The organism is Aquibaculum arenosum (assembly GCF_029222965.1).
Classification (GTDB): domain Bacteria; phylum Pseudomonadota; class Alphaproteobacteria; order Kiloniellales; family DSM-21159; genus Aquibaculum; species Aquibaculum arenosum.
Genome location: NZ_JARHUD010000012.1, coordinates 1 through 56,644 on the forward strand (window position 1 = coordinate 1; position 56,644 = coordinate 56,644).

Annotated in this window: 46 protein-coding genes and 2 tRNA genes; 29 read left to right on the plus strand and 19 right to left on the minus strand. The window is 64.4% G+C overall.

The window, feature by feature from the left end; translation table 11 throughout:
- The first annotated feature begins 123 nt into the window (after positions 1–123).
- The 3 genes from P2G67_RS15210 to P2G67_RS15220 all read left to right on the plus strand — a co-directional run bounded on the left by P2G67_RS15210 (position 124) and on the right by P2G67_RS15220 (position 2,500).
- Entirely contained in the window at positions 124–342 is a 219-nt protein-coding gene (locus tag P2G67_RS15210) for a hypothetical protein (protein WP_275824114.1), read from the plus strand.
- A 2-nt stretch (positions 343–344) separates the two neighbouring features.
- Positions 345–743 (plus strand): hypothetical protein, encoded by a 399-nt coding sequence (locus P2G67_RS15215; protein ID WP_275824115.1) that lies wholly within the window; start codon positions 345–347, stop codon positions 741–743.
- A 215-nt stretch (positions 744–958) separates the two neighbouring features.
- Positions 959–2,500, plus strand: coding sequence for an FAD-dependent oxidoreductase (locus P2G67_RS15220; protein ID WP_275824116.1), 1,542 nt, complete (start codon positions 959–961; stop codon positions 2,498–2,500).
- Between the two features lie 288 nt (positions 2,501–2,788).
- Here P2G67_RS15220 and P2G67_RS15225 read toward each other — a convergent pair whose 3' ends face one another.
- The 7 genes from P2G67_RS15225 to P2G67_RS15255 form a co-directional block, all read right to left on the minus strand.
- Complete coding sequence (locus P2G67_RS15225; protein ID WP_275824117.1) at positions 2,789–3,679, minus strand: HpcH/HpaI aldolase/citrate lyase family protein; 891 nt, start codon at positions 3,677–3,679, stop codon at positions 2,789–2,791.
- Positions 3,680–3,708: 29 nt separating this feature from the next.
- The gene (locus P2G67_RS15230) at positions 3,709–4,611 is read right to left on the minus strand and encodes an ABC transporter permease (protein WP_275824118.1); all 903 of its coding nucleotides are present in this window, start codon (positions 4,609–4,611) and stop codon (positions 3,709–3,711) included.
- Positions 4,612–4,619: 8 nt separating this feature from the next.
- Complete coding sequence (locus P2G67_RS15235; protein ID WP_275824119.1) at positions 4,620–5,573, minus strand: ABC transporter permease; 954 nt, start codon at positions 5,571–5,573, stop codon at positions 4,620–4,622.
- Positions 5,574–5,577: 4 nt separating this feature from the next.
- Positions 5,578–7,647, minus strand: coding sequence for an ABC transporter ATP-binding protein (locus P2G67_RS15240; RefSeq protein WP_275824120.1), 2,070 nt, complete (start codon positions 7,645–7,647; stop codon positions 5,578–5,580).
- 75 nt (positions 7,648–7,722) lie between these two features.
- Positions 7,723–9,303: an ABC transporter substrate-binding protein gene (locus tag P2G67_RS15245; protein WP_275824121.1), complete on the minus strand. Its 1,581-nt coding sequence runs from the start codon at positions 9,301–9,303 to the stop codon at positions 7,723–7,725.
- Between the two features lie 42 nt (positions 9,304–9,345).
- Complete coding sequence (locus P2G67_RS15250) at positions 9,346–10,566, minus strand: CaiB/BaiF CoA transferase family protein (protein ID WP_275824122.1); 1,221 nt, start codon at positions 10,564–10,566, stop codon at positions 9,346–9,348.
- Positions 10,566–11,465 carry an HpcH/HpaI aldolase/citrate lyase family protein gene (locus P2G67_RS15255; RefSeq protein WP_275824123.1) on the minus strand — a complete coding sequence of 300 codons (900 nt, stop codon included), beginning with the start codon at positions 11,463–11,465 and terminating at the stop codon, positions 10,566–10,568. The genes P2G67_RS15250 and P2G67_RS15255 overlap by 1 nt, the downstream gene beginning before the upstream one ends.
- 107 nt (positions 11,466–11,572) lie before the next feature.
- Between P2G67_RS15255 and P2G67_RS15260 the strand changes: the two genes are divergently transcribed.
- Positions 11,573–12,619, plus strand: coding sequence for a LysR family transcriptional regulator (locus tag P2G67_RS15260; RefSeq protein WP_275824124.1), 1,047 nt, complete (start codon positions 11,573–11,575; stop codon positions 12,617–12,619).
- A gap of 77 nt (positions 12,620–12,696) precedes the next feature.
- Here P2G67_RS15260 and P2G67_RS15265 read toward each other — a convergent pair.
- The 7 genes from P2G67_RS15265 to P2G67_RS15295 all read right to left on the minus strand — a co-directional run bounded on the left by P2G67_RS15265 (position 12,697) and on the right by P2G67_RS15295 (position 19,539).
- Positions 12,697–13,925 (minus strand): IS3 family transposase gene (locus P2G67_RS15265; RefSeq protein WP_437124263.1). Its coding sequence is split into 2 segments (ribosomal slippage): positions 12,697–13,658 and positions 13,658–13,925, totalling 1,230 coding nucleotides; the frame shifts between segments, so codons are not numbered across the junction.
- Positions 13,926–14,282: 357 nt separating this feature from the next.
- A tRNA-Ser gene (locus tag P2G67_RS15270) sits at positions 14,283–14,373 on the minus strand.
- A gap of 208 nt (positions 14,374–14,581) precedes the next feature.
- Positions 14,582–15,274: a hypothetical protein gene (locus P2G67_RS15275; protein WP_275824125.1), complete on the minus strand. Its 693-nt coding sequence runs from the start codon at positions 15,272–15,274 to the stop codon at positions 14,582–14,584.
- Between the two features lie 453 nt (positions 15,275–15,727).
- Positions 15,728–15,804 (minus strand) — tRNA-Met (locus tag P2G67_RS15280).
- Between the two features lie 128 nt (positions 15,805–15,932).
- Positions 15,933–17,144 (minus strand): N-acetylmuramoyl-L-alanine amidase, encoded by a 1,212-nt coding sequence (locus tag P2G67_RS15285; RefSeq protein ID WP_275824126.1) that lies wholly within the window; start codon positions 17,142–17,144, stop codon positions 15,933–15,935.
- Positions 17,145–17,290: 146 nt separating this feature from the next.
- The gene (locus P2G67_RS15290) at positions 17,291–18,061 is read right to left on the minus strand and encodes a DsbA family protein (RefSeq protein WP_275824127.1); all 771 of its coding nucleotides are present in this window, start codon (positions 18,059–18,061) and stop codon (positions 17,291–17,293) included.
- Between the two features lie 104 nt (positions 18,062–18,165).
- Positions 18,166–19,539 (minus strand): M48 family metalloprotease, encoded by a 1,374-nt coding sequence (locus P2G67_RS15295; RefSeq protein WP_275824128.1) that lies wholly within the window; start codon positions 19,537–19,539, stop codon positions 18,166–18,168.
- A gap of 73 nt (positions 19,540–19,612) precedes the next feature.
- Between P2G67_RS15295 and P2G67_RS15300 the strand changes: the two genes are divergently transcribed.
- The 4 genes from P2G67_RS15300 to P2G67_RS15315 all read left to right on the plus strand — a co-directional run bounded on the left by P2G67_RS15300 (position 19,613) and on the right by P2G67_RS15315 (position 23,269).
- Positions 19,613–20,863: a gamma-glutamyltransferase gene (locus P2G67_RS15300; RefSeq protein WP_275824129.1), complete on the plus strand. Its 1,251-nt coding sequence runs from the start codon at positions 19,613–19,615 to the stop codon at positions 20,861–20,863.
- A gap of 112 nt (positions 20,864–20,975) precedes the next feature.
- Positions 20,976–21,314: a ferredoxin FdxA gene (gene fdxA / locus P2G67_RS15305; protein ID WP_275824130.1), complete on the plus strand. Its 339-nt coding sequence runs from the start codon at positions 20,976–20,978 to the stop codon at positions 21,312–21,314.
- Between the two features lie 431 nt (positions 21,315–21,745).
- Positions 21,746–22,243 (plus strand): CarD family transcriptional regulator, encoded by a 498-nt coding sequence (locus P2G67_RS15310; RefSeq protein ID WP_275824131.1) that lies wholly within the window; start codon positions 21,746–21,748, stop codon positions 22,241–22,243.
- A 180-nt stretch (positions 22,244–22,423) separates the two neighbouring features.
- Complete coding sequence (locus tag P2G67_RS15315) at positions 22,424–23,269, plus strand: metallophosphoesterase family protein (RefSeq protein ID WP_275824133.1); 846 nt, start codon at positions 22,424–22,426, stop codon at positions 23,267–23,269.
- 145 nt (positions 23,270–23,414) lie between these two features.
- On the opposite strand, the gene P2G67_RS16470 is transcribed toward P2G67_RS15315, so the two are convergent.
- The gene (locus P2G67_RS16470; protein WP_437124264.1) at positions 23,415–24,002 is read right to left on the minus strand and encodes a cold-shock protein; all 588 of its coding nucleotides are present in this window, start codon (positions 24,000–24,002) and stop codon (positions 23,415–23,417) included.
- A gap of 526 nt (positions 24,003–24,528) precedes the next feature.
- Here P2G67_RS16470 and P2G67_RS15330 point away from each other — a divergent pair.
- The 5 genes from P2G67_RS15330 to P2G67_RS15350 all read left to right on the plus strand — a co-directional run bounded on the left by P2G67_RS15330 (position 24,529) and on the right by P2G67_RS15350 (position 28,752).
- Positions 24,529–25,506: a TRAP transporter substrate-binding protein gene (locus P2G67_RS15330; RefSeq protein ID WP_275824134.1), complete on the plus strand. Its 978-nt coding sequence runs from the start codon at positions 24,529–24,531 to the stop codon at positions 25,504–25,506.
- Positions 25,507–25,590: 84 nt separating this feature from the next.
- Positions 25,591–26,124: a TRAP transporter small permease gene (locus P2G67_RS15335; RefSeq protein ID WP_275824135.1), complete on the plus strand. Its 534-nt coding sequence runs from the start codon at positions 25,591–25,593 to the stop codon at positions 26,122–26,124.
- Positions 26,125–26,128: 4 nt separating this feature from the next.
- On the plus strand, positions 26,129–27,415 hold the full coding sequence (locus tag P2G67_RS15340; protein WP_275824136.1) for a TRAP transporter large permease: 1,287 nt from the start codon (positions 26,129–26,131) through the stop codon (positions 27,413–27,415).
- Positions 27,415–28,206 carry an SDR family NAD(P)-dependent oxidoreductase gene (locus tag P2G67_RS15345; protein ID WP_322099727.1) on the plus strand — a complete coding sequence of 264 codons (792 nt, stop codon included), beginning with the start codon at positions 27,415–27,417 and terminating at the stop codon, positions 28,204–28,206. Before P2G67_RS15340 ends, P2G67_RS15345 begins: the two co-directional genes overlap by 1 nt.
- A gap of 93 nt (positions 28,207–28,299) precedes the next feature.
- Positions 28,300–28,752 (plus strand): MaoC family dehydratase, encoded by a 453-nt coding sequence (locus P2G67_RS15350; RefSeq protein ID WP_275824137.1) that lies wholly within the window; start codon positions 28,300–28,302, stop codon positions 28,750–28,752.
- Positions 28,753–28,758: 6 nt separating this feature from the next.
- Here P2G67_RS15350 and P2G67_RS15355 read toward each other — a convergent pair whose 3' ends face one another.
- Positions 28,759–29,211, minus strand: coding sequence for a cupin domain-containing protein (locus P2G67_RS15355; RefSeq protein ID WP_275824138.1), 453 nt, complete (start codon positions 29,209–29,211; stop codon positions 28,759–28,761).
- A 334-nt stretch (positions 29,212–29,545) separates the two neighbouring features.
- Between P2G67_RS15355 and ileS the strand changes: the two genes are divergently transcribed.
- The 5 genes from ileS (at position 29,546) to P2G67_RS15380 (ending at position 36,434) form a co-directional block, all read left to right on the plus strand.
- Positions 29,546–32,386 carry an isoleucine--tRNA ligase gene (ileS, locus tag P2G67_RS15360; protein ID WP_275824139.1) on the plus strand — a complete coding sequence of 947 codons (2,841 nt, stop codon included), beginning with the start codon at positions 29,546–29,548 and terminating at the stop codon, positions 32,384–32,386.
- Between the two features lie 4 nt (positions 32,387–32,390).
- Positions 32,391–32,870, plus strand: a complete 480-nt coding sequence (gene lspA, locus P2G67_RS15365) for a signal peptidase II (protein WP_275824140.1) — start codon at positions 32,391–32,393, stop codon at positions 32,868–32,870.
- Positions 32,871–32,889: 19 nt separating this feature from the next.
- On the plus strand, positions 32,890–33,480 hold the full coding sequence (locus tag P2G67_RS15370; protein WP_275824141.1) for a DUF3035 domain-containing protein: 591 nt from the start codon (positions 32,890–32,892) through the stop codon (positions 33,478–33,480).
- A gap of 192 nt (positions 33,481–33,672) precedes the next feature.
- Positions 33,673–35,055: a M16 family metallopeptidase gene (locus tag P2G67_RS15375; protein ID WP_275824142.1), complete on the plus strand. Its 1,383-nt coding sequence runs from the start codon at positions 33,673–33,675 to the stop codon at positions 35,053–35,055.
- A 29-nt stretch (positions 35,056–35,084) separates the two neighbouring features.
- Positions 35,085–36,434, plus strand: coding sequence for a M16 family metallopeptidase (locus P2G67_RS15380; RefSeq protein WP_275824143.1), 1,350 nt, complete (start codon positions 35,085–35,087; stop codon positions 36,432–36,434).
- Positions 36,435–36,473: 39 nt separating this feature from the next.
- On the opposite strand, the gene ubiG is transcribed toward P2G67_RS15380, so the two are convergent.
- Complete coding sequence (ubiG, locus tag P2G67_RS15385; protein ID WP_275824144.1) at positions 36,474–37,259, minus strand: bifunctional 2-polyprenyl-6-hydroxyphenol methylase/3-demethylubiquinol 3-O-methyltransferase UbiG; 786 nt, start codon at positions 37,257–37,259, stop codon at positions 36,474–36,476.
- 245 nt (positions 37,260–37,504) lie between these two features.
- On the opposite strand from ubiG, the gene P2G67_RS15390 reads away from it, so the two are divergent.
- From P2G67_RS15390 to P2G67_RS15435, 10 genes are all read left to right on the plus strand, one after another.
- Positions 37,505–38,728 carry an aspartate kinase gene (locus tag P2G67_RS15390; RefSeq protein ID WP_275824145.1) on the plus strand — a complete coding sequence of 408 codons (1,224 nt, stop codon included), beginning with the start codon at positions 37,505–37,507 and terminating at the stop codon, positions 38,726–38,728.
- Between the two features lie 95 nt (positions 38,729–38,823).
- Positions 38,824–41,094 (plus strand): phosphoenolpyruvate--protein phosphotransferase, encoded by a 2,271-nt coding sequence (gene ptsP, locus P2G67_RS15395; RefSeq protein ID WP_275824146.1) that lies wholly within the window; start codon positions 38,824–38,826, stop codon positions 41,092–41,094.
- A gap of 217 nt (positions 41,095–41,311) precedes the next feature.
- Complete coding sequence (locus P2G67_RS15400) at positions 41,312–42,586, plus strand: helix-turn-helix domain-containing protein (RefSeq protein WP_275824147.1); 1,275 nt, start codon at positions 41,312–41,314, stop codon at positions 42,584–42,586.
- Positions 42,587–42,700: 114 nt separating this feature from the next.
- Positions 42,701–43,825, plus strand: coding sequence for a flavodoxin-dependent (E)-4-hydroxy-3-methylbut-2-enyl-diphosphate synthase (gene ispG, locus P2G67_RS15405; protein ID WP_275824148.1), 1,125 nt, complete (start codon positions 42,701–42,703; stop codon positions 43,823–43,825).
- Positions 43,826–43,865: 40 nt separating this feature from the next.
- Positions 43,866–45,110 carry a histidine--tRNA ligase gene (gene hisS, locus P2G67_RS15410; RefSeq protein WP_275824149.1) on the plus strand — a complete coding sequence of 415 codons (1,245 nt, stop codon included), beginning with the start codon at positions 43,866–43,868 and terminating at the stop codon, positions 45,108–45,110.
- A gap of 13 nt (positions 45,111–45,123) precedes the next feature.
- The gene (gene hemA, locus P2G67_RS15415; protein ID WP_275824150.1) at positions 45,124–46,416 is read left to right on the plus strand and encodes a glutamyl-tRNA reductase; all 1,293 of its coding nucleotides are present in this window, start codon (positions 45,124–45,126) and stop codon (positions 46,414–46,416) included.
- Complete coding sequence (gene prfA, locus P2G67_RS15420) at positions 46,413–47,489, plus strand: peptide chain release factor 1 (protein WP_275824151.1); 1,077 nt, start codon at positions 46,413–46,415, stop codon at positions 47,487–47,489. The genes hemA and prfA overlap by 4 nt, the downstream gene beginning before the upstream one ends.
- Positions 47,486–48,337, plus strand: coding sequence for a peptide chain release factor N(5)-glutamine methyltransferase (gene prmC / locus P2G67_RS15425; RefSeq protein ID WP_275824152.1), 852 nt, complete (start codon positions 47,486–47,488; stop codon positions 48,335–48,337). The genes prfA and prmC overlap by 4 nt, the downstream gene beginning before the upstream one ends.
- A 231-nt stretch (positions 48,338–48,568) precedes the next feature.
- Positions 48,569–49,504: a DUF4167 domain-containing protein gene (locus tag P2G67_RS15430; protein ID WP_275824154.1), complete on the plus strand. Its 936-nt coding sequence runs from the start codon at positions 48,569–48,571 to the stop codon at positions 49,502–49,504.
- A gap of 47 nt (positions 49,505–49,551) precedes the next feature.
- On the plus strand, positions 49,552–50,397 hold the full coding sequence (locus P2G67_RS15435; RefSeq protein WP_275824155.1) for a hypothetical protein: 846 nt from the start codon (positions 49,552–49,554) through the stop codon (positions 50,395–50,397).
- Here P2G67_RS15435 and P2G67_RS15440 read toward each other — a convergent pair.
- On the minus strand, positions 50,337–51,092 hold the full coding sequence (locus tag P2G67_RS15440; protein ID WP_275824156.1) for an MOSC domain-containing protein: 756 nt from the start codon (positions 51,090–51,092) through the stop codon (positions 50,337–50,339). The genes P2G67_RS15435 and P2G67_RS15440 overlap by 61 nt on opposite strands.
- Before the next feature lie 533 nt (positions 51,093–51,625).
- Between P2G67_RS15440 and clpB the strand changes: the two genes are divergently transcribed.
- Entirely contained in the window at positions 51,626–54,217 is a 2,592-nt protein-coding gene (gene clpB, locus P2G67_RS15445; protein WP_275824157.1) for an ATP-dependent chaperone ClpB, read from the plus strand.
- 261 nt (positions 54,218–54,478) lie between these two features.
- Here clpB and P2G67_RS15450 read toward each other — a convergent pair whose 3' ends face one another.
- Positions 54,479–55,996: a M23 family metallopeptidase gene (locus P2G67_RS15450; RefSeq protein ID WP_275824158.1), complete on the minus strand. Its 1,518-nt coding sequence runs from the start codon at positions 55,994–55,996 to the stop codon at positions 54,479–54,481.
- Between the last annotated feature and the right edge of the window lie 648 nt (positions 55,997–56,644).

Here is a 56,644-nt window from a genome sequence, read left to right on the forward strand (position 1 = left end):
GCAGCCGCTCCTCCACGTCAAACAATCCCGGAGCTTTCGCCATCCCTTGCCTCCCCGCGCGTCCACCAGCCCAGTGAATCATAAACAGGCCAGCGCTGTGAGGTTAATAGAGGTGCCCAGCTCATGCCTGAACTCGTGGGACGGATCGTTTTTGTGCAGGAGGGGCGCTTTCGTCTGGTGTGTGCTCAGGGGCGAGTGATGCTTTTTCTGCTCTCTCCGCAGGCCCCGTTGGAACCGCAAGATCTGGTGGCGCTGCTGCAGGAGGGCGGGCCAGTTACTGTGCATTTCCATCAGCGTTCCGGCTTGATTGCTGGAATTGCACATAACGTTGCGAAACATTAGCCGTGACCTCCCAAGGCCGAACGCTGCCGAAGCGCCTCGAGGATTTCTTGCGCAACTGGTCGCTGCCTCGCCAGTTTGCCGGTGAGGACGCTGCCTCCGAAGCGGCTCAGAGCGAGGGCTCAAAGGGCTTGCGGCCGCGCCTGGAGGAGGCCGATCGCATTGGCACGAGCATCTGCCCCTACTGCGCCGTCGGCTGTGCACAACTCGTATATGCTAAGGATAACCAGGTGCTGCATGTGGAAGGCGATCCGCGCAGCCCGATCAATCAGGGAACGCTCTGCCCCAAGGGCGCCGCCACCGCCAGCCTTCTGGCCAACCCTGACCGCCTGACCACGGCATGTGGCGGTCGCACTCTTTGCTATGGGAGCCGGGCTGGCCGCTGGCGGATTTGTCGCGCGTGAAGTCGAGCGGCGTCGGTAGCCGATGGTGCAAAGCTTTCGAAGCTGGTGTCAGTGCATCGATCGGTCTTGGTTGTGCCACCTCAATCCTGACGAGCCTGGCTGCCTGATGGGTTCTAGCCAGGACCAGAGGCGGCACGGGCACTGACCCTGCATTCGATGTGCTTGCCGCCGGTCATCTGAGAGCCGGTCATCTGAAAACGGGAGCAAGACGGACGATGAACCAGGCCCAAGTACAGAAATCCAATGTCTTTTGGTTCGATAGTGCTGCGTCCCGCAGTCACGCCGTCTTGTCAGAAAACATATCCGTGGACGTTGCCATTGTCGGCGCGGGAATGGCCGGTTTGCATTGCGCTTGGGCACTTAGAAATGCTGGCCTGCGGGTCGCGGTGCTCGAGGCGCGGCAGATTGGCGGGCAAGCAACCGGCCGCTCCACTGCGAAGGTCACGTCCCAGCATGGGCTTCGTTACGCAAGCCTGGAGCGCAACCTCAGCGTCGATCGGGCAGCGCTTTACGCACGAGAAAACGAAGGGGCTTTGCAGTTGATAGCTGAAGCGTGCAGCCAAATCGGCTCCGCTGCTCAATTTGAACGACAAAACGCCTTCATCTACGCGACGAGCGAGCAGGAGGTGGAAGGTCTCGAGCGCGAGTTGGAAGCTGCCCGGAGGGCGGGCATCGACGCCACGATTGAGCGCCAGGCCTCCGCGCCGATCACCGCCGAAGCCTGGCTGAAGTTTCCGCAGCAGGCGCAGATCGACCCCTTCGGCTACCTCCAAGGCCTTGCCGGGCTTCTGGCCGGTAATCTGCGCATCTTTGAGCATAGCCGCGTGGTAAACATCGAAACTGGCAGTCCCTGCGTGCTGGAGGTGAACGATTGTGAGGTTCGGGCTGGATGCGTGGTGGTGACCACGCACATGCCGATCGTCAGCGAAAAGCACTACTTTGCGAAGGCTTATCCCTTCGCGCACGTAGTCGCTGCTGCGCCTCTTTCAGAGGACATTGCCGTTGATGGTATGTTCAAGAGCGCCGGCAGCCCCAGCATCTCCTTCCGTACAGCAAAGCGTGGCGGCCAGAGCTTTATTGTTGCGGCCGGCAGGGAATACCGTCCGGGCGTCCCGGCAGAGCAGCAGCACGCAACCGAGGAGCTCTGCCAGTTTCTGCAGCGGTATTTCAACATCGACACACCTTCCCATCTCTGGACGAACGAGGATTTTCGGCCGATGGATGGCATGGCCTTCGTCGGAAGAGTTGATGACAAGGAGCCGAATCTCTACGTGGCGACTGGATTTGATGCCTGGGGCCTCACCCAAGGGGCCTTGGCCGGTGAAGTGCTCGCGGCCGCGATTCTGGGATCGGACCATCCCGCAGCCCCGCTCTACGACGCCGCGCGCCTGAAACCCTTGGCGGGCGGCGCGCGATTCCTGAAGGAGAACACCAAGGCGGGTTTGCACATGGCCGGTGACCGTCTCTTCGGCCGCAAGACGCACCGCTTAAGCGCAATACCTCCCGGAGAGGGAGGTATAATCAAACAAGGCAGTGAACTGCTGGCGGTTCGAAGGGAACCGTCCGGGAAACTGCAAGCTCTGAGCGCAATCTGCACCCATTTGGGCTGCGTGGTTGATTGGAACGCGATCGACCGCACATGGGATTGCCCCTGTCACGGCTCGCGTTTCGACGAGGATGGTGCAGTAATCGCAGGACCAGCGACCTCGCGGCTCGAGCCTCGGGTGCTGACCGAGGATGAAGCGGACGAGCTATGAGGTCGCTGCTGAGGATGGCGCTGCTATCGACAGCGGCGATGGCTGGCCAATCGTCCGCTGCACCCCTCGCGGAAAACCAAAAACGGTGGCTTAGAGCGCTATGATTCCAAGGACTTAGAGAAGGTATGGCGGAGGGAAGGGGGCTGTGGTCGAACCTTCTCTCTGCAGAACGTCCACAGCAGAGCGTCTCCCGCTACACGTCGAACGCCCAGCGGCTGCAGCGTTTCAAGCCGGCCAAGCGCGGGAAGTTTCTTTTGCTGGAATGAGCCCGATTAGACGCATAAACTCTTAAACGAGCGCATTGTCATCCTTACGGATGGCGGACATTAGCTCAAGTATGCGACGCGCGCGGTAAACGATGGGATAGTCAATAAACTTGCCGTCCACTTGCAGCGCTGCGGATCCATCAGCCTCCGCAGCATCGAAAGCCGCGATGATGCGCTCAGCGTATGCTACCTCGTCGGCGCTCGGCGAAAACACGTCGTTGATGACGGCGATCTGCGAAGGGTGAATACCCATCTTTCCTTGGAAGCCCATCCGAAGGACCATTTCGGCCGACTGCCGAAGGCCTTCCTGGTCCTGTAAATCAACCCAGACCGAATCGAGCGGCGGCTCAAGGCCGGCTGCGCGGGACGTAGCAACGAGGCGACTACGTGCATACTCCAGTTCTCGCTCATTGGCGCTCCAGGTCAGATTCATGTCGAACGTAAAATCGCCTGCGCCAAATGCTATGCGTCGGACCCGGCGGCTGCCGGCCCGCGCTATCTCCTCAACTGCCATGAGACCTTTCCCCGTCTCTACGATGGGGATAATGTCGATGCAGCCTATTGGCATGCTTGCCCGCCGCTCGAGCTGGCTGATAAGCCAGTCGACGGTCAGCAACCCATCAGCAGACTCAACTTTTGGGAGTACAATGCCGTCCAAGCCCGGGCCGACTATATTAACAAGATCATCGTAGCAGAATTCGGTATCAATCGCGTTCACGCGCACGTAGGCGAGGCAGGGCCTGGAGCGCTGCAAGGCCGTTACGGCCATAGTACGCGCCTTGGGCTTCTCCGTGACAGCTACCGCGTCCTCAAGGTCGAGGATGGCCGCATCGGCGCCGAGCATAAACACCTTTTCTACCCGGCGCGGGTGGTTGGCCGGGGAAAACAGGAAACTCCGGAGAGGTCTATTCATAACTGATTCCCTTATCGCGTGGCAGCCGTCTAGGCTTTGAACTTAGGGTCGAGGAAGTCACGAAGGCTATCGCCGAAGAGATTGAACGCGAACACGGCCAGGCTGATCGCTAGTCCGGGAAAGAGAACCAGCCATGGAGCCTCTCGGTAGAAATCGGCATTGTTGCCGGAGAGCATAAGGCCCCAGGCTGGTGTCGGCTCCGTTACACCGAGACCAAGGAAAGATAGAGAAGCCTCAAGTAAGATCGCTTGGGCGATAAACGCGGTTAGCAGAATAAGATACGGCGCCATTACATTCGGCAACATGTGTCTCAAGACAATTCTAGCATGAGAAAAGCCTGCGGTACGCGCAGCGTCAATGTACGGCAGCTCGCGGATAGATAGCGCGGCGGACCTAGTCACGCGCGCCACTTTGGGTATGATCGGAATAGCGATCGCCAAGACGAGGTTGATGTCTATTCCGAGCCAGAGGTTGCGCCCTAGTATCGCAACCATGACCATCGCAAGAATAATAATGGGAAACGAAAGAAGTATGTCGATTAGTCGTTGGATAGCCATGTCGGTTTTCCCGCCGAAATATGCGGAGGCTACGCCGATGAGCGCGCCGACGCTCGAGCCCAGAAACGAGGACACCAGTCCGATAACCAGCGCGGTCCGAGCACCATAGATTATGCGGCTCAGGACGTCCCTGCCGTAGGCATCGGTTCCGAATGGGTGCTCCAGCGTGGGTGGCGCGAGCATAGCCATGTAGTTCATCGTGACAGGGTCGTGGGGAGCCACCGACTCAGCAAAGATGCCTGCAATCATCATTATCATGATCACTATTAGCCCAGCGGATCCCATAGGCTGTGTGGTAACGAACAGCATGATCTGCCCGCGCTGGCGCCTCGGCGCGTCCACCACCTTCGTGGTGGGCGAAGAGATGTCTGCCATAAGTCCCCTCACTGAAACCTGATGCGCGGATCGAGTAATGCATATAATACGTCGATCAGTAAGTTGATCATCACAAATATTAGTGCGATAAGCATTACAATTCCCTGGATTAAAGTAAAATCATTGTTGGCTGCGGCTTGCACAAACAGACGGCCAATACCATTAAGATTGAAAACCTGCTCAGTCACCACCAGCCCCCCGAGTAGAAACGCGAACTCTAGCCCGACGACGGTTATAGTTGGCAACATCGCATTTCGCATCGCATGGCGCGCAACCACCACCCTCTCGAAGAGGCCCTTAGCGCGGGCGGTGCGGATATAGTCCTCCTGCATGACTTCGATGATGGAGGAGCGCATCATTCGCGCGACAACAGCGGAGTAGCGAATGCCGATCACCAGCGCTGGCCAGATGAGAAGCGATATGTTGGCTATCGGGTCTTCCCAGAATGGCTTGTAGCCGAGCGGCGGCAGCCAGTCGAACCAAAGCAAAAGCATCATGATTACAAGCATGCCAAGCCAGAACGACGGCACGGCTAAACCAGCCATAGTGACAATGCGTAATGTGTAGTCAAGCCAACTTCCCCTATACAGCGCAGAGAGCGTGCCCATTGGCAATGCTACAAAGACGGCGATCACCGTCGCCATAAGTGCAACCTGAAAGGTCAGCGGCAAACGTGTAGCGATCTCGTCGTAAACCGGCCTGTTCGTCCACATTGAACGTCCGAGATCACCAGTGGTAAGCCCCACAAGCCAATCGCCGAGTTGGGCCGCCAGTGGCTTGTCGAGGCCCAACCGCGCGCGCTCCGCCTCCAACGCTTGCTGACTTACCACAGCGCCATCAGCGCTCAACTTGATCTCGACGATGTCGCCCGGCAGCACACGCAACATAAAGAAGACGAGTAGCGCGACCCCAAGTAGTGTGGGAATCATCAAGAGCAGGCGCTTAAGCAGATAGGTAACCATAGAATTAAACCTTGATGCAGGCCGCGCGGTGCCCGGGAGACAACTCGCGCAGTTCCGGAACGACCTCACGGCATGCGGCGCTCGCCAATGGGCACCGCGTATGGAAAACGCAGCCAGGGACCTGATTCAGCGGCGAAGGTAACTCGCCGGTTAGTGCTCGTGGCTTCCGGGATTTTTCGATAGCAGGATCAGGGATCGGTGCGGCGTCGAGCAGCGCTCGGGTGTAAGGGTGCTGGGGGTTGGCGTAGAGTTCGTCTCGCTTGGCGACTTCTACAATACGTCCGAGATACATGACCGCAACGCGGGTGGAGATATGCCTGACCACAGCTAGATCGTGGGCAACGAAGAGGTAAGTGAGGCCCAACCGCTGCTGGAGGTCTTCCAGCAAGTTTATGATCTGGCCCTGTATAGAGACATCTAGCGCCGATACGGGCTCATCACACACGATGACGTCAGGCTGCATGGCCAACGCGCGTGCAATGCCCGCGCGTTGGCGTTGCCCGCCCGAAAGCTCGTGTGGGTAGCGTTCCGACATGTAGTCGAATAGGCCGACGTGGCGGAGTAGTTCAGTCACGCGTGCGGCAGCTGCCGCACGGTTCGGCTCTAACCGGTACACGAGTAACGGCTCGGCGATGATCTGGCCTATGGTCATCCGCGGGTTGAGCGAGGCGTAGGGGTCTTGAAAGATGACTTGGATCGCCCGGCGGGCATCGCGCGCACTCCGTCGAGATCCAAGAGGCAGGGGAGCGCCATTGAAAAGAATGTCACCTTCCGTCGGCTCCTCAAGACCCAGGAGTATCCGACCTACAGTCGATTTTCCGCAACCAGACTCGCCGACTAACCCTAGCGTCTCTCCGGGACCGATCTCAAAGGAAACGCCGTCCACGGCTCTCACCAGAGAGGTCGCCGAGCGCAAGAAGCCGCCACTCGAAACCTTGAAATGCTTGTGCAGATTGCGCACGACAATGTGAGGAGCAACATCAACCTCTTCCGCTGCGTCATGGTCTGGTATGGCGGGCTGAGGTTTCAGTGCTAGATCGCCACGCAACAACTCGCGCGAGCGCCAACAAGCTGAGCGACACCCAGGCTCAACTTCGACCAGTGGCGGCTCCTCGTTACACTGCTGAATGCGGAACGGGCAGCGAGGTGCGAAGCGACATCCGAGCGGCGGATCAAGTAGGTTGGGCGGCGATCCCTCGATAGTCGCGAGTTTGTGATCGCGCCTTTGGTCGAGGCGGGGTACTGAACTCAGAAGCGACAGGGTGTAGGGGTGAAGCGGCCGGCCGAATAACGCACCGGCGCGGGCCTGCTCGATCTGCCGGCCTGCATACATCACGTTCACCCGGTCAGCATAACGGGCGACAATTCCTAGATTGTGCGTAATGATTATTAGAGCGATGTTCAGCTGCCGCGACAGATCCCGCATAAGCTCCAGGATCTGCGCCTGTATTGTGACGTCTAGCGCTGTGGTTGGCTCGTCGGCGATGATGAGTTTTGGGTTGCAGCTAAGGCCAATGGCAATCATGACGCGCTGGCGCATACCGCCAGAAAACTGATGTGGATACTGATTGAGACGGCGCTCAGGATCAGTAATGCCGACGAGACGGAGCAATTCGAGAGCTCTGCCGCGCGCCTCCTGAACTGTCATGTTCAAGTGTGTGAGTAGAGGCTCCATGATCTGGACACCGATGGTTAACACCGGGTTGAGTGAAGTCATGGGCTCTTGAAAAATCATCGAGACATCGCGCCCGCGATGCTCACGCATCTGCGCATCACTTAAATCCAGTAGATTTTGACCCTCGAACAGTATGCGTCCAGCCGTAACTCGGCCGGCGGGTTTCGGGAGCAAGCCCATGATCGCGAGCGACGATACTGATTTTCCGCAGCCACTCTCACCCACCAAGGCCACAATCTCGCCGGGCCAGACCTTGTAGCTCACTCCCTCCACCGCACGAAGGGTCCCGCGCGATGTCACGAACTCGACGTTGAGATTCTCTACGCTGAGAAGCGGCTCGGATTGCTCCACAAGCGGGCCTGTTTCCGCTCGATAGAGGTTCTGGGAGTCAATAGTCATCGCGGGTGCCTGTGCGCTTTTGCATAATTGGGCGGCACGCGCAGATGTCAGCGCGCGCCGCCCATGTTTTGAAATCTACTTGTCGAGCCAAACAGAACGCAGGTCTTGGTTTACCATGTGGCTCGGGAGGGCATTCCATCCTTTGACCTCGCTCGCCAATGCGACGTTGCGACCACCCCAGAAGCCAGGGGAGGAGTATGCCTCTGTGAGCAAATGGCTCTCCAGTTCGTTCACGAGTTCAGCCCGACGCTCAGGGTCAACCTCGCGCTTCTGCTTCTCGTAGAGTTCATCGACCTTGCGGTCGATGGCGCGTGACGTGTTCGCCGGAAATTTGTCATGCGAGAGGAAGCGGTTGAGCTGAACCGACGGGTCGTCATTCCATTCCCCGGCCGAATCAATCAGTACCTCAAACGCACCCGACAGACGGGATGTCGCCCACTGCGCTGTGTCCAACTGTCTGTGCTCAACGCTCACCCCGATTTGTCTCCATTGGTCGATTAGAAAGAGGCCGAGCGGCACGAACGGAGGCGTGGAGCGGTTGGTGAGGGTGAAGGAGAGGTTCTCAATGCCAGCTTCCTGCAGAAGTCGCTTCGCCTCCTCGCGCGCAGCCTCCATGTCCCGCGCAAAGCCAGGTAACGATTCTAGCTCCTCATCACTGAGGGACATGGCCGAGCCCGGTCGCGTCAGACCGCCTACATGTTGCAGGAACGTTATGCGCGACATGGGCTCGATCCCGCCCCAGCGGTCAATGGCCATGGTCAGCGCCTGGCGCACCCGGACATCGTCAAACGGCGGCTCTTCGGTGTTGAACGTTATGAAGAAGAATGCCAACCAGCCGCCCTCGATGAACTCGACTTCGTCGCCTCGTGCCTCTTTGACCCGTTCAGCGTCGGCGGGTGCCAGTCCACGAAACTCTGCTTGCACTTGATTACCAGAGAGCGCGTTCACCAGAGCGCTATTTGTCATGACAATCCCTCGAAACCCGTCGAGGTAGGGCATATCTGGATGATAGTATTCGTCAAAGCGGCTGCCTTCCCAGTGTGCTCCTGAGGCGTGTTCGACGAAGCGGAAGGGGCCGGTTCCAAGGATGTTCTCCACCGGAAAACGCTGATCGTCCTCCAGCTTCGCTGCTGCGTACACGCAGTTCCAGGGACTGGCAAAATTTGAGAGCATGCCAGCGTTGGGCTGAGATAACGTCATAACCACAGTGTGGTTGTCTGGTGTCTCTATGGTTTCGATGTCGTCGTAAAGCGCCTGACGAACTGAGACTACGCCTTCCGGCGGATTTCGTATGCGGTCATAAGTCGACTTGATGTCGGCCGCAGTGAGTGGGGTGCCATCGTGGAACGTAACGCCTTTACGGATGTGGAAGGTGTAGACCAGTCCGTCATCTGAAACTTCCCAGTTCTCCGCGAGGTCGCCCTCCAGCTCGGGATAATTCTCGGAATTGAAGCGTAAGAGGAGCGAATAATGCGGTGCAAGGTAGTGTAACTCTTGAAAGGAAACGGCCGCGTGGCAGTCATACGTTGAGGGTTCTCCGAGCACCGCATAAGTTAATGTGCCGCCCGCTTGGGGCTCGGAGGCAGTCGCGGCGGTCGGGGACAATGCCGCAAGCCCAAAAATTAGCGATACTGCGCTTAATAATCCTGATCTCATTGTTTCCTCCACTTGTTACGAATTATTGGATTACTTCTATGTTTAGAGCACAGCTCCTTTCGCGCGAAGTTGACTGATAGCAACCTTTGAAAAGCCGTGCTCGCTCAAGATTTCATCACTGTGCTGGCCAACGGCTGGCGCACCGAACGGGGCGGGGCCGGGCGCCCTATCAAACTTGACCGGCTTGGTCATTGTGCGGTAGGCGCCGACGTCCTTGTTTTCGAGTGTCGTGACCAGATTCTCAGCGAGCACCTGGGGGTGATCGAACATGTCTTCGATCGGGCGGACGACCGAGCAGGGGACACGGCCCGAGAAAATCTTTTCCCATTCTTCCGCAGTATGCGCCTTTAGTGCTTCGTGGAGCGCCGGTAGCAACTCATCCGCCAGCACCGCCCGTTTTTTCATGGTGTCGTAGCGCGCGTCCGCCCCAAGCTCGTCCAGGCCGAGCAATTCGCACAGCGCAGTCCAAAAATGAGTAGAATGAGCGGAAATGTACAGGCGGCCTTCCTTAGTCGGGTGGATGCCGGTGACACGGCCAGAACGAAGATCGCGATGCACCTCTCGTCCCTCACCCTGCGCCCAGACAAAACGACCAGCCTGCATCGTCAGAGCAGTCCGCAGAAGTGAACAGCTAACATACTGCCCTTGGCCTGTACGTTCGCGATGATACAGGGCAGAAGTGACCGAGTAAGCTAAAAGCGCAGAGGTGTAGTAGTCGACGATCGACCCTAAAACAAGCTGTGGGCTGCCATCTAAATCCGGTTGAAATGTACATATTCCCGTCATGCTTTGCAGTACTTGGTCAAAGCCGCCGTTGTTCTTCATTGGGCCTGTCTCGCCAAATCCGGTAACGGAGCAGTAAATAATGTCATCTTTTATTGTTTTTAATTTGTCGTATTCAATGCCGAGACGTGGTGGAACGGAAGGTCTGAAATTGTGCACAACGATGTCAGTGCATGAAACCATCTTGTAGAATGCTTCTAGTCCATCGGGATTCTTCAGATCCAGGACGATTCCACGTTTGTTACGGTTGGTTCCGAGGAATGCCCGGCTCTCGCCTTCAAGCGTCGAAGGATAGTTGCGCATCATATCGCCCTGTGGCGACTCGATCTTTATGACATCAGCGCCAAAGTCGGCCAGCAACGTGCAGCCGTAGGGTCCGGCCAGATAGCTGCTCAGGTCGAGAACCTTTACGCCGGTGAGGGTGCCTGCAGTCTGCTGCGCTCCCTCCTCATCTGACAGGGACCGTACTTCTGCTACCATTATTCGACTCCTTGTGCTCTCTGGAAGCGCCGCGCGCGCTCGATTAATCGTTCCGCGCGTTCGGCGATTGGCGCATCTATCATCTTTCCCTCAAAGTATGCTGAACCGCGGCCAGCAACGGCGGCCTCCCGGTAGGCGGCCAAGAGCCTTTTGGCCTGCGCAACCGCCTCCGGAGCCGGACTGAACCCCTCGTTCAGCAGCGGCACGATGCTGGGATGGATGCAGGCGCCTCCCTCGAAACCGAAGCGCACCGACTTTGCGATGATCGAGCGCACAGTTTCCAAGTTCTGATAATCCGCAACGGTACCCATGGTGCCGACCGGCGCGATGCCCGCGGCGCGCGCTGCTATCGCCGCATGCTGCTTTGGATACTCAAAAACTTCTGGAAGGGGATCGGCACCCGTCGACAAGGCAAAATCCTCGCCACCCAAGCTCAGGCCAATGTTCCTCGGATGTGCTGCCGCTATCCCGAAGATCCGCGAGAAAGCCGCCGCAGTCTCGACCATGGGTATAAGTCGGGTATGCCCGACGGGCATGTCGCGGTGGAGCTCGACCGCCTCGACCAGCTCGGCGAGCAGACGCACGTGGCTGGCGCTATCGATTTTGGGAAGCATTAGCGCGGCAACGTCCGGCAAAACGACAGCCTCGATGTCGCGGACAACCAGATCGAGCGGACGGTTGACGCGGATGATCACGTCGCCGCCCCGACGGCAACTCTGGGCGGCTTCCGCAATAAGTCTACGTGCCTCCTGCTTGTCCCCGTCGGCGACGCTATCCTCCAAATCAAGCACAATCGCGTCCGCGCCACGCAAGTGCGCCTTTTCAACGAAGCGTCTGACGTTCGCGGGCACATACAGCATCGAGCGCCAAGGGAACTGGCATAGCTGGTTGATACTCATTGTCCGAACCTCCCGCGCTAAATCGCTGCAGCCTAACGAGGCGACCGCTACTCTTCTCATTTGGCCAAAAGGTAGAGGATCGTTTCCCTAGAGAGGAAATACCGTTTATGCTGCTCCTCATAACCAACTGGAATGCCCATTTTTCGGGATATATCTTGAACATGAGCTTGCCCGTCATTTCGAGCGATCTCAGCCGCTTGCAACGGCGACTCGACTTCCGTCGGTTGCATTATTTCATGCAGATTGTAGATGCCGGCAGCCTCAGTAGCGCCGCCGTCGCGCTACGCGTTGCACAGCCAGCCTTGACAAAGGCCGTCCGCTCTTTGGAGTCCGACCTGGACCTGACGCTGCTCAAGCGCTCGCCGCGCGGCGTTAAGCCGACGGCAGCGGGATCGCGGCTATACGTGCACTGCAAGACACTATTCAGCCAGCTGGAAGTAGCCTACCTCGACTTGAAGCGCGAGGAGGAACTGCAGACGGTCGTCCGACTCGGCCTGCCTTATAGTGTCGGAGCAGTTATGGCCGCCCCTCTGCTCGAAGCGGCGGTTGAACAGACTCCGAACATCTCCTTGGAAATGACGGAAAAGCATACTCCGGAACTAGTGGGACTGGTCGCTGCCGGTAAGCTTGACCTAGCACTGATCTCGACCACGGACCGGTTCCCCGAGCTTGAATATAAGGATCTGGTAAGTGAGGAAATATTTCTCGTCGCGCCATTTAATCGACATGCGGCGGACCTGCGTTTGGGCATCGGAAGGCCGATTGAACTTAACCAGCTGCAACATGCCCCCATTATCCTACCTACGCCATCCCTGCACCTACGTATCTTAATAGAGCAGAAACTTAAGCAAGCCGGCGCAAACCTTCAGAATGTCCGAGAGATTGATGTATTCAGCATGATTCTGAACTGTCTAGACGCCGGGTTAGGCTACTCTATCCTGCCTGCAGGATGGATACACAGGGAGGTTGCCTCGAAGCGCCTGCGCGCCGCGAGTTTCCGCGATCGCTACCTTATGTCTCGCGTGATATCGCTGTGCTGGGCACGGCGCGACGATTCGCCTGACGTCACTGGCGCATTGAAGCTAATCGAGCGAGTAGCGGCTGGTCTAATAGATTCGGGCGGCTGGATGAGTGCCAGCATGATTGACAAGTAAAGTGGACCCCTTGGCCAGGACCATCTCTGCGGGCTTGTTAATTGGATTCTCGGCCGCTCCGCACTCCTAAAAACCAATCAAGTTGCGAAACCCTGCTGCTGATACGGTTGTGGGCATGTGGGCAACGCGCAAGCGTTGTCCAAGCGCAGCGTCATGTCCACAACTGTGCTGTCGATTTCCGCCCGGAGATGCCTATCGCGCCACACCGCCATCGGGGTCCGGTTGCCCAGCACCTGGTGTGGGCGTGTCTGGTTATAAAAGCTGATCCACGAACCGATCCCGGCACGCGCCTCGCCACCATCGGCATAGCCCTTCAGATAGACGTCCTCATGCTTGAGCGAACGCCACAGGCGCTCAATAAAGACGTTGTCCATCCACCGGCCACGGCCATCCATGGAGATGCGCACTCCGGCAGCCGTCAGTACGCCGGTGAAGGCGGTGCTGGTGAACTGGCTGCCCTGGTCGGTATTGAAGATCGCGGGCCGCCCGAAACGCCCCAGGGCCTCCTCCAGCGCCTCCACGCAGAACGAGCTGTCCATGGTGTTCGACAGCCGCCACGACAGCACTGCCCGGCTTGCCCAGTCCATGATCGCCACCAGATAGAGAAAGCTCCGCCCGATCGGAATGAACGTGATATCCGAGCACCACACCTGGTTCGGACGCTCGATGGTCATCGCGCGCAGCAGGTAGGGGAAGACCTTGTGTCCCGGTGCGGGCCTGCTCGTGCAGGGCTTCGGCCCCAAAGCGGCAATGCCCATCTTGCGCATCAGCCGCTGTACCCGCTTGCGATTGATGACATGGCCCTCCGCCCGCAGCATCACCGTCATCCGCCGCGAGCCGAAGAACGGCCAGGCGGTGAACAACTCATCGAGCCGCCGCATCAGGGCGAGGTCGTTGTCATCAGTCGCGGGCGGCGGTCGATAGACGCTGGAGCGGGCCACCCCGAGCAGCGCACATTGCCGGCGCACCGACAGGCCGTCATGTCGGCAGTCAACGAGCTTGCGGCGGTCCGGGGGGCTCATCTTCCGGACCTCCTGGCTAAAAAATCCCGCTCCACAAGCAGTTCGCCGATCTTGGCGTGCAAGCGCTCGACCTCCCGGTCGCGCTCAGCCGCAGCGTTGCCGCGGCCGCTTTCGAAAGCCCGGGCCGCCTGGTCCTGTAGCTGCTTCTTCCAAGCATAAATCTGGTTGGGATGAATCTGATAGCGCTGGGCCAGATCAGCCACCGTCGCCTGCTCACGCAACGCCTCCAGCGCAACCTTCGCCTTCACCGTCGCATCAATCTTCCGTCGCGTCCGCTTCGTCATTCTCCGCTCCTTTGCTGCGACGGAGCGGCACCGAATCCAATTAGTCAAGCGGTCCTAAATCCGGGGTCCACTTCACAGGAACGCCTACTTCGCGTTCTCAGGGCGACGACGTCAGCCGGGAGATCGGCTGCAGAAGGAGTCTCGATCCGGTGGACGGAGCTGGTTGAAAACGTTGGCTTTCGCGAAGCCGAACCGGGCCGGACGAGGTTCGCTCGGTTTGAGACGGAGGGCCGTTCAGAGACGGAAATTGGACCCGGCGTCAGCCTCTGAGGTTCGGGCGTCTCGGCTAAACGCCTTTGAAACAAACAGAAAAAAGGCCCCTAACAGGAGCCTCATCTCGGGTTCGCTACAAGATAATGGCGGAGAGGGAGGGATTCGAACCCTCGGTAGGGGGTTACCCTACAACGGTTTTCGAGACCGCCCCGTTCGACCGCTCCGGCACCTCTCCGCAGGTGTAGGCAAAGGGGCCCGCGGGGCCCGGGTCGACGATGGCGCGGACGTTAGCGAAAGCGCCCCCTGGCTGCAAGCGCCGGGCGTGGCCCGGGGCGAGAAATGTGTAGCGAGCGTACTGCGCCGACAAAAGCGAACGGGCGGCCCAAATGGAACCGCCCGCTGTTTAGCTTTTTGCCCGCTTGTTGTGCGGGCGCCAAGCGCCGTCAGTTGCCGATGCTCTCCACACCCAGGGAGATGGTGGCGACGTTCTGCGCGCCGATTGCCGTGGTGGAGATGCTGCCGATGTTGCCAATCGAGCCACCGCGCGAACGGCCCCAGCTGTCGGCATCAATGTTCACACTGCCGTCGATGAAGCTGTTGTTGTAGGCAGCGTTCACGATGATGGCGCTGGGCACCGTGGTCAGCGTCGATTCGTAGCTGACGGCAAGGCCGGTGCTGCTGCCGTAGAAGCCGGCCGCACCTCTGAGGCTGGCCCAATCCACGTGCACGTCCGTGTCGCGGAACCGGTCCACCTCCACATGGCCCATCGAAGCATCAACGCCAATGAAGCCCGCAGCCTGCTCATGGCGGAGGGCTCCCTTGAACTCAACGGTCTCGCTGTGGGCCCCGGTTTCGATCGTGACGTTGTTCACCGCGCCGGCTGCCAGGGTCTCCAGGGAGCCCAGGCCCTTGCGGTGCGAGCCGATGTTGCCGATGCGGCCGCCGTCGTCGGCACTGATGTTGATGCTCCCGTCGATGCGCGCCGTGTTGATGGCAACGTTGACCCATGGATCGGGGATGGAGATGTCGAGACCTCCGAGCTCAGGTACGCTGATATCGATCTCGGCCTGGGCGACGCCGACGGTGCCGGCGAGCAGCAGGGCGGATAGGGAGACTGACCATAATCCTGTGCGCATGAGACATTTCCTCTCTCTGGCGTGTTGTTATCGCGGTCGCTGTCCTGGCCGGCGGCTACTGCAGCAGGCGGACATCGACCGGGCGCTCGACGCCGCTTTCGGGTGACAGCGCCGGTGTCTCCTCGGCCTGCTCCCCTTCCGCTGCGTCGTCCGTCGGCTCGAACCAGGAGCCCTGCTCCGGGTCCAGCGAGCCGCTCGGTTCCTGGGTTTCGTTTGTGGTTGGTGTGGCGCGTACGCCCGTTTCGCCGGATTCCTCTGACGCTGCCGGCGGTGCGCCGGCGTCGGGCGTGCTGCGGCCGCTGCTGCATGCCGGTGAAAGCGCCCGTTAAGGGGACGGCACGCGTGGTGCGGCGATGTGAAGGGTGAAGCTTGGGCGGATCTCGTCCGCCGTGGGGCCCGTGCAGCCCACAAAGCAAAAGCCCGCCAGGCCATTGACCTAGCGGGCTTTTCTGTTGGTAGCGGGGGAGGGACTTGAACCCCCGACACGCGGATTATGATTCCGCTGCTCTAACCAGCTGAGCTACCCCGCCCCGGAGGGCGCCTTCTAATAGGAAGCGGGGGTGGTTCCTGTCAAGCGTGCTGCGGCGCCGCGGACGGCAAAATGTGGTGTGCGGCGGGGCGCGGCGCCAGCCTGGGCTCAAGCGGCCCAGGCCTCCGTTCAGCGGTTCCAGGCCTGCTGCACCTCGAAGTGACGGCGGATCGCATCCACGACACCCTCCGTGAAACGCTGCCGATGCCCGGGGTCGCGCAGGCGGCGTTCCTCCTGGGGGTTGGAGATGTAGCCGATCTCCAGCAGCACGGAGGGCACGGTGGGGGATTTCAGCACCGCGAAGCCGGCGAAGCGGTGGGTGTTGCGCAGCAGCTCCACCCGCTGGCCCAGGGAACCGACCAGCATGGCCGCGTAGGTCTTGGAGAGGTTCATGGTGTCGCGCTGCGCAAGGCCCAGCAGGATCTGCCCCACCTCGGCCGGCCGGGAGGCCAGGTTGAGGCCGCCCACGGCATCGGCGCGGTTCTCCTTCGCCGCGAGCGCGGCGGCTTCGGCGTCGGAGGCCTCTTCCGACAGGGTGTAGACCGAGGCGCCACGGATGTCGCCCGAGGGGTGGGTGTTGGCGTGGAAGGAGATGAAGAGATCGCCGCGCGACTTTTCGGCAATGGCGAAGCGCTGGCGCAGCGGGATGAAGCGGTCGTCGTCGCGGGTCATCACCACGCGATAGCGCCCGGTGGCGGTAAGCGCGTCGCGCAGGCTGCGGGCGTAGCTCAGGACCAGGTCCTTTTCCTTGGTGCCGGAAACGCCGATGGCGCCCGGGTCGATGCCGCCATGGCCGGCATCGATGACGATGGTCGGGCGATGGTCGCGCGGTGGCGAGGGGACACCGGGCAGGGCGATGTCGATGGGCGCCAGCGGCTGGGCCGATTCGCGCAGACGGCCGACCTCCGCGCTCTGGAAAGCGTTGGCCGGCACGGGTTCCAGGTCCACCACCAGCCGGTGACTGCGTCCGGACTGCGGCGGCAGTTCCAGCACCCGTCGCACGCCCGCCGGTCGGTCGAGATCGAGCACCACGCGGCTGGTGCCGGGCGTGAAGAGGCCATAGCGCAGGGCCGAGACGTAGCCGCCGGCGATCTCTCCCGGCGGGTCGTTCCAGGTGATCTCCTGCAGGTCGATGACCACACGGTAGGGATCCGGCAGCGCGAAGACGCGCCAGGAGGAGCGCTCGCTGAGTTCCAGCACCACTCGCGTCATGTCCGGGTGGGTGCCGATCCGCGCATCAAGCACCGACGGCCGCGCCGCTGCCTGGCTCCCCAGTCCGAGGAGCAGCAGCAGCGCCAGCAACAGATGCAGCGTCCGGTATCCCTGCTTTCGACAGGGCATCAAGAATACCCCCTATCGCCCTGATAAACAGTCCAGTTTGCGACGATAGCGCGTCCCCGGCCTCACTGCAATGAAAAGCCGGATGCGGCCAAAATCTCCAGAGACGGTTGATGCAAGGGCGCGTCGATGCGGGGCGCCGGCGCGCGTCAGCTCTCGGCGCGTGCCTCGGCGATCAACTGGCGCAGGCTGTCGAGCCCGACTGCGCCCGGCAGCAGGCGGTCGCCGACGATGAAGGCCGGGGTGCCACGGATCTCCAGGGCTTCGGCCAGGGCATGGTTGCTGCGCAGCTGCTCGGTGATCGTCGGATCGTTCATGTCCTGGCGCAGCCGGGCAATGTCGAGGCCGGTGTCCTCGGCGATGTCCAGGATTTGATCTTCGGTCAACTGGCCGCGGTGGGCCATCAGGGCCCAGTGCAGTTCCTCGTAACCGCCCTGCCGTTGGGCAGCCAGGGCGGCGCGCGCGGCCACCAGGGAGGCGGGCCCCAGGATGGGAAACTCCTTCATCACCAGGCGAAGGTTCGGATCCTCGCGCAGCAGGGTCTGCAGTGGCTCGCTCACCTGCTTGCAGTAGCCGCACTGGTAGTCGAAGAACTCCACCAGGGTGACGTCGCCTTCGGGATTGCCCAGGACCGGGGCGGCGGGATCCTCCTCCAGCGCCACCCGATGCTCCGAGAGGCCTTCGCGTTGCCGGCTCTCCTGCCGCTCCTGGCTGCGCCGCTCCAGCACGCCCAGCGCTTCCATGATGATCTCGGGATTTTCCAGCAGGTAGTCCCGCACCACCTCTTCCACCGCCTGGCGCTCGGTCCCACTCATCTGCGCGTGAGCTGGCTGCGTGGCCAATTGCGTGCCCAGCGGCGTGAGCATCAGCGCGGCGGCCGCCAGCAACAGGCCAGCAAAAAGGCGTCGGGGGAAGGTCACGGGGCAGGATTCCTCATGCTCTGAAACTGTCGACATCGGGTGTGTGTCTTGCGTGGTTCTGCAAGCCGGCGCCGCCGAGGTCAATGGAAAGGCCTCCCTGCGGTTCACCGGCGCTCACGCTCAGCGCGCTCTTCCTCGCGCTCCGCAACCTCGGCCAGATCGCTGGCCCGCAGCCAGGCGGAGGTGCCCTCGGGCAGCATGCGCTGGGCGCGCTCAGCTTGGCCTCGCGCCTCGTGCCAATTGTCCTCGGCAAAGTGCATCTCCGCCAGGGAAAGCGCTGCCAGACCGGTCTCGCCCTGGCGGCCCTGGGCGATGGCCTTGAGCCGCCAGGCGCTGGGATTGTCCGGCTCGCGCGCCAGAACCTGCTCGAGGTTGCTCAGCGCTGCCCGGTTGCTCTCCGACTGGTTCAGCTCCACCTGGGCCTGGGCAAGACGCAGACGCATCTGCGCGGCGTCTGGCTGCAGGCTCACGGCCTGCTGGTAGGCGGGCACGGCTTCGGCGGCCCGGCCGTTCTCCAGCAGGATCTGGCCGCGCAGCTCGTGGAAATAGGGATCCTGCGGATGGTCCGCGAGCAGCGCATCGATCTGCTGCAGCGCTTCGTCCATGCGTGCGGCGCGGTGGGCGGCGATGGTGCGGGCATAGCGGGCCGGCAGCGACTGGTCGCTCTCGGGGTAGCGGCGAGAAACGACCTGAGGCGGCTCGATAAAGCCCACCAGCTTGGCCCGCATGCGCTCGTGCTTTTCGCGCAGCTCCGCCGGCACCTCCTCTCCCTGGTAGGGGGAGTTGCGCACCGCTTCGTCCAGAAAGCTCACGCGCTCGCGGCTCAGCGGGTGGGTGCGCAGGTAGGGGTCTTGGTTGGAGGACAGCAGCACCTCCTGGCCTTCCAGCAGGCTCATGAAGTCGCGCAGGCCTTCGGGGCTGAGGCCGGCGCGGCGCAGGTAGGTGATGGCGGCCTGGTCTGCGGCCTGCTCCTGGCCGCGGGTGTAGGCGAGCAGGCCGCGCAGGGCGGCATCCTGGCCCATGCCCATGACTGCGCCTGCGGCCCGTCCGTCACCGCTGGCCGCCGCCGCGCCCAGGCCGAGCAGCAGGGAGGCGATCGCTTTGATGGAGGCATTGCGCAGTTCTTCACCCCGTCCGGCGATGTGACCGCCGGCGATGTGACCGGCTTCGTGGGCGATGACTCCGATCAGTTCCAGGGGGTCCTCGGCGCGCATCAGCAGGCCGGTGTGCAGGAACATGCGGTTGCCAGGAATGACGAAGGCGTTGAGGCTGCGATCCTGTATGATGTAGATGTCTATCGCCTGTGGGCTCAGTCCCGCTGCCTGCAGGACCGGGGTTGCGTAGCTGCGAATGGTGTGTTCGATCTCTGCATCGCGGATCAATGTTACGCCCTGAGCCTGGGCACGCGGGGGCACGACGGCTCCGAAGGCTGTCACAAACAACAGGGCGATGGCGAGAATGGTACGACGCAGCTGCAACGCTAAATCCTTCCCTGGCCAGAAGGCTAAGGTTCCAGACAGCCGAACTCAACGCAAGCGCCGTGGCGGAATTATGGCGCTTGCTGGCGCACTCTTGCTGGGGGCGTGCAGCGGAGAACCGACTCCCGGCTCGGTGGCTGTTGTTGAAGGCTTCGCCGGCCTGGTCGCGGCCGACGAACCCCGCGCGGCGGTGATCGGACGAGACGTGCTGGGCCGCAATGGCACGGCTGCGGATGCCGCGGTGGCCATGGGCTTTGCCATGACCGCCTCCTACCCCTCGCGCGTGGGTCTGGGCGGTGGCGGAGTCTGCGTCGTCTATGACGGCCCTGATCTGGAGGGAACCTCGATCGCCTTCCTGCCAGAGGCCGATGCCGAGGGCGCGGTGGCGCCGATGATGGCCCGCGGCCTAGCCCTGTTGCATGCGCGCTTCGGCTCGCTGCGCTGGGAGCTGCTGGTTTCGCCGGCGGAGAATCTGGCGCGGCAGGGCAATCCAGTCAGCCGTGCCCTGCGCCAGGATCTCGAGACCGTCGATCCGGCAGTGGCGCAGCAGTCCAGTGTGGTGGCGCGCTTCTTCCGCGATGGCCGGCCCCTGGAGGTCGGCGACCGGGCCACGGTGCCGGAGTTGGCCGGCGTGCTCAGCGGCCTGCGCAGCCGCGGCGTGGCCTATATGACCGGCGGATCCTATTCCGAGCGTCTGGTGGCGGCCGCGCAGGCACAGGGCCAGGCCCTGACGCCGGCGAAGTTGCGCGACTCCTTGCCGCAGGTGGCGCCGGCGCGTGAAGTGCCGGTAGGTAACGATGTTTTGCTGCTGCCGGCGGAAGAGGCCGTGGGGCCGCGCACGGCGGCGCTGCATCAGGGGCAAGGCACCTCTGCTACGCGTCAGTCCGCTGTGCCCGCGGCGGGCTTCGTGGTCGCTGATCGCTTCGGTTATGCGGTGGCCTGCGCTTTCACGCAGAACGGACTCTTCGGCAGCGGCCGGGAACTGGGCGACACCGCCGTCATGCAGGTGGATCCGGCCCCCGCCGGGGCCTATGCCGGCTCCATGGCCACGGGCCTGATCGCCAACAAGAACATCATCCGGGTGCGCTATGGTGCCGCAGCCAGCGGCTTCGATGCGCCAGCGGCCCTGGCCGAGGTGCTGGACCGTTTGGCCGACCTGGGGGAGACGGTGGACGGGGCGGTCGCCGCGCCACGCAGCGGTGCCGCGGACGAGGCGCGGGTCCAGGCCTTCCGCTGCCCTAACGGAGCGACCGCCGGCAGCGGCATTTCCTGTCGTGTCGCCAGCGATCCACGTGGCAACGGCCTGGCGGAGATCGCGAACTGATTGGCGATCCCCCATATTTTGCAGGGTTGAACGGCGCGCGGGGCGGTGATAGGCCACGCTTCACCGCCATGACCGAGAGCGCTTTCTTGCGCCTTATCCGGAGAGATCAGCGATGACCTACGTCGTCACCGAAGCCTGCATCAAGTGCAAGTACATGGACTGCGTCGAGGTCTGCCCCGTGGACTGTTTCTACGAGGGGGAGAACATGCTGGTCATCCATCCCGATGAGTGCATCGACTGCGGCGTGTGCGAGCCGGAATGCCCGCCCGAAGCCATTCTGCCCGACAGCGACCCCGCCGCTGACGACTGGCTGGAGTTGAACAAGCAGTACAGCGATGCTTGGCCGAACATCAACCGCAAGGGTGAGGCGCCGGCAGACGCGGATGAGTACAAGGACGTCGAAGGCAAGTACGCCAAGTACTTCAGCCCGGAACCCGGCAAGGGCTCCTGAGGCGAGACGTCTTTGGACCGAGTCGCGTCAATCTGACCAGCTTCCGGATTGAACGCGTGAATTGCCGCGCCGCTTGCCCGGCGGACAGGGAGCGTGTGTCAGCGGGAGTCGTTGTTTTCTCCGGCCGCTCGTAGTATGCTTTGTTGCATTGCGGTGGTCGGTGTGTCCGGCCGTCGGACGAGAGACGTCGAGGGTCGCTGAACTCCCTGTACCACAGGCAGTGAAATCACCGGCAACATACACGCTGCAGAGCGAAACGCTCGGTACGGGCTTTGTCCCCAGTGTCGAGGACAGACAGCCTGCAGAGTTGGCCGGATATCCAGTGACGCGACCCTTGTAGCCCTGTGAGTCCCGTCCGGCAAGCGGGTGTTTTGACGGCCGAGCGGCGGCCGCCGGCAGCACCGACCCGACATTGGAGCAGAAGGCGAAAGATGGCGAAGAAGCTGGAGTTTACCGAGGGGGATTTCGTCGTCTACCCGACGCACGGCGTCGGGCGGGTAATGGGAATCGAGAATCAGGCGGTCGGCGGGCAGGAAGTCGACCTGATCGTCATCAAGTTCGAGAAGGATCGCATGATCCTGCGGGTGCCGGTGGAAAAGGCCCAGAATTCCGGACTGCGGCGCCTTTCCTCGCGCAAGATCATGGATTCGGCCCTGACCACCTTGAAGGGGCGCAGCCGCGCCAAGCGGACCATGTGGAGCCGGCGAGCGCAGGAGTACGAGGCCAAGATCAACTCCGGCGATCCCGTATCGATCGCCGAGGTCGTGCGCGACCTGCATCGCGCGGATGATCAGCCGGAGCAGTCCTACAGCGAACGACAGATGTATCAGGCTGCGCTGGAGCGTCTGGTGCGCGAATTCGCGGCGATGGAGCAGATCGACGAGGCTGCTGCAGCGGAGAAGCTGGAGCAGCTGCTCAAGGCCGCGTAAGGCAGGTCGCGTGAAGCCGGTCCGGCTCACGCTAATTCTCTGGCTGTTGAAGCCCGGATCACCCTTGATCGGAAACCTTGTGGTTCAGATTGAAGGCGATCCGGTCTAAGCTGGTCCGACTCCGACTCCGCCCCTTGTGGTGAGATCCGGGGCCGGGATGCGTGTCGGTGTGTGCCGGCCGTGGATCCCCTTATCGGCAAGCAGCAGGATGCAGCGGCGAACATGGCGGCTTCCCAGATCTTTGCGACCCTGACCGACGATTATCAGCGGGTGTGGGCCGTCGCGTCGATCCATGGCGAAGTCGGGCGCCTCGAGGCGTTGCATGCGGGGCTCTGGGATCGTTTGCGGCCCGGTGACCGTTTGGTCTATTTGGGTAACGCCATTGGCCGGGGGCCGGACTCCTGCGCCACCATCGACGAACTGCTGAGTTTCCGCCGCGCCTTCATGACGCTGCAGCCGGAAGAGGCGCCGCAAGTGGTCTTCCTGCGCGGGGCGCAAGAGGAGATGTGGCAGAAGCTGTTGCAACTCCAGTTCGCCACCGACCCGCCCGGCGTGCTGGAATGGATGCTGCAGCAGGGCGTTGCTGAGACTCTTGCCGCTTACGGCTTTGACATGGAGGAGGCGCGCCGCGCGGCCTCCAGCGGGGCGGTCGGCGTGACGCGCTGGACCCAGGCGCTGCGCCAACGCATCCAGGCGGCGCCCGGGCATTACGCCTTCATGGGCGAGATCCGCCGCGCCGCCTTGACCGACGATGGCGCGCTGCTTTTCGTCAATGCCGGTTTGGACCCCAGCCGTCCCCTGGAAACCCAGCGTGACAGCTTCTGGTGGAGCAGCGCCGCCTTTGCGCGCATGAGCGAGCCGTATGGCAGCTATCATCGGGTGGTGCGCGGCTTCGACCCACGTCATCCCGGTGTCGAAATCGGCGATTTCACAGCGACGCTGGATGCCGGCTGCGGCTTCGGCGGAACGCTCCTCGCCGCCTGCGTTCTGCCAGACGGCACCATCGAGGAAGCCCTCGAAGCGTAAGCGCGCTCAAGAAAGATCGCGATCCGGCCCGGAAACACAACCCCAACGCTCCGCTGCAGCCTGCACACCAGCGGTCACATAGGACGCATCAGCCGGGGGAGTGGATCCCTCCTCGCTCCCCCGGCCTTACTGATGCGCGGGCGCGTCAGGCCAGTTCGATGTTTTCGGCCATTGGGCCCTTCTGGCCCATGCGCGTCGTCACCCGAACTCGCTGATCCGGCTCGAGCATCGGAACGCGCGCGCGTTCCAGAACGCGGGCGGAGACGAAGACGTCCTTGCTGCCGTCGTCGGGCACGATGAAGCCGAAGCCCTTGTCGGCATTGAAGAACTTGACCGTCCCCTCGATCTCCTGGCCGCCACCCTGATCGCCGCGGCCATAACCGCCGTGACCGCCGGAGTTGCCGCCACCATAGCCACCGCCGAAGCCGCCGCCATAGCCGCCACCGTAGCCCTCGTCGCGACCGCGGGGGGCCGGCCGACCTTCAGGCTCATGCTCGATGCTGGTGATCTCGGCCACCTGCATTCCCTTGCGGCCCGGTTGCACGGAGCAGATGACTTCGGCTCCCTCCGCAAGCTCATTGCGGCCGATTGCCTGCAATACTGAGACATGCAGGAAGGCGTCCGGCGAGCCGTCGTTCGGCTGGACGAACCCGAAGCCTTTGGCGGTGTTGAACCACTTGACGACCGCGCGCACGTCGGCGCGGGTATCGCCCGACCCGAAAGCGTTATTCATGACTGAATGGGTACTCCTGGAGGGTAGGTAAGTCTGCGGCGCCCCAGACAGACGCCGCGTCCACCGCCATGCCAGAATCGTTCGCCTGGAGGAGAGACAACTCCGCCGGACGGTTGAGGAAACCAACTTTTGTGAGTGTAACCACGGATTAACGAGCTTCATGCACGGCTGCGCGACGGGGTGCAGTATAACCGATCCCTTCATTCAAATCATCACGATTCGAGCACCCCCGTGGTGGTCACTGTTCCTCCTTCTGCGTGCAGAGGTTCGGCCCTGCGGATGGTCCTACTCCCCTATGTGCAGAGGGTTGGAGGGAGCGCTTTGCGCGGGTGCTGGTGGACAGGAAATTGCCGGAGAGCGGCGCCACGCAACCACTCTCTTGCGTAATCCTGGCGCCGGCGGCACGTTCGTTCCGAATTCGCGCTATCCAAGTTCCATCTGATGGGATAGCGTTCCGCTCCCAAGCCTTTCGGCGCCGGCTTTTCGCGGGCGGCGGCTCAAGGACGACCAGGAGGAGACCTCTCGAATGACGACAAAGCTCAAAGCGGTCGCGGCCGCAGCCTTTGCGGTTGCGGGCCTTTCCATCACCGCGGCGCAGGCGCAGGACGTCACGCTGCGCATGGCTCACATCTATACCCCCGGCAACATCTGGTACGATGCGGCGGAAGCCTACAAGCAGGCGGTGGAGGAGCGCAGCGAAGGCGCCATCACCATCGACATCGACCACAGCGGCATGACGGGCGACTGGCCGCAGGCGATCGAAGGTCTTCTGATCGGCACCAACGACATCGTGCTGCAGAGTGTCGGCACGCTCGACCGCTATGACACCATCGCGGGCATTGAGGCCTATCCCTACCTCGTGCGCGATCTCGACCACTTCAAAGAAACCTATTTCGGCGATCTGGGCCGCGAGCTTTATGGCGAGATCCGCGAAAAGACCGGCTTCAAGATCATCGGCGCAGGCTATCGCGGCGCGCGCCACATGACCTCCAGCGTCGAGGTGCGCTCGGTCGAGGATCTCGAGGGCGTGAAGCTGCGGGTGCCGCCGCTTCGCATGTACCGCATGACCTGGGAGATGCTGGGCGCCAGCCCCGTGCCCATGGGTGTGGACGAGCTCTTCACCTCGATGCAGCAAGGTGTGGTCGATGGCCAGGAGAACCCGCTGGAGATTGTTGAAAGCCAGAAGTTCGATGAGGTGCAGGACTATGTGGTCGAGACCGCGCACGTCATTGGTGCCATGACTTTCATCTTCAACGGCGACCGCTTCGAGCAGCTGCCCGAGGATGTGCAGCAGGTGCTGCAGGAGGAAGGCGACCGGGTGATGCTGGAGTTCAGCGATCGCATGGCTGACGACGAGCAGGCCCTGAAGGAAGCGCTCCAGGAGCGCGGCATGGAGTTCATCGAGGTGGACCGCAGCGCCTTCCAGGCCCGTCTGGGAGACATGCCGGCCGAGTTCCCGGAACTGGCCGACTGGGTGGAGCGCATCCAAGCGTCTGCCGAGTAACTGGCCGCGTTGCTGTTTGAAGGGCCGGTCGGCAAGGAGCAGCCGACCGGCCCGCTTACCGCCTGAACTTCCCGGAGAACACGCATGCAGGGCAATCGGGACCTCCGCCCCGCGCCGCTGGCGCACTGGGCCGAACGGCTGGCCGGCGGCCTGGAAAAGCTGCTCGACTGGATTCTGATCGCCATGCTGTTCGTGATGACCGTCAGCGTCGTCTGGCAGGTCTTCGCACGCTACGTCCTCTCGGCGGCCCCCAGCTGGTCGGAAGAGGTGGCGCGCTATCTCATGGTCTGGGTGACTTTTCTTGGCGCGGCAGCGGTGCTGCGCTCCGGCGGGCATATCACCGTCACCGTCCTGGCCGATTCCCTCCCGCCGCGCTTGCGCGGTCCGCTCCTGCTCCTGCGTGATCTCGTCATCCTCTTCGGCGCCGGGGTGCTGGCGCTGTTCGGCTGGCGCTATGCCGGCGCCATGAGTTTCCAGGACTCGGCGGCCCTGGAGTTGCCCATGTCACTGCCCTATGCGGCGCTGTGGATCGGGGGCGGTCTGGTGCTGCTGATGGTGGTGCTCACCCGCCTGGCGCACGGTGGAGAGTGGCAGCCGCTGGACGAAGAAGAGGACTAGCGCCGTGTCGGTTGCCGAATTGCTCACCCTGGGTGTCTTCGCTCTCATACTGCTGTCGGTGCCCATCGGCTTCGCCATCGTGGCTGCCAGCGCTGCCCTGCTGATCTGGCTCGACGGGCCCAGCCTGATGGTCGTGCCCCAGCGGGTCTTCGGCGGCATCGACAGCTTCGCCCTGCTGGCCATTCCCTTCTTCCTGCTCACCGGCAACCTGATGAGCGCCGGGGGCATGACCGGGCGACTGCTGGACTTCGCCAATTCGGTCCTTGGCCGCTTTCGCGGCGGGCTGGCCATGAGCGGCATCATGGCCTCGACACTCTTCGCGGGGATTTCTGGTTCAGCGGTGGCGGACACCAGCGCCCTGGGCCGCATCCTGATCCCGGCGATGAAGAAGGCGGGTTATCGCGCGGACTTCGCCGTGGCCTCTATCGCGGCAGCCAATGTCGTGGCCCCAATCATTCCACCGTCTATTGCCTTCATCGTTCTGGGCGTCCTCACGAACCAGTCCATCACCCAGCTTTTCCTGGCCGGGCTGGTCCCGGGGGCGCTTTACGGCGTGGCGATGCTCCTGCTGGCCTGGTGGATCGCCCGGCGGCGGAACTATCCGGTTTCTGCCGTGGCGGAGAAGGGGGCGGTCTGGCGTGCCTTCAAGGCCTCTGCTTTCGCGCTGCTGCTGCCGCTCTTCATCCTCTTTGGCATTCGCACCGGCGTGTTCAACGTGACGGAGTGCTCCGCTGTGGCAGTGATCTACGCCCTGCTGGTGGGGACGCTGGTCCACCGGGAACTGACTCTGGCGAAGTTCATCGACGCCTTGCGCCAGACCGCGCGGATGACGGCGGTGATCCTGATCATCGTCGGCGCGGCGCGGGTCTTTTCCTGGATCCTGGCCTACTACAACGTGCCCACGGAGGTGGCGGCCTTCGTCTCCGAGCACATCAGCCACCCGCTGGTCTTCCTGCTGCTGATCAACCTCATCCTACTGGTGGTTGGCATGTTCCTGGAGGCCAATGCCGCCATTGTCATGCTGGTGCCGGTGCTCTTCCCCATCGCCGCCAGCTTGGGCATCGACCCGCTGCACTTCTCCGTGGTGATGGTCCTCAACCTCTGCATCGGACTGATCACGCCGCCGGTGGGGCTCTGCCTCAATATCGCGGCCGTAATCGGTCGCCTCTCCCTGGAGCGGGCGGCGCTTGGCGTGCTGCCCTTCCTGGGGATGGCCTTCGGTGTCCTGTTACTGATCACCCTCTTTCCCTCGCTTGTCACCTTCATCCCTAGTCTGTTGGGAGGCCGCTGATGCGACGTTTCGAGAATAAGACCGTGCTGGTGTTCGGCGCCGGTTCGGCGGGCCCCGGCTGGGGCAATGGCAAGGCGGCTGCCGTGACCTATGCGCGTGACGGTGCTTTTGTCGCCGCGGTGGACCGCGATCTGAAGGCGGCCGAGGAAACGGTCTCCATCATTGCCGAGGAGGGCGGGCAGGCCCGGGCCTTCGCCGCCGACGTGACCCGCAGCGACGACATCCTGGCGGTGGTCGAAGCGCTGTTGCAGGAGCGCGGGCAGATCGACGTGCTGCACAACAACGTTGGCGTCACCGAGATGGGCGGCCCGGAAGTGGCCAGCGAGGAAAGCTGGCAGCGGGTGCTGGACATCAATGCCACCAGCGTCTTCCTTACGTGCAAGCACGTCCTGCCGGGCATGCGTGAGCGCCGCAGCGGTGCCGTGGTGAACATCTCCTCCCTCGCTGCCATCCGCTGGACCGGCTATCCCTACCTCTCCTACTACGCGGCCAAGGCGGCGGTGAACCAGATGACCGTGGCCATGGCCTTGGAGTACGCACCGCACAATGTGCGGGTGAATGCGGTCATGCCCGGCCTGATCAACACGCCCCTGATCCATCAACAGATCGCCGGACAGTATGCCGACGCCGAGGCCATGGTGCGCGAGCGCGATGCCCTGGTGCCCCTGGGCAAGATGGGCACGGCTTGGGATGTGGCGGAAGCCGCGGCCTTCCTGGCCTCCGAACAGGCCAAATTCATCACCGGCGTCTGCCTGCCAGTGGACGGCGGCTCCAGCGCAAAAGTAGGTTGAGCGGCCGCCTGCTTGTTCGTTCCTTGCCAAGGAGCTAGGTTGCAGTGCAATAATGTTTCTGCAACGCAGCATCACAGTGAAGAGGGCCCAGGCATGGACGAGCTGCACGGCTACTATTTCGAGGATCTGCGCGTCGGCATGACCGACGTGATCTCGCGCACCGTGACCGAGAGCGACATCGTGCTCTTCGCCGGGGTGACCGGGGACACCAACCCGGTGCATCTCGACCAGGCCTTTGCCGAGCAGACCATGTTCAAGGGCCGCATTGCCCACGGCGTTCTGGGGGCCGGGCTCATCTCCGCCGTCTTCGGCACCAAGCTGCCGGGCGCCGGCTGCATCTATGTCGACCAGAACCTCCGCTTTCGCGCGCCGGTGCGCATCGGCGACACCATGGTGGCGCGCGTGACCCTCAAGGAGCTGATCCCGGCCAAGAACCGTGCGATCTTCGACACCCGCTGCGTGGTGGGGGACACGGTGGTGGTGGAAGGTGACGCCACCTTGATGGTGGAGAGCCGGCCGGCGGCCCAGACCGTCGCCGCCGAATAGATCCGCTCAGCCGTGCGTGGCCCTGTGCGCCGCGCCCCAGCGACTTTCCCAGTCCTGACCCAGCATGTCGGTGACCCCGCCGTCCTTGTCGTAGAAGCGGTTGGGGATCTGGAAGATGCCCAGCAGCAGGCAGCCTTCGGGGGCGTGCGCATCGTGGCGGCTGCCGGCGGGGCGCCAGATGAACTCGCCCGGCCCAGCCTCGCCGTCGTGATCCACCAGCCGACCTTCCAGAATGTTACTCTGTTCGATCGCCACATGCTCGTGATCAGGCAGCGCGGCGCCCGGCGCCATGCGGATCAGCGCGGTCAGCAGGCCCTTCTCCGGATCCAGCAGCAGCGTCTTGCTCTCCACGCCGGGAAAACGGGTTGGCTCCCAGGGCAGTCCCTCCACGTCCACATGCCGAGATTTGAGGCGGCTCAGGCCCTGGTGATTCGGGGCGTTGGGGGTGATGGCGCTCATGGGGCCTCCCTTGGGAAAGCAGGCGACTACGGGCCGGCAGGGGCAGGTGGGCACCCTATGTCGCCTGGCGTGATTATGGCATTCAGAATGCCCGCATTCTCCACTTTGCGGAAGCGCTTTGCCGGCATCCGGGCGAGAGGCTGCCGCCGGCACGGCCCGCGCGCTTGACCGCTGCGCTGCCATGGTTACGATCCGCGACCATGCTGGCCGTCATATACCCTCCTGCGCGAATTAGCCGCCCGGTTTCCTGAGGGGAGCCGGGGAGCGTGAGTCCGTTACGCAGTTTCAGTGCCGGCGTGCCAGCAGCGTGCCGCCGGAAGCCAAGGCCAGAGTGATGACCATCGATTATCGTCCCACCGTATTCCTGCCCAAGACGGATTTTCCCATGCGCGCCGGTCTGGCGAAGCGGGAGCCGGAAATCCTGGCACGCTGGCAGGACATGGATCTCTATGAGCGGCAGCGTGAAGCGGCCAAGGGCCGCGAGAAGTTCGTGCTGCACGACGGCCCGCCCTATGCCAACGGCCACCTGCACATCGGGCACGCACTGAACAAGATCCTCAAGGACGTGATCAATCGCGCCCAGCAGATGCTGGGCAAGGATGCGAACTACGTTCCCGGCTGGGACTGCCACGGCCTGCCCATCGAGTGGAAGGTGGAGGAGGGCTATCGCGCCCGAGGGCAAGACAAGGACGTGGTGGACAAGGTCGAGTTCCGCCAGGAATGCCGCGCCTTCGCCGAAAAGTGGGTCGCGATCCAGACCGAAGAGTTCCAGCGCCTGGGCGTGATCGGCGACTGGAAGGATCCTTATCTCACTATGGCCTACGCCGCCGAGGCGCAGATCGTGCGCGAGATCGGCAAGTTTCTGCTCAACGGCGGCCTCTATGCTGGCGAGCGGCCGGTGCTCTGGTCCGTGGTGGAGAAGACCGCGCTGGCCGATGCCGAGGTGGAGTATCACGACCATGTTTCCCCGACCATCTGGGTGCGCTTTCCGGTGGCCGAGGCCGCACGGCCCGAGCTGGAAGGCGCTGCGGTGGTCATCTGGACCACCACACCCTGGACCATCCCCGGCAACCGCGCCGTTGCCTTCAGCGAGGAGGATGACTACGTCGTCGTCGAGGTGACCGGCACGCAGGAGGGGGCTTGGGCCCAGGTGGGCGAGCGCCTGATCCTGGCTTCGGCGCTGCTGGAAGCAACGGCGGCGCAGTCGCGCATCACCGACTGGGAGGTCAAGGCGACCCTCAAGGGCAGCGACCTGGCCGGCACGATCTGCGCCCATCCGCTGCGCGGACAGGGTTACGACTTTCCGGTTCCCATGCTGGCGGCCGAGTTCGTCACCATGGACCAGGGCACCGGCATCGTGCACATCGCGCCGGGCCATGGCGCGGACGACTTCGGGCTGGGCCGCGCCCATGGGCTGGAGATCCCGCAGACCATCGATGCGGAAGGCCGCTTCCTGCCGCACGTGCCGCTGTTCTCTGGCACGGTGGTCTATACGGCCAAGGGCAAGGAAGGCGATGCCAACCCTGCGGTGATCGAATCGCTGCGCGAGGGTGGCAAACTCTTGGCCCGCGGACGCCTCACGCACTCCTACCCGCATTCCTGGCGCTCCAAGGCACCGCTGATCTTCCGCAACACGCCGCAGTGGTTCATCTCCATGGAGGCCAATGACCTGCGGGAGAAGGCGCTGGCCGGCATCGACGAGACCCGCTTCGTGCCGCCGCGCGGCCAGGCGCGCCTGCGCTCCATGATCGAGCAGCGCCCGGACTGGTGCATCTCACGCCAGCGTCTCTGGGGCGTGCCGCTGCCGCTGTTCGTGCGCAAGGCCGACGGCGCGCCGCTGCGCGACGCGGCGGTGATCGATCGTGTCGCCGAGGCCTTCGAGCAGGAGGGCGGCGATGCCTGGTTCTCCTCGCCGCCGGAGCGGTGGCTGGGCGATGACTACGATCCGGCTGAGTACGAGCAGATCTTCGATGTGGTGGAGGTCTGGTTCGACAGCGGCTCGACCCACGCCTTCGTGCTGGAAAAGCGCGAGGATCTAAAGTGGCCGGCCTCGCTCTATCTCGAGGGCTCGGACCAGCACCGCGGCTGGTTCCACACCTCCCTGCTGCAGTCCTGCGGCACCCGCGGCAAGCCGCCCTTCGAGGCGGTCCTGACCCACGGTTTCGTGCTGGACGGGCAGGGGCGCAAGATGTCCAAGTCCGCCGGCAACGTGACCGCGCCGCAGGATGTCATGAAGAACGAGGGCGCGGACATCCTGCGCCTCTGGGTCGTGGGCTCGGACTATTCCGAGGATCTGCGCATCGGCAAGGAGATCCTGAAGTATCAGGTCGATGCCTATCGCCGCCTGCGCAACACCCTGCGCTACCTCCTGGGCGGCCTCGACGGCTTTGAGGACAGCGAGCGGCTGCCACTGGAGCAGATGCCGGAGCTGGAGCGCTGGGTGCTGCACCGCCTGGCCGAGCTGGACCGCTCGGTGCGCGGCTGGGTGGAGGACTACGAGTTCCACGAGCTCTATCGCGCCGTGCACGACTTCTGCGCCGTCGACCTTTCGGCCTTCTACTTCGACGTCCGCAAGGATGTACTCTACTGCGACGCGCCCGACAGCCTGCGTCGCCGGGCCTGCCGCACAGTCATGGATCTGCTGTTCGATCACCTCACGGCCTGGCTGGCGCCGGTGCTCTGCTTCACGGCGGAGGAGGCGTGGTGGGCGCGGGGCAAGGCGCCGGAGTCGGTGCACCTGCGCACCTTCCCCGAGGCGCCCGCGGCCTGGCTCGACCCGGCGCTGGCGGAAAAGTGGGCCCAGGTGCGCAAGGTCCGGCGTGTGGTCACCGGCGCACTGGAATTGGAGCGCACGGAAAAGCGTCTCGGCTCCTCGCTGCAGGCGGCGCCGCTGGTCCAGGTGGAAGACGAGGGCCTGCGGGCGCTGCTGGAAGCGCTCGATTTCGCCGGGATCTGCATCACCTCGGACATCGCCCTGACCGGCGACGCTCTGGAGGATGATGCCTATCGCCTCGAGGAAGTGCCCGGCGTGGCCGTACGCGTCGAGGCGGCACCGGGAGAGAAGTGCGCGCGCTGCTGGCAGGTGCTGCCCGACGTGGGCAAGCATCCCCAGGCGCCGGAGACCTGCGGGCGCTGTGCTGACGCGGTGGAGCGTCTCGGCGTGACGGCGGCCTAGGCTCTTGCGCTTAACGCTCCTCCTTGCCGCCCTGGTGGTGCTGGCCGATCAGGTCAGCAAGTGGGTGGTGCTGCTCTGGGTGATGAGCCCACCGCGCATCATCGAGGTTACGGGCTTCTTCAACCTGGTCCTGGTCTATAACCGCGGGGTGTCCTTCGGTTTGATGGCGAGCGACTACGCTTGGAAGCCCTATGCCCTCGCGGCCCTGTCGCTGGTGATCGTTCTGGCGCTGCTCTGGTGGCTGCGCGGACAGGCCGGGCGCCTGCCGCGCCTTGCCGGCGGCCTGATCGTGGGCGGGGCTCTGGGCAACATGATAGACCGCTTTTTGCACCCGGGGGTGGTCGACTTCCTCGATTTCCATTATGCCGGCTGGCACTGGCCGGCGTTCAATCTTGCCGATGCGGCCATCGTGTGCGGTGTGGGCCTCCTGCTGTTCGACGGCTTGTTCGGCGGCGAGGGGGACGGTAAACATAAGCGCTCGTGAGGCCCAGGAGGACGGTTCTTTGCCAAAACTGCTCACGCGTTCGACGAAACTGCTGCTCTGTTGCGGCATGGTGGTCGCTCTGGCGGGGTGCGGGGACGATGTCCGCCGCTCGCTGGGATTGACCAAGCAGTCGCCGGACGAATTCCGCGTCGTATCCCGCGCACCGCTCTCGGTGCCGCCCAGTTTCTCCTTGCGTCCGCCAGCACCCGGTGCGCAGCGCCCGCAGGAGGCGAGCCCGGAACAGCGGGCGCGTCAGGCGGTCTTCCGAGTTGAGGAGAGTGAACAGACCGCCGCGGTGCCTGAGGAAGGCGTCGACGACAGCCTGTCCCTGGGCGAGCGCAGCCTGTTGCGCGAGGCGGGCGCCGATCGCGCCGACCCCGACATCCGCCGAAAAGTCGAGCGCGAAACGCGGCAGATCAACGAGGAAAGCCGCGATTTCGCCGATATGCTGATCTTCTGGAAGGATCCGGAGCCGCAGTACGATCGGATCGACCCCGCTGCGGAAGCGCGGCGCCTGCGTGGCAGTGATGCCATGGGTGAGCGCCCAACCGGCGAGGGCGTGCCGGTGATCGAGCGCCAGCGTCGCAGCCTCTTCGACCGACTGTTCTGATCCCTTTCAGTCGGCACCCCGCACAAGCGAAACCGCCCGCCCCCAAATCGGGGAGCGGGCGGTTTGCATGAGGGACGGGTGAAGCTGCCGGGCCTGCCACAGCGGCGCCACCTTTGCCGGCGATCTTGACGGAGCTTCTGTCTTCGCCAACTTGCTTACTGTCCGCTCCCGCAACGCAAGGTCCGTCGCCCTATGACCCTTCGCTCAGCGTTCTCCTCGCTCCGGCCAGCCCGGCTCTCTGCAGGCTTTCTGGCCTGTGCCCTCTTGTTCTCGATCAGTGAGACCCCGGCGCGGGCCCAGGTCTTCGATCCGGCGGTGCACGAACTCGACAACGGCCTGGAGATCGTGGTCATTCCCAACCACCGCGCGCCGATCGTCACCCAGATGCTCTGGTACAAGGTGGGCGCTGCGGACGAGCCGCCGGGCAAGTCGGGCATCGCGCACTATCTCGAACACCTGATGTTCAAGGGCACCGAGAAGGTGGGGCCCTTCGAATTCTCGCAGTTGATCGAGCGCCACGGCGGGCGCGACAACGCCATGACCTCCTACGACTTCACTGCCTATCACCAGACCGTGGATCGCGCGCAGCTGGATCTGGTCATGGAACTGGAGGCGGATCGCATGGTGAACCTGCAGCTCGTCGACGAACTGGTGCTGCCGGAGCGCGATGTGATCCTCGAGGAGCGGTTGAGCCGGGTGGACAATGACCCCTCGGCCCAGCTGCGCGAAATGGCCAGCGCGGCGCTCTTCATGCATCATCCCTATGGAGTTCCGGTGATTGGCTGGGAGCATGAGATGCAGGGGCTGACCACGGCCGATGCGCTCGACTTCTATGAAAAATGGTACGCCCCCAACAACGCCGTTTTGATCGTCGCGGGCGATGTGGAGCCCGACGAGGTGATCGAACTGGCCGAGAAGCACTTTGGTCCGATTCCGGCGCGCACGCTTCCCGAGCGCCGTCGCCTGGCAGAGCCGGCCCAGTGGGCGCCGCGCCGGGTGGAACTGGACAGTCCCCGGGTTGGGCAGGCGTCGCTCTCGATCCGCTATCTTGCGCCCAGCTACACGCGCACGCTGGGGGAGAGCTCCGAGGACACGCCTTATGCCCTGCAGGTCGCCAGCGAGCTGCTCTCCGGCGCCACCGGCCGGCTCTACCGCCGCTTGGTCGTGGAAGACGAGATAGCGGCCGGGGCCGGCGCCGGCTACTCGGCTACCGCCTACGACCTCTCCAGCTTCATCTTTTGGGGCACGCCCCGCCCGGAGGTCTCGCCCGAAGCGGTGGAAGAGGCACTACGCGCCGAGATCGACGAGCTGCTGGAAGATGGGGTGAGCGAGCGCGAGGTCGAGCGGGCCAAGCAGCGCCTGATCGACGATGCGGTTCTGGCCCGCGATTCCGTGGCCGGGCCAGCCTATGCCTTCGGGCAGGCGCTGACCACCGGCGGCGACATCGACCAGGTCGAACTTTGGCCTGAGCGCATTCGTGCCGTGACGCCGGAGCAGGTGGATGCGGCCTTGCGTCTGGTGCTCACGCCCGAGCGATCGGTAACCTCGGTTCTGCGCCCCGAGCCCACCACCTGATGCCTCAGCCTTTCCAGCGGAGTTGGCCCATGCGGTTCCAGCGTTTCGCCACGCCCCTGTTCCTCCTCGCCTTGACGCTGGCCGCGCTCATGCCGGCACGCGCCGGCCAGGCGCTGGAGCCCGAGCGTGTGGTTTCCCCCGGCGGCATCGAGGCCTGGCTGATTGAGGACGAGTCCAACCCCTTGATGGCACTGTCCTTTGCCTTTCGCGGCGGAGCGGCCGAGCAGCCGGATGGTCTGGAGGGCGTGGCGGCGCTCGCCACATCGCTGCTGACCGAAGGTGCCGGGAACTATGATTCCGAGGCTTTCCAGGAAGAGCTGGCCGATCGCTCCATCGAGCTGTCCTTCTCGGCGAGCCAGGACCGTCTCGGCGGCTCTCTCCTCACCCTGACCCGCCAGCGCGAGGAGGCCTTTCGCCTGCTGCGCCTGGCCATGACCGAACCGCGTTTCGACCTGCCGGCGGTGGAACGGCTGCGCCAACAGTATCAGGTGGTGCAGGCGCGCCGCGCCCAGGATCCCAACACCATGGCGTCGCGTGCCTTCTTCCGCCTGCTGTTCGACGACCATCCCTATGCCCGGCCGAGCGAAGGCACGCCGGAAAGCCTGGCCGCCATCGAGATCGAGGATCTCCGCAGCTTCATCGCCGAGCAGTTTGCCCGCGATCGGCTCTATGTAGCCGCGGCGGGAGACATCGATCCCGAGAATCTGGGGCGCCTGCTCGACGAGACCTTCGGGCCCCTGCCGGAAGAGGGGGCGCCACCCAAGGCTGAGGCGATCACGCCCGACCCCGAAGGCGGCCTGCTGGTGGTCGAGCGCGACCAGCCACAGTCGAATGTGGTGCTGGGACAAGGCGGCATCGCGCGCGAGAACCCCGATTTCATCACCGCCGCGCTGGTCAACCGCATCCTGGGCGGGGGCGGTTTCTCGTCACGTCTCTTCAACGAGGTGCGCGAGAAGCGTGGCCTGGCTTACGGCGTCAACACCAGCCTGGCCGCGCTCGACAAGGCGCCGCTGCTGGTCGGCAACGTGAGCAGCGACAACGCCCGGGTCGGCGAAGCCATCGGGCTGATCCGCGCAGAGTGGCAGCGCATGGCGGATGAAGGGCCGAGCGAGGAGGAACTGCGGCTGGCCAAGGACTACCTCCTCGGCTCCTTCGCCCTGGGCCTCTCCAGCTCGCCACGGATCGCCGACACGCTGCTGGGCCTGCAGCTCGACGACCTGGGCCTGGACTATATGGAACGCCGCCGCGAGCTGATCGAGGCGGTCACGCCGGAAGATGCAAAGCGCGTGGCGGCCGAACTGCTGGACAGCGAGGCACTGACCCTGGTTGTGGTCGGAAAGCCCGAAGGCTTGGTCTCCACCCGCAGTCTGCCGGAGTAGGCGCGACCGGCAGGGCTACGCGCAGGGTTACGCGCAGGGTTACGCAGTGTCCGGATCGCGCTCGGCCCAGAGCAGGTAGTTGATCGAGAGGTCATGGCGGCTGAGGTGCCATTCGCGCGAAAGCGGGTGGTAGACCATGCCGGCAACTTCGCGCACCTCGAGCCCCTGGCGGCGCACTGCGCCGGCCAACTCTGATGGCTTGAGGAACTTTCGCCAGTCATGGGTGCCGCGGGGAAGTTTGCGCATCACATATTCGGCGCCCACGATGGCGAAGGCGAAGGCTTGCGGTGTGCGCGAGATGGTAGACAGCGCCAGCGCACCGCCGGGCCGCACCACCTGGCAGCAGGCCCCGAGAAAGCCGGGGACGTCAGCCACGTGCTCGACCACTTCCAGGGCGGTGACGAGGTCGAAGGTCTCGCCCGACTCGGCCAGCGCCTCGACGCTGCTGTGGCGGTAGTCGATTTCCAGGGCGCTGTCGGCTGCGTGCTGCCGGGCCACGGCCAGGCTTTCATCGGCCGCGTCAATGCCGGTCACCTGCGCCCCCATGCGCGCCAGCGGCTCACAGAGAAGGCCGGCGCCGCAGCCGACGTCCAGCACCTTCAGGCCCGCAAGGGGCGCCAACGACCGCTCATCCAGCCCGAAATGTCGCACCGCCTGGTCGCGCAGGAACTGCAGGCGTACAGGGTTCATGGCATGCAGCGGCGCCATCTCGCCTTCCGGATCCCACCAACGGGCCGCCAGCCGGGAAAACTTCTCGATCTCGGCGGCGTCGATGCTCTGCCCGGCGGTGGCGCTGCGGGGCCGGCGGGGCGTGCTGGGGGCCATGGACTACCTCGTGCGATGGGATGAAGCCTGCCGGCGCGATGCTTGCGCGAAACCGGCCCCTTCAAGTATGGATAGGCCGCTCGCTATCAGCAACCCAGGGCTGGCACACCGTGAGGGGCGCGCCGTGTCGAGAACCCGCAATTCCGGCGGGACGGGACAGCAGCCTCTGGCACCGTCGCGACGGTTGTCGGCATCGCGGGCAGGCGTTTTCCGATTCAGGCCCACCCCGGACAGGCACAGGGACGATGGCACGCATCGTGATGAAGTTCGGCGGCACATCCGTCGCCGATATCGACCGTATCAAGTCGGTGGCGCAGCGCGTCAAGGCGGAGCTGGACGACGGCAACGAAGTGGCCGTGGTCGTCTCCGCTATGGCCGGAGTTACCAACCAGCTCATCGACTACACCCGTTCCGCCGCCCGTCTCTATGACCTCCGTGAGTACGATGCCATCGTTTCCTCGGGAGAGAATGTGACGGCCGGACTTCTGGCCGTGGTGCTGCAGGATCTGGGCGTCTCGGCACGCTCCTGGCAAGGCTGGCAGATTCCGATCCGCACCGATGCCTCCCACGGCTCTGCGCGCATCGAGGCCATCGAGACCACGGAGATGAGCCGCCGGTTGAGTTCAGGCGAGGTGGCGGTGGTCGCCGGTTTTCAGGGTATCGAGCCCGAGCGCCAGCGGATCACCACGCTGGGGCGCGGCGGTTCGGATACCTCGGCGGTGGCTCTGGCTGCAGCGCTTGGAGCGGATCGCTGCGACATCTACACTGATGTGGACGGGGTTTATACCAGCGACCCGCGCATCGTGAAGGGCGCGCGCAAGCTCAATCGCATCACCTACGAGGAGATGCTGGAGATGGCCTCTCTCGGCGCCAAGGTGCTGCAGACGCGCTCGGTCGAGATGGCGATGAAACATGGTGTACGCCTGCAGGTTCGCTCGAGCTTCGAGAACCTGCCCGGCACCCTGGTGGTGGACGAGGAAGAAATCGTGGAACAGGCAGTCGTAAGCGGTGTGACCTACAGCCGGGACGAAGCGAAGATCACCCTGCGCAGCGTGCCCGATCGCCCGGGCATTGCCGCTGGCATTTTCGGCCCCCTGGCCGAGGCCGCCATCAACGTCGACATGATTGTGCAAAACATCTCCAGTAAGGAGAAGACCACCGATCTGACCTTCACGGTCGGTCGGGCCGAGGTGGAGCGGGCCCTCGCCGTGTTGGAGAAGCATGCGGAGTCGATTGGTTACGAGGAACTCGCCTCCGAGCACAACGTGGTCAAGGTCTCGGTGATCGGTGTCGGCATGCGCAGCCATGCCGGCGTGGCCCAGACCATGTTCGGGGCGCTGGCGGAGAAGGGGATCAACATCGAGGTGATCACCACCTCGGAGATCAAGGTCAGCGTTTTGATCGCTGAGGAGTATCTTGAGCTGGCGTTGCGTAGCCTCCACTCGGCCTACGGCCTGGACAAGGTCTGAAGCCGGACCCTTCGAAAGGGGGCGACGCACCCGGACCCAGTAGAACCCGGGGCGCAGAAGAAGCGTAAGAAGAGCGCGAAAGAGGGGTAGAGCCGATGGCGCCGCAGGCAGGAGGCTGGGGCGGTTCGCGCCGGCTGTTGCGGCAGCTGCGCGACCTGATGCAATCGGGCGGTCTATGGCAGGACCGCCTGGATTCCTTGGTGCGCCTGATCGCCGATGCCATGGTGGCCGAGGTCTGCTCCCTCTATGTCATGCGCGCGGGCGAAGTTCTCGAGCTTTTCGCCACCCAGGGCTTGCGCCGGGAAGCGGTGCACCGCACCCGCCTGCGCGTCGGCGAAGGCATCGTCGGCGAAATCGCCTCCACCGGGCGTCCCTTGTCGCTGCAGGACGCACAGCAGCATCCAAACTTTGCCTATCGGCCGGAGACCGGGGAAGAAATCTTCCACTCCATGCTCGGCGTGCCTTTGCTGCGCGACCGCCGGGTCATCGGCGTGCTCGCCGTGCAGAACAAGACCCGGCGCGCCTACGGCGAAGACGAGCTGGAAGCGCTGGAAACGGTGGCCATGGTCCTGGCCGAGATGGTCGGAGGCGCCGGCTTGATCGGCGAGGAGGAGGGGCGCCACACCGACAGCTTGGCCACACTGCCGGCGCGCCTGGCGGGTGTGACCCTGAACGAAGGCATCGGTATGGGCACCGCCGTGCCGCATGAGCGCGGCATCGTCATCAAGCAGATCGTTGCCGAAGACATCGATGTGGAGCTGCATCGGCTCGAGAGTTCGCTGTCCGAGATGCAGGAATCGCTCGACGATCTGCTGCAGCGCCAGGAGCTCTCCGGTGACGGTGAGCATGTGGAGGTGCTGGAAACCTATCGCATGTTTGCCGAGGACCGCGGCTGGGCCGAACGGCTGCGCGAGGCTGTGCGCAGCGGCCTGACCGCCGAGGCGGCGGTGCAGCGCGTGCTCACCGACATGCGCCAGCGCATGACGAAGGTGCGCGACCCCTATATCCGCGAGCGTTACTCCGACCTGGAGGACCTGGGCAATCGGCTGCTGCACCACCTGACCGGAAACGACTCCACCGCGCGCGACGACTTGCCTGACGATCTGGTGCTGGTGGCGCGCAATCTGGGGCCGGCCGAACTGCTCGACTACGACATTTCGCGCCTGCGCGCCGTGGCGCTGGAGGAGGGCAGTCCCACGGCGCACGTGGCAATCGTTGCCCGGGCGCTGGGCATTCCCATGATCGGCCGCTGCTCGGAACTGCTGGCACGCGTGCGGCCCGGCGATTTCGTTATCATCGATGGAGATGTCGGCCAGGCGCTGCTGCGGCCGCGGCAGTCGGTGCGCCAGAGTTTCTCCGATGCCATCGAACTGAGGGCCAACCGCCGGGCCGAGCAGCTTGCCAATCGCGCGCTGCCACCGGAGACCCGCGACGGCGTGCGCATCAGCCTGCAGGCCAATGCCGGCTTGCTGGTGGACCTGGACCAACTCGAGGAAAGCGGGGCCGAAGGGGTTGGCCTCTATCGCACCGAGGTTCCCTTCATGGTGCAGGAGCGCTTTCCCGATGCGGCCACCCAAACCGAGCTCTACGCCCGGGCGCTGGACATGGCCGGCGAGAGGCCGGTCACCTTCCGCACTCTGGATATCGGCGGCGACAAGGCGCTGCCCTACTGGAGCGGCACCAAGGACGAGAACCCAGCCATGGGCTGGCGGGCCATTCGCATCGGCCTCGACCGCCCGGCCATGCTGCGCCAGCAGCTGCGCGCCCTGCTGGCAGCCGGTGCCGGGCGGCATCTGCGGCTGATGTTCCCCATGGTCAGCGAGGTGAACGAGCTGATGCAGGCGCGCGCCCTGCTGGACATGGAGCTGGCCCGGCACCTGGCCCGCGGGGCCGAGCCCCCGACCCGGCTGGAAGTGGGCGTCATGCTGGAGGTGCCGGCGCTGATCTGGCAGCTCCCTGCGCTCTTCGCGCGGGCCGATTTTGTTTCCGTGGGCTCGAACGACCTCTTCCAGTTCCTCTTCGCCATCGACCGGGGCAATCCGCGCCTGGCGCGGCGCTATGATTCGCTGTCGCCGCCGATCCTGACGCTACTGCGCTTCCTGGCCGCCGAAGCCGACAGCCACGGTGTGCCGCTGTCGGTCTGTGGCGAGATGGCCGGCCATCCGCTGGAAGCCTTGGCGCTGATCGGCTGCGGCATTCGCATTCTCTCCATGCCGCCCTCGCATGTGGCGTCGGTCCGCTCCACGGTGCGCAGCCTCAAGCTGGGGTCGCTGCAGGAGTACGTCACCTATCTCAGCGGCCTGCCAAACCGCAGTGTCCGACAACATCTTAGGGCTTACGCCGGTGACCATGGGATCGCCCTTTGAGCCAGACGTTGCGGTTGGGCGTTGCAGGACGAGTCGACTCCGGGGCCGTCCTGGTCTAATGCCTTAGACCGTTCTAAGCGTTTGCCGTTTTGCTTCCGCCTTTGGTAAGACTCGCGCGTCCGTTCGCATGAGGTCAGCCGCCTGGGGTCCGTGATAGCTGGGCGACCCGAGCGCTTGTATCCTATGCTGAGCTTGTTCATTCCGACGAGGTGATCGTTTGACACAGGATGCCGAGGATCTGCGCTACGAGCCCGAGTGGCCCGAGGATGGACATGCGCCTCAGCGGCGGCCGGAGCCGATCGGCAGCATCCTGCGCCGCAGCCGCTATGAGCTGGGCTACGAACTCGAGACTGTGGCAGCCGAGTTGCGCATCCGGCGTCCCTATCTCCAAGCGATCGAAGAAGGCCACTACGAGGAACTGCCGGGCACACCCTACGCCATCGGCTTTGTACGCTCCTATGCCGAGTATCTTGGACTCGACTCCGAGGCGACGGTGGCGCTCTTCAAGTCTGAAATCAACGAGGCGGCGCGGGCGAAGCAGGATCTCTCCTTCCCGGCGCCCAAGCCGGAAGGCCGTCTGCCCGGCTTCGCTCTGGTGCTGATTTCCCTGCTGGTGGTCGCACTCGCCTACGGCGGCTGGCACGTCTGGAGTCAGAGTGGCAAGCCCTTCGTGGAGCTGCTGCCTTTGCCGGGCGGGGAGGAGCCGGTGCAGTTGGCAGAGCAGGAAGTGGCAGAGCCCGAGGATCCACCGGCTGCCACATCGGACGGGACCCCGGAACAGGACAGCCTCGTGGGGAGCACCGGCACCCCCGAGGAAGCGACCTCCCCGGCGCCGGACAGTGCCACAGCCTTGCCAGACGAGGATCTCTCCGATCCGCAAACGCCGCCGGGGACCGAGCCCAGCGCGCTTGAACCTGACGCGGAGGGCTCCGACGGCGAGGGCAGTGAAGGGAGCCTGCTGCCCGATGGCACCGATACCGGCGACACCGAGGCGCCGTCCCTGGCGGACGCCCAGCCGGAGCCGGAGGCAACGGCAGACGACGCGCTGCCTGAACCGCCAGCCGTCGAAGGCGCTGGTGACGACACGGCTGCGCCGGCGGTCCCAGAGGAAGCCGATGCCGATTCCGAGGAGACGCCGCTTGCGGCCTCCGAACCCGAGGAGCCGGAAGAGCCGCTGCTCTCCATGGATGATCTGGGCACGGGGCAACGCTACGGGGCGGAAGGCGCAGATGTGCGCGTCGTCCTGCTTGCCACCGCCGACTCCTGGGTCCAGGTGCGCAGCGCCAATGACGAGTTGCTGTTCACGCGGGTTCTCCGGCCGGGCGACACCTATCGCGTGCCGGATCAAGAGGGTCTCAGTCTGCTCACCGGCAACGCCGGGGGGCTGGACATTGTGGTGGAGGGCCGCCGCCTGCCGCCGCTGGGGCCCAATGGTGCAGTCCGCCGCGATATCTCGCTGGACCCCGAGGCTCTGCGCAGCCGTGCTGAGTGACCCTGCGTGCCTCTTGCAGCCCTGGCATTCCAGCGCGGTGCTTGAAGTCGCGCGGAGCAGCGGGCAGTTTGAAGGAACGTTCCAATCCAGGATGACACTACGGGAGTGCCGGCCATGAGCGTTCGGCCTTACCGCGACATTCAACGCCGTCCCTCGCGCCGTATTCACGTCGGCCCGGTGGCGGTGGGTGGTGATGCACCGATTTCGGTGCAGTCCATGACAAACACGGCCACCTCGGATGTGCGCGCCACAATCGAGCAGATCCAGCGGATTGCAGAGGCCGGGGCGGACATCGTGCGCGTGTCCTGCCCTGATGAGGCTTCCACCGTGGCGCTGCGTGACATCGTGCGCGAATCACCAATCCCGATCGTCGCCGACATCCACTTCCACTATCGTCGCGGCATCGAGGCGGCGGAGGCGGGCGCGGCCTGCCTGCGCATCAATCCCGGCAACATCGGCAGTCGCGAGCGGGTGCGCGAAGTGGTCAAGGCCGCCCGCGACCATGGCTGCTCCATGCGCATCGGCGTCAATGCGGGGTCACTGGAGCGGGACTTGCTGGAGCGCTACGGTGAGCCCTGTCCCGAGGCAATGGTCGAAAGCGCGCTCAACCACATCAAGCATCTGCAGGACGAGGACTTCCACGAGTTCAAGATCTCGGTGAAAGCCTCCGACGTCTTCCTCGCGGTGGCTGCCTATCAGGGGCTGGCCGAGGCGACTGACGCCCCCTTGCACATCGGGATTACCGAAGCCGGCGGCCTGCGCAGCGGCACGGTGAAGTCGTCCATCGGGCTGGGGATGCTGCTCTGGTCGGGCATCGGCGACACCCTGCGCGTCTCGCTCTCCACCGATCCGGTGGAGGAGGTGCGCGTGGGCTTCGAGCTGCTCAAGTCCCTGGGCCTGCGCCACCGCGGCGTCAACGTCATCTCTTGTCCCTCCTGTGCGCGCCAGCAGTTCGATGTCATCAAGACGGTGGAGGTGTTGGAGCAGCGCCTGGAGCACATCACCACGCCCATGACCGTCTCCGTGATCGGCTGCGTGGTGAACGGGCCGGGCGAGGCGACCATGACCGATATCGGTTTCACCGGCGGCGGGCGTGGCACCCACCAGGTCTATCTCGCCGGCGTGCCGCACCATCGCCTGAAGGACGAAGCCATCGTTGACCACCTGGTCCGCCTGGTGGAGGAAAAGGCTGCAGAGATCGAGGCGGGGCGCAGCGAACCATCCGCTGCCGCCGAGTAATCCCCGAGGCCGAAGAAAAAGCGAGAAAGAAGCACCGCCCGTGTCCAGCCTGCAGCCCGTCCGCGGCACCCATGACCTTCTGCCCGAGGAGATGCGCCGCCATCGCGCCGTGATTGAGCGCGCGCGTGCCCTGGCCGAAGGCTACGGCTATCTCGAGATGGCCACGCCGATCTTCGAGTTCACCGAGGTCTTCAAGCGCACGCTGGGCGACACCTCCGACGTGGTGACGAAGGAGATGTACACCTTCGCCATGAAGGAGGGAGAGGAGATCACCCTGCGGCCGGAGAACACCGCCGGTGTGGCGCGGGCCTTCATCACCCACGGCCTGCAGCAGGCCTTGCCGGTGAAATACTTTTATGCCGGGCCGATGTTCCGGCACGAGCGCCCGCAAAAGGGTCGGCAGCGGCAGTTCCACCAGATCGGCATCGAACTGCTGGGTGTGCCGGCACCGCAGGGCGACATCGAGATCATCGCCCTGGGGCGGCACATTCTGGAAGCCTTGGGTGTGGCTGAGCGCACCACCTTGGAGCTCAACACCCTGGGCGACCCCGAAAGCCGCCAGGCCTATCGTCAGGCCCTGATCGACTACTTCTCCGACCATCAGGCGCGTTTGAGCGCGGACAGCCGGGAACGGCTGGAGCGCAATCCGCTGCGTATTCTGGACAGCAAGGACGAAGGCGACCGGGAGCTGATCGCCGAAGCGCCGGCCTTCGAGGACTATTTGAACCAGGCCAGCGTCGATTTCTTTGCCGAGGTGCGCGAAGGGCTGGAAGCGCTGGAGATCCCCTATCGCCTGAACAACCGCCTGGTGCGCGGGCTCGACTACTACTGCCACACGGCCTTCGAGTTCACCACCGATGCCCTGGGCGCTCAGGGTACGGTGATGGGCGGCGGACGATACGACTACCTCGTGGAGACCATGGGCGGTCCGCCCACCGCGGGTGTCGGCTGGGCCGCCGGCATCGAGCGTCTGGCGATGCTCCTCGCCGACCCGCCTGCGGCGCCACGGCCGGTTGCCGTCGTGCCGGTGGGGCCTGAGGCGGAGAAGCCGGCCCTGTTGCTGACCCAGCGGCTGCGGCGCGAGGGGTTTGCCGTGGAACTGGGCTACAGCGGCAACGTGAAGAAGCGGATGCGACGGGCGAATGGTCTCGGCGCGCGTTTCGCCCTGCTCCTTGGCGAAGAGGAGTTGGCGAAGGGGGCGACCAGCCTGCGCGACCTCGACAGCGGGGCGCAGGAACTCGTCTCCCTGGATTCGCTGGGCGAGCGCCTCCGCGCCCTGGCCTAGGCAGCGGCCCGCGATGGCGGTGCCGCAGGAGCGCAGCTTTCTGGTTGTCGGTGTCAATCACCGCAGCGCCGGCATGGAGCTGCGTGAAGCACTCTTCATCGAGGAAGAGCGTGTGCCCGAACGCCTGTCCGAGCTGCGCGACAGCGGCCTGGATGAGGTGCTCCTGCTCTCCACCTGTGACCGCATCGAGGTGCTCGCCGCCGTCGAGGACAGCGCGGACGCAGCGCTGCGGCTGCGCCGGCTGCTGGCACAATGGGCCGGCGTTTCGCACGACGATCTGATTGGCCAAAGCTACGCGCTCAGCGACGACGACGCTCTGCGTCATCTTTTTGCCGTGGCGGCCTCCCTGGACAGCCAGGTGATTGGCGAGCCCCAGGTGCTGGGCCAGGTCAAAGAGGCGCATCGCCTGGCGGCTGCCCTGGGCCTGACCGGTCCCTTCCTCGGTCGCAGGCTGGAAGCGGCCTACAAGGCGGCCAAGCGGGTGCGCAACGAAACCAGTCTGGCACAGCAGCCGGTCACCCTGGCGGCCTCGGCGCTGCGCGTGGCGCGCGACTTGCATGGCGATCTCGGGCGCAGCAGCCTGCTGCTGCTCGGCCTGGGTGAGATGGGTGAACTGCTTGCAGGTGAGTTTCGCGCAGCCGGCGTCGGGGAACTGACGGTCAGCCATCGTTCCGAGCGACGCGCGGAGGCTGTGGCCCGGCGCCTGCGTGCGCATCTGCGCGCCTGGGAGGAGCAGGAGGAGGCGCTGGCCCAAGCCGATGTGGTGGTCTCTGCCCTGGGAAGTGGCCGCCTGCTGCTGCCGGCCTCCCGGGTGGAGCAGGCCTTGCGTCGCCGGCGTCGACGCCCGATCTTCCTGATCGATGCGGCCGTTCCCGGTGATATCGAGCCGGCGGTCGAGAGCCTGGACGGGGCCTTCGTCTACAGCCTCGATGATCTCGAGCGGGTGGCGGCAGCCGGGCGGCGCAGCCGGGAAGGGGCCTCGATGCGGGCCTGGCGCATTCTCGGCGAGGAACTCGATGATTTTCGGCGGATCAGCCGGGGGCGAGAGACGGCGCCACTGTTATCGGATCTGCGGGCCCATGCCGAACGCATCCGCCAGGAGGTGCTGGCCGAGAAGGGGGATGACGCTGAGGCGGCCACGCGGCTGTTGTTGGCGCGCCTCCTGCACGAACCCTCGGAGGCCCTGCGGGAGGCGGCAAGCGAGGATCCCGGCAATCGGCCGCTGTTCGAGCGCCTGCTGCGCCGGCTGTTTCGCCTTGAGGGCGAGGGGCCGCGCGGCGGCGGAGAAGGAGAAAAAAGACGGTGAAGCTGGACCAGAGTCTGGAGCAGGTGGTTGCGCGTTGGCGCGAACTCTCGGCCCTCTTGAACGACCATCCGGAGCCGGGCTCCACGGCCTATACCAACATGCTGCGCGAGCACCATGAACTGCAGCCACTGGTGGAGCATGTGGAGGCGCTGCAGTCGAAACGCCGCGAACTCGCGGAGTTGGACGCAATGCGCCAGGACCCAGAGGCGGAGTCGGAGATGCGGGCACTGGCGGAGGAGGAGTATTACAGCCTGCGCGACGCCCTGCCGGCGCTGGAGCAGGAGGTCATGCTGCTCCTGCTGCCCAAGGATGAGGCCGACGCGCGTAACGCAATTCTTGAGGTGCGTGCCGGCACCGGCGGCGAGGAGGCGGCGCTCTTTGCCGGTGAACTCTTTCGCATGTACCAGCGCTATGCCCAGCTGCGCGGCTGGCGCTTCGAGTTGCTGGACTACACCGAAACTGAAATCGGCGGGATCAAGGAGGCCAGCGCGGCGATTACCGGCCGCGACGTCTTCAGTCGCCTGAAGTTCGAGTCCGGCGTGCATCGGGTGCAGCGCGTGCCGGTGACCGAGTCCGGCGGACGCATCCACACCTCCGCCGCGACCGTTGCCGTGCTGCCCGAGGCTGAGGATGTGGATGTGGAGATCGAGGATAAGGATCTGCGCATCGACACCTTCCGCTCCCAGGGCGCCGGGGGACAGCACGTCAACACCACCGATTCCGCCATCCGCATCACCCATCTGCCCAGCGGGGTGGTGGTGCAGTGCCAGGACGAAAAGTCCCAACACAAGAACAAGCTGAAGGCCATGAAGATCCTGCGCGCACGTCTCTATGACGAAAAGCGCCGCCAGCAGGCCGACGACCTGGCTGCAACCCGGCGCCAGCAGGTGGGCTCCGGCGATCGCTCGGAGCGCATTCGCACCTACAATTTTCCGCAAGGCCGCGTGACCGACCACCGCATCAATCTGACTCTGCACAAGATCGACAAGATTCTGGCCGGCGAGGCCCTGGACGAGGTGATCGACGCGCTCATTGCTGAGGATCAGGCCGCACGCCTGGCAAGCATGCAGTGACCAGCATCGGCGACGCGCTGACCACAGCGCAGCAGGAACTCGAAGCTGCCGGTGTGCCGGATGCGCGCCGTGATGCTCGCCTTCTGCTGGCCGCGCTGCTGGAGTGCGACATCTCGACGGTGATCGCCTGGCCCGAGCGCGGCCTGGACCAGGCGAGTGAAGAGGCTTTTCGCGACAGCATCCGGCGCCGGGCCGCCCGAGAGCCGGTGGCCCGCATCCTGGGAGTTCGGGAATTCTGGTCCTTGCCCTTCCAACTGGCGCCCGAAACCCTCGATCCGCGCCCGGATAGCGAGCTGTTGGTCTCGGCGCTCCTGGAGCGCGTGCGCGACCCGCAGGCGCCTCTGCAAGCACTTGACCTGGGCAGCGGCAGTGGCTGTCTGCTGCTTGCGCTGCTGTCCGAATTGCCGCAGGCGCGTGGTTTGGGTGTGGACTGCAGCCAAGCGGCAGTGGATATGGCAACGCGCAATGCAAGGAACCTCGGCCTGGCCGAGCGCGTTCACTTCCAACTTGGCGACTGGTGCGCGGGCCTCGAGCAACGCTTCGACTTGCTGCTCTGCAATCCACCCTACATCCCCGCGGATGAGATCGATGCCCTGGAGCCGGAGGTGGCCGGCTGGGAGCCGCGCGGGGCGCTGGATGGCGGAGACGACGGCCTCGAGCCCTATCGCATCCTGATTCCGCAACTTGACCGGCTGCTCGCGGCCTGGGGAATGGCGATCTTCGAGCATGGACCGGGACAGGCTGCGGCCATTGCGGCGCTGCTGGAGCAGCCCCGAAGGTGGCAATGGCAGGTCCTTTTGGACCTGGCCGGGCGTGAGCGGGCACTTTTGATCCGGCGCAGAGGGTGAAATGTATAAAAAACAGTTGGAAAGCGGGGTGCGGGTCGCTAGGTTTCTTTTATGACGCTGGCTCGGCTGGCGTAGATGGGGTGCATTTGAGCGCCAAGGGCTTTTCGCCCTCAGTCGCTCCGACTTCCAGATGGACGTTGAAGATTTCGTGCAGTGATCGCCGTTGCGATAGCTGACGAGTGCTCCCATTGACTATTTTTGATCCCACTCGTGACGCCATAACGGACTGAGATGAGGCAAGGCAACAATCCACGGCGGGGCCGCGGTCGCCCCGGACGACGCCCGAACGTGCCGACTCGCGCCCAGAACTTTGAAAGTAATGGGCCCGAAGGCCGCGTCCGCGGCAACGCAGCGCAGGTCTATGAGAAGTATACGCAGTTGGCGCGCGATGCTCAGTCCGCAGGGGACAGAGTGCTTGCGGAGTCCTTCCAGCAGCATGCTGAGCACTATTATCGGATCATCAACGACAGCACCGATCCCAACAATCGACCGCAGCAGTCGGGTGAGCAGCGGGCCGAGGAACGTGGTGAGTCCGAATCCGGTGAGGGCCAGGACGACAACGGCGAGTCCATGGAGGCAGCGCCCCGCGGGCGCTACAGCCGTGGCGATCGCAACGGTGCGCGCTTCGAGGACCGGCGTCAGCAGGCCCGTCAGGGCGACCCTCGCTTTGCCGAGAACCGCAATGGCGAGAACGGTGGCCAGGACTCGCGCAGCACCTCGGAGCAGTCCGAAGAGCCGGCGCAGGGCCACGACGGCAACGGCGAGCAGGCATCACAGGCGGCCGAGCCTGCAGTGTCCAACGAGCCGGTAGCGCAAGTCGAAGGTGCTGCTGCGGAAAGCGAAGCCGAGAAGCCGGCACCGCGCCGTACTCGGCGCACCAGCACTTCGACGACCAGTCGAACCACAACCCGGCGCTCCAGCAAGGCCAAGGTCGAGGAGGCCCCGGCCGGTGAAGAGGATGCCGGTCTGCTAAAAATGCTGGGCGAGAAGACGCGCAGCGGTAATGGCTCTGCTGGTGAAACTGCCACCGCATCCGACAGCGAATCTGCCGGAAAGTCCGCCGAAACTGGTGACGGTGACGCCGAGGCGAGTGAGCCCAAGGTGGCCAAGCCACGGCGCCGGCGCACCACCCGCGCCAGCGGCGATGCGGAGAAGGTCGAGGCGTGAGCCTCACGGCTCCCGCGTCGCGGGGCCCCGCTCTCTAGGTGCCCGTAGTGCGGCAAGCGATCTTTACTGCCTGCCTGGCAGCATCACTGACGGCAGTAACAGCGGCCTGGACCGGAGTGGTCCAGGCCGCTTTGCGTTGCGATCTGGCCTATGAGGTCTTCTCCGCGGCCACAGTTCCGCCGCCAGCCGATCTTGATCACCACCAGGCGGTCACGCGGGCGGAGGCGGAGGCCTTGCCGGATCTGCTGGACGCTGCGCTGTCAGGGGATGATCTCACGCTCTCGGCGCCGAAGGTCACCTGGGGCGGTTGGCGCTGGTCCAACAGTCCCAGTATTCATCTGCAACTGAGCGCAGAAGACAGCGAAGCCGGCTGGCGCCAGGCGCGGGAACTGGCAGCGGGGCTGGCCTGGCTCTATGAGCAGGAGGCCGTTTTGCTGGCGTGCGATGCGCCCGAACCCGCCGATCCACCAGAGAGGCTGCCACGAGGGGACTTGGTGGACAGCTGGCTGGTAACCGCGGAGCCGGAAAGCTTCTTTCAGTCGCGCGATAGTCTCTTCGCGTTTTACGCAAGCCTGCTGGCCCAAGCCGGTCACCTTGACCTCGGCTACACGCGTTTGGGCGCGGATTTCTGGACTGTTGATTTCGCTGGGGACCTGGAGCGGGTTCTGCGGAAGGCCACCGGCTCCTTCGAGCAACTCAGCGCCGGCGCCCTGAGCTTTGACCTTCAGCGTCGCCCCGTGGCCGTGACCCTGGTGTCTGGGGACGAGCTACGTCCGGACCGGCCGCTGCTACAGGCGCGCAAAACAATCCGGGAGCGGCGTGAGAGACTGCTTCAGTCCAGCAGCAGCTCATCGCCCGACGCCACCTCGCCGTCGGAGACCACCTCGCAGTAGACGCCCATGTTGAGGTGCTGGTAGCCCCGGCGCAGCAGCAGCGGCAGGTTCATGTCGACCGTCGCGCTGTCGGGGTCGACGTTGGTGGCAGCACAGCGCTCGATGGGTTCCATGACACGAAGCTTTGCCGTGCCGATGCGCAGGTTGCGTCCCACCCAGCTGAACTCCTCCCAGGCGGCGGCGCCCTCGATCCAGAGATTGGCGCGGAAGCGGCGCGGGTCGACCGGCCGTCGCGCCACTCGCGCCAGGTCCTCGACGCTGGCCAGGTTGAGCAGGGAGATCCAGGGCTGGGGCACATCGGTCATACCCTCGCCGGCTTCGGCTTCCACCAGTTTCGGCACCCCACGACCGTCCGGACCCAGGTAGTCGGCGAAGAACTGACCGATCATGGCGCGGCCAAGCGGCTCGGTAATGACCGCACGGGCGAGCTGCCGTCCGCGCCGCTCCAGGGTCAGCACGCCACTATCCGGATCGAAGTCGGCACTCAGGCTGGCCAGCCGTGGTTCGCTGCGCAGGCTGTAGAAGTGTTTGGGCGGCAGCCAGCGGGGCAGGCTGGCCTCCCAGGGGGCCGAGCCGTGGGCCAGCGCAAAGCGGCGATCGCCTGGCAGCCTGGCGTGGCTGGTCAAGGCAACCCGGTCCAGTGCTTTGCCATTCAGGCCCTTGACGGGATAGCGGTAGAGTCCCTGCAGGATCATGCTTGGCCTGTCTCCCTTTCAGGCCAGTCAAGCCGAGCGCCCCCGCCGGGTCAACGCCCGGGTGAGCCCTTCGGTCGGAGTCCCGGGTGACGGCGGCTCTGCGGGGCTGTGTCACCCCGGGGGCCTTTCCGCCATAAGAATGTCCGTAACAAGTTTGCACATGAGAGTGAATTGCAGTTGCGCCCTGCAAAAACTGCCCTTAGAGTGCAGCCGTTGTTTGGGGGCGGCGGTCCTCGCTGGAGAGCAATCCCTCGTCGCTCCGGCACCGTTTGACCCAGGCATCGATCTCTCCTGACCTTCGACCCCCGTGCAGAAGCACGGGGGTTCTTTTTTTGCCTGGCCGGTGCCGTTCCAGTGCGCTCGCTATCTTGAGTCTTGCGCGCCTCAGCCCATATCCACTCCAGGCGTGTGTGATTTCGATCAACGCCTTGCGGGCCGCATGCCGCTAGTCTTTTGGGTGCGGTCCATTCCGACAACAACAGCATCGTCGACCGTGCGCCACTTTGGGCGCGGACGAGGAGGGCAGGAGAAGCATGGATTTCGAGAAGTACAGCGAACGCTCCCGCGGTTTTCTGCAGTCGGCCCAGGGCTTGGCCCTGCGACGCGGGCATCAGCGTTTGACCCCAGAGCACCTTTTGAAGGTGCTGCTGGACGACAAGGAAGGGCTCGCGGCCAACCTGATCCGGGCGGCGGGCGGCGACGGCGCCAAGGCGCTTTCGGCGGTCGAGGCCGCGCTTGAGCGTCAGCCCAAGGTCGAGGGCAGCGGCGCTGGGCAGATCTACCTTTCACCGGAACTGGCGCGCAGCTTCGAGCAGGCAGAGAAGCTGGCCGAGCAGGCCGGCGACTCCTATGTCACCGCGGAGAGGCTGCTCACCGCCCTGGCGTTCGACGGCAACAACCCGGCCGGCAAGGCTCTGGCTGAAGCCGGTGTGACGCCGCAGGCGCTCAACAGCGCCGTTGAGTCGCTGCGCAAGGGCCGTACCGCCGACAGTGCCAATGCCGAGGCAGGTTACGACGCGCTCAAGAAGTACGCACGCGACCTCACTGAGGCGGCGCGCGAGGGCAAGCTGGACCCGGTGATCGGCCGCGACGAGGAGATTCGCCGCACCATTCAGGTCCTCTCCCGACGCACGAAGAACAACCCCGTGCTGATCGGCGACCCCGGTGTGGGCAAAACCGCCATCGTGGAGGGCCTGGCGCAGCGCATCATCAATGGCGACGTGCCCGAAGGCCTCAAGCACAAGCGCCTCATGTCCCTCGACCTGGGTGCCATGGTGGCCGGCGCGAAGTTCCGCGGCGAGTTCGAGGAGCGGCTGAAGGCGGTGCTGCAGGAGATTTCCGCCTGCGAGGGCGAGATCATCGTCTTCATCGACGAGCTGCATACCCTGGTGGGCGCCGGCAAGGCCGACGGGGCCATGGACGCCTCCAACATGCTGAAGCCGGCGCTCGCGCGCGGTGAACTGCACTGCGTCGGCGCCACCACGCTCGACGAGTACCGCAAGCACATCGAAAAGGATGCGGCGCTCGCCCGGCGCTTCCAGCCGGTCTTCGTCTCCGAGCCCTCGGTCGAGGACAGCATTTCCATCCTGCGCGGGCTCAAGGAGAAGTACGAGCTGCACCACGGTGTGCGTATCGCCGATGGTGCGCTGGTGGCGGCTGCCACGCTGTCCAACCGCTACATCAGCGACCGTTTCCTGCCGGACAAGGCGATCGACCTGATCGATGAGGCGGCCAGCCGGCTGCGCATGGAAGTCGATTCCAAGCCAGAAGAGCTCGACGAGCTCGATCGTCGGATCATCCAGCTCAAGATCGAACAGGCGGCGCTGAAGAAGGAAAGCGACCGCGCCTCGCAGGAGCGGCTGGAGAAGCTGGAAAAGGAGCTGGGCGAACTGGAGTCGCAGTCGGCGGAACTCACCGTGCGCTGGCAGGCGGAGAAGGCTAAGCTGGCCGACGCCCAGAAGCTGAAGGAACAGCTGGAGCAGGCGCGCCTCGAGGTGGAGGCGGCTCAGCGTCGCGGCGATCTCGAACGGGCCGCCGAGCTGCGCTATGCCACCCTGCCTGATTTGGAGCGCCGCCTGGCCGAAGCGGAAGTGGCCGAGGAGGAGCACCTGCTGGATGAGCAGGTTCTGCCCGAGCACATCGCCGGCGTGGTCTCGCGCTGGACCGGCATTCCCGTGGACAAGATGCTGGAGGGCGAACGCGAAAAACTGCTGCAGATGGAAGCGCTGTTGCGAAAGCGCGTCATCGGGCAGGAGGAAGCGATCACCTCCGTCTCCAACGCCGTGCGCCGGGCCCGGGCTGGACTGCAAGATCCGAACCGGCCCATGGGCTCCTTCCTCTTTCTGGGGCCGACGGGTGTCGGCAAGACCGAATTGACCAAGGCGCTGGCCGCCTTCCTCTTCGACGACGAGACCGCTCTGCTGCGGCTCGACATGTCGGAGTATATGGAAAAGCACGCCGTCAGCCGCATGATTGGCGCACCGCCGGGCTATGTGGGTTACGAGGAGGGCGGCTCGCTCACTGAAGCGGTGCGTCGCCGGCCCTATCAGGTGATCCTCTTCGACGAGGTGGAAAAGGCGCATCCCGATGTCTTCAACGTGCTGCTGCAGGTGCTCGACGACGGGCGCCTGACCGACGGGCAGGGGCACACGGTCGACTTCCGCAACACGCTGATCGTGCTGACCTCGAACCTGGGCGCCGACATCCTGGCCGGTCAGGCCGAAGGTCAGGACTCCGATGCAGTGCGCAGCCAGGTGATGGATGTGGTGCGGGCGGCCTTCCGGCCGGAGTTCCTCAACCGCCTAGACGAGATCCTGCTCTTCCATCGCCTGACCCGCGAGCAGATGACAGGGATCGTCGACATCCAGCTGCGTCATCTCGAGGCGCTGTTGGCCGACCGCAAGATCGAGCTGGTCATGGAGGACTCGGCGAAGCGCTGGCTGGCGAATGCCGGCTACGACCCGGTCTATGGCGCTCGGCCGCTGAAGCGGGTGATTCAGCGCGAACTGCAGAATCCACTGGCGGAGATGATTCTTGCCGGACGGGTCGCCGAAGGCGAGAGCGTGACTGTGGCGGCCGACGAGGGCGGCCTGACCATCAACGGCTCACTGGTCCAAGCAGCCTAGAGCAGATCGACTCAAATCGGGTTCGCGAAGCGACCCGGTTTGAGTCGTGAATCTGGCCATACACCCTTGATTCAGAGCGGATTCACGCGTTTGTTCTGAACGCTGCACGTAACAGATCAAACGCGATCCGCTCTAAACGTTCAGTTCGCTGACGCTCACTTCGCTCAATGACGAAGGGCGGCGCTGCCTGCGCCGCCCTTCGTTGCCTTTACGTCCAATGGCCCGGTCGGGATCCCGCGCAGGACCGCGGCCGTCTGCCGATCAGCAGCTGGCGTCGGTGCTGTCGCCAAGTGCCCCGCCGCAAACCTGCGGGAGCTGCTGGCGGCGCTGTTCGATGCTCGCCACCTGGATCTGGCGCTGCTGCAGGCGCTTGCGGTTGATTTCCTGCACCCGCTTCTCGAAGAGCTCCATCTCGGCGCCGGCCAACTGACGGCCGGTGGGCAGCTTGATCGAAGCCGGGTTCACCTGCTTGCCATTCACATGCACCTCGTAGTGCAGGTGCGGACCGGTGGAGGCGCCGGTGCTGCCCACATAGCCGATGACATCACCCTGGGTGACCCGGCTGCCCGCCTTGAGGCCCTTGGCAAAGCGGCTCAGGTGGGCATAGGCGGTGCCGTAGCCGTTGCCGTGGCGGATCTTGATGTAGTTGCCATAGCCGCCGTTGCGCCCGGCTTTCTCGACCACCCCGTCGCCGGCGGCGTAGATCGGGGTGCCGGTGGGCGCGGCAAAGTCGGTGCCCTGATGCATGCGGGTGTAGCCCTTGATGGGGTGCCGCCGCATGCCGAAGTTGGAGGAGATGCGCGCCCCGTCGATGGGTGTGCGCAGCAGGCCGCGCCGCGCGGAGAGGCCATTGGCATCGAAAAAGTCGACGATGCCGTCTTCGGTCTCGAAGCGATAGTAGGCCCGCTCCCGATTGCCCAGCGCCAGGGCCACATAGTGCAGGTCACCGCTCTTTACCGTCGCACCGCTTTCATCGGTGAGGCTGTCATAGAAGAGTTCGAAACCGTCGCCCGGCTGAATGTCGCGCTGAAAGTCCACGTCGTAGCTCATGGCGCGAATCGCATCGACCAGGATGGCGTGTGGCACACCGTTGGCGGCGGCCGCCGCGAAGAGACTGGTATCGATGCGCCCCTCGGCGTAGCGCTCCTGGGCCGCCAGGGGACGCTCGACCGCGAGCGCGACGTAGCCCGCGCTGTCGCGCTGCACGTGCACCTCAGAGGTGGCGTCGGGCACGAGGCGCAGCCACTCCAGCGCGGCCTGCTCGCCCTGGGCGCTGAAGGCGAGCTGGATTTCCTGGCCCGGGCGCAGCTTGCGCGGATCGTACTGTTCCGCCAGGGCCGCGATGGCGGCATGGGCGTCGGCCCGGGGGGCGCCGGCGCGGGTCAGGAGCGCCATGAGCGTATCGCCGCGGCGCACTTCTACAAGAGACTCATGCAGGCGCTGCAGATCCCGGCGGCTTGAGGCGGGGGCGCTGCGCAGGCCGGGGGCGAAGTTTGTGAGGTAGAGACGATCGGCGAGCGGGTCGCGCGCTGCATCGAGATCGACCGGCGCCAGCTCGGCAGTGACATTAGCAGTGGCAGGGGACTCCTTCGGCGCAGCCTGCGCCAGCGATCCGCGGTTGTCGGCTTTGGATGCCAGAGAGAGATTGATGCCGCCGCCCAGCCCAGCGGCCACGGCAAGGAAACTGCCCAGTCCCACTGCCGCCAGCGCCACGCCGGCGCAAAGAGGAAGGCGCCAGGATGTGCGCGTGGGTCCCTTACCTTCCGGGTTCGCTGTCATGCCCCCCGATCTCCTGCTGTTGCTGCGTCGCTGAATCCCATACGGACAGGCAAGGCGCCCCTGCTGCCACTGCCGTCCAGGTACCTCGAAAGGGGTCGAAGCCGGCCCCGATTCCGCTGTCCCTCATCACCGCGGTCGGCGCCGACGCGGGCGCCCTGTGCGATGACTGCAAGAAAGATGCCGTTCAAGCGATTCCCTGTCAACAGCCTGCAAGCCTCGGAATCCCTTGAGAAACCGCCTTCCCGTTCAGGCGGTGATAAGGGGCGCGCAAACCCGTTGCGAAACTTTTTTGACGCTTTGGCGATTTTTTGTCTTGCGTGGTTGGTCTGTGGGGCCTAGAACCCGGCTCACCGCAGCGACGGGGTCCTTGAGGGGTTCTGGCGGGGCGGTGACCGGGGCTCCCGGGGCGATGTTTGAGGCATTGCTTGTTGGGGGCATCATCGCTAGGATGGGGCGAGCCGCAGGACCGGGAGATCGGTCGTGGGGTTGCTTGTGCCCGGTGGGGTGAGATTTTGCGGGGTTTCGGCTTCGCGGTTGCTTGACATTGTTGGAATGAGGGAAGGGATACGCGGGCGGCGTTGTTTGTCGCGATCCGGTCTGATGTGGATCGATACAGGGGCGTCGATTGTTCGTGGATCTCTTCGTTAA

Coding starts and splice junctions, on each gene's coding strand:
- P2G67_RS15450 (WP_275824158.1), bottom strand. CDS start 55,996: ATGACAGCGAACCCGGAAGGTAAGGGACCCACGCGCACATCCTGGCGC.
- fdxA (WP_275824130.1), top strand. CDS start 20,976: ATGACCTACGTCGTCACCGAAGCCTGCATCAAGTGCAAGTACATGGAC.
- P2G67_RS15440 (WP_275824156.1), bottom strand. CDS start 51,092: ATGATCCTGCAGGGACTCTACCGCTATCCCGTCAAGGGCCTGAATGGC.
- ileS (WP_275824139.1), top strand. CDS start 29,546: ATGACCATCGATTATCGTCCCACCGTATTCCTGCCCAAGACGGATTTT.
- P2G67_RS15430 (WP_275824154.1), top strand. CDS start 48,569: ATGAGGCAAGGCAACAATCCACGGCGGGGCCGCGGTCGCCCCGGACGA.
- P2G67_RS15330 (WP_275824134.1), top strand. CDS start 24,529: ATGACGACAAAGCTCAAAGCGGTCGCGGCCGCAGCCTTTGCGGTTGCG.
- ispG (WP_275824148.1), top strand. CDS start 42,701: ATGAGCGTTCGGCCTTACCGCGACATTCAACGCCGTCCCTCGCGCCGT.
- P2G67_RS15255 (WP_275824123.1), bottom strand. CDS start 11,465: ATGAGTATCAACCAGCTATGCCAGTTCCCTTGGCGCTCGATGCTGTAT.
- P2G67_RS15230 (WP_275824118.1), bottom strand. CDS start 4,611: ATGGCAGACATCTCTTCGCCCACCACGAAGGTGGTGGACGCGCCGAGG.
- P2G67_RS15335 (WP_275824135.1), top strand. CDS start 25,591: ATGCAGGGCAATCGGGACCTCCGCCCCGCGCCGCTGGCGCACTGGGCC.
- P2G67_RS15275 (WP_275824125.1), bottom strand. CDS start 15,274: ATGCGCACAGGATTATGGTCAGTCTCCCTATCCGCCCTGCTGCTCGCC.
- P2G67_RS15245 (WP_275824121.1), bottom strand. CDS start 9,303: ATGAGATCAGGATTATTAAGCGCAGTATCGCTAATTTTTGGGCTTGCG.
- P2G67_RS15285 (WP_275824126.1), bottom strand. CDS start 17,144: ATGCCCTGTCGAAAGCAGGGATACCGGACGCTGCATCTGTTGCTGGCG.
- P2G67_RS15380 (WP_275824143.1), top strand. CDS start 35,085: ATGCGGTTCCAGCGTTTCGCCACGCCCCTGTTCCTCCTCGCCTTGACG.
- P2G67_RS15390 (WP_275824145.1), top strand. CDS start 37,505: ATGGCACGCATCGTGATGAAGTTCGGCGGCACATCCGTCGCCGATATC.
- P2G67_RS15345 (WP_322099727.1), top strand. CDS start 27,415: ATGCGACGTTTCGAGAATAAGACCGTGCTGGTGTTCGGCGCCGGTTCG.
- P2G67_RS15310 (WP_275824131.1), top strand. CDS start 21,746: ATGGCGAAGAAGCTGGAGTTTACCGAGGGGGATTTCGTCGTCTACCCG.
- P2G67_RS15240 (WP_275824120.1), bottom strand. CDS start 7,647: ATGACTATTGACTCCCAGAACCTCTATCGAGCGGAAACAGGCCCGCTT.
- ptsP (WP_275824146.1), top strand. CDS start 38,824: ATGGCGCCGCAGGCAGGAGGCTGGGGCGGTTCGCGCCGGCTGTTGCGG.
- ubiG (WP_275824144.1), bottom strand. CDS start 37,259: ATGGCCCCCAGCACGCCCCGCCGGCCCCGCAGCGCCACCGCCGGGCAG.
- P2G67_RS15300 (WP_275824129.1), top strand. CDS start 19,613: ATGGCGCTTGCTGGCGCACTCTTGCTGGGGGCGTGCAGCGGAGAACCG.
- hemA (WP_275824150.1), top strand. CDS start 45,124: ATGGCGGTGCCGCAGGAGCGCAGCTTTCTGGTTGTCGGTGTCAATCAC.
- P2G67_RS15220 (WP_275824116.1), top strand. CDS start 959: ATGAACCAGGCCCAAGTACAGAAATCCAATGTCTTTTGGTTCGATAGT.
- P2G67_RS15260 (WP_275824124.1), top strand. CDS start 11,573: ATGCTGCTCCTCATAACCAACTGGAATGCCCATTTTTCGGGATATATC.
- P2G67_RS16470 (WP_437124264.1), bottom strand. CDS start 24,002: ATGAATAACGCTTTCGGGTCGGGCGATACCCGCGCCGACGTGCGCGCG.
- P2G67_RS15235 (WP_275824119.1), bottom strand. CDS start 5,573: ATGGTTACCTATCTGCTTAAGCGCCTGCTCTTGATGATTCCCACACTA.
- P2G67_RS15250 (WP_275824122.1), bottom strand. CDS start 10,566: ATGGTAGCAGAAGTACGGTCCCTGTCAGATGAGGAGGGAGCGCAGCAG.
- P2G67_RS15225 (WP_275824117.1), bottom strand. CDS start 3,679: ATGAATAGACCTCTCCGGAGTTTCCTGTTTTCCCCGGCCAACCACCCG.
- P2G67_RS15210 (WP_275824114.1), top strand. CDS start 124: ATGCCTGAACTCGTGGGACGGATCGTTTTTGTGCAGGAGGGGCGCTTT.
- P2G67_RS15375 (WP_275824142.1), top strand. CDS start 33,673: ATGACCCTTCGCTCAGCGTTCTCCTCGCTCCGGCCAGCCCGGCTCTCT.
- P2G67_RS15350 (WP_275824137.1), top strand. CDS start 28,300: ATGGACGAGCTGCACGGCTACTATTTCGAGGATCTGCGCGTCGGCATG.
- P2G67_RS15355 (WP_275824138.1), bottom strand. CDS start 29,211: ATGAGCGCCATCACCCCCAACGCCCCGAATCACCAGGGCCTGAGCCGC.
- clpB (WP_275824157.1), top strand. CDS start 51,626: ATGGATTTCGAGAAGTACAGCGAACGCTCCCGCGGTTTTCTGCAGTCG.